General features: G+C 30.3%; 48 protein-coding genes, 4 tRNA genes and 3 rRNA genes (2 of these 55 running past the window's edge). 32 read left to right on the top strand and 23 right to left on the bottom strand.

All coding sequences use genetic code 11. The annotated features are described in order from the left end of the window. Together dnaN and dnaA are read right to left on the bottom strand one after the other, a co-directional pair. Positions 1–485, bottom strand: partial view of a DNA polymerase III subunit beta gene (gene dnaN / locus bpuSUM_RS02175; RefSeq protein WP_247065591.1) — the 5' end (the start) only. The gene continues 676 nt to the left of window position 1, outside the view; the window shows 485 of its 1,161 coding nt (coding positions 1–485); it begins with the start codon at positions 483–485; the stop codon falls past the left edge of the window. 238 nt (positions 486–723) lie between these two features. After that, positions 724–2,178 (bottom strand): chromosomal replication initiator protein DnaA, encoded by a 1,455-nt coding sequence (gene dnaA, locus bpuSUM_RS02170; protein ID WP_247065590.1) that lies wholly within the window; start codon positions 2,176–2,178, stop codon positions 724–726. A gap of 246 nt (positions 2,179–2,424) precedes the next feature. Between dnaA and gyrB the strand changes: the two genes are divergently transcribed. From gyrB to bpuSUM_RS02155, 3 genes are all read left to right on the top strand, one after another. Beyond that, a complete protein-coding gene (gene gyrB / locus bpuSUM_RS02165) occupies positions 2,425–4,329 on the top strand; it encodes a DNA topoisomerase (ATP-hydrolyzing) subunit B (RefSeq protein WP_247066282.1) in 1,905 nt (634 codons plus the stop codon). A gap of 11 nt (positions 4,330–4,340) precedes the next feature. Further along, positions 4,341–6,773 (top strand): DNA topoisomerase (ATP-hydrolyzing) subunit A, encoded by a 2,433-nt coding sequence (gyrA, locus tag bpuSUM_RS02160; protein WP_247065589.1) that lies wholly within the window; start codon positions 4,341–4,343, stop codon positions 6,771–6,773. 133 nt (positions 6,774–6,906) lie between these two features. After that, positions 6,907–7,689 (top strand): ParB/RepB/Spo0J family partition protein, encoded by a 783-nt coding sequence (locus bpuSUM_RS02155; RefSeq protein ID WP_247065588.1) that lies wholly within the window; start codon positions 6,907–6,909, stop codon positions 7,687–7,689. Here bpuSUM_RS02155 and bpuSUM_RS02150 read toward each other — a convergent pair. From bpuSUM_RS02150 to bpuSUM_RS02140, 3 genes are all read right to left on the bottom strand, one after another. Further along, entirely contained in the window at positions 7,682–8,386 is a 705-nt protein-coding gene (locus tag bpuSUM_RS02150) for a hypothetical protein (RefSeq protein ID WP_247065587.1), read from the bottom strand. The genes bpuSUM_RS02155 and bpuSUM_RS02150 overlap by 8 nt on opposite strands. Positions 8,387–8,388: 2 nt before the next feature. Next, positions 8,389–9,141: a ParA family protein gene (locus bpuSUM_RS02145; RefSeq protein ID WP_247065586.1), complete on the bottom strand. Its 753-nt coding sequence runs from the start codon at positions 9,139–9,141 to the stop codon at positions 8,389–8,391. Positions 9,142–9,337: 196 nt separating this feature from the next. Beyond that, the gene (locus bpuSUM_RS02140) at positions 9,338–9,916 is read right to left on the bottom strand and encodes a YigZ family protein (RefSeq protein WP_247065585.1); all 579 of its coding nucleotides are present in this window, start codon (positions 9,914–9,916) and stop codon (positions 9,338–9,340) included. A 113-nt stretch (positions 9,917–10,029) separates the two neighbouring features. On the opposite strand from bpuSUM_RS02140, the gene bpuSUM_RS02135 reads away from it, so the two are divergent. Continuing rightward, on the top strand, positions 10,030–10,419 hold the full coding sequence (locus tag bpuSUM_RS02135; protein WP_247065584.1) for a DUF1893 domain-containing protein: 390 nt from the start codon (positions 10,030–10,032) through the stop codon (positions 10,417–10,419). Between the two features lie 9 nt (positions 10,420–10,428). On the opposite strand, the gene bpuSUM_RS02130 is transcribed toward bpuSUM_RS02135, so the two are convergent. Beyond that, positions 10,429–10,749 (bottom strand): hypothetical protein, encoded by a 321-nt coding sequence (locus tag bpuSUM_RS02130; RefSeq protein ID WP_247065583.1) that lies wholly within the window; start codon positions 10,747–10,749, stop codon positions 10,429–10,431. A gap of 203 nt (positions 10,750–10,952) precedes the next feature. On the opposite strand from bpuSUM_RS02130, the gene rsmI reads away from it, so the two are divergent. From rsmI to bpuSUM_RS02110, 4 genes are all read left to right on the top strand, one after another. Continuing rightward, on the top strand, positions 10,953–11,627 hold the full coding sequence (gene rsmI, locus bpuSUM_RS02125) for a 16S rRNA (cytidine(1402)-2'-O)-methyltransferase (protein WP_247065582.1): 675 nt from the start codon (positions 10,953–10,955) through the stop codon (positions 11,625–11,627). A gap of 386 nt (positions 11,628–12,013) precedes the next feature. Continuing rightward, complete coding sequence (radA, locus tag bpuSUM_RS02120; RefSeq protein WP_247065581.1) at positions 12,014–13,402, top strand: DNA repair protein RadA; 1,389 nt, start codon at positions 12,014–12,016, stop codon at positions 13,400–13,402. A 161-nt stretch (positions 13,403–13,563) separates the two neighbouring features. Next, positions 13,564–15,100: ribosomal RNA gene (locus bpuSUM_RS02115) — 16S ribosomal RNA — on the top strand. A gap of 72 nt (positions 15,101–15,172) precedes the next feature. Further along, positions 15,173–15,247, top strand: a tRNA-Ala gene (locus bpuSUM_RS02110). 525 nt (positions 15,248–15,772) lie between these two features. On the opposite strand, the gene bpuSUM_RS02105 is transcribed toward bpuSUM_RS02110, so the two are convergent. Continuing rightward, a tRNA-Ile gene (locus tag bpuSUM_RS02105) sits at positions 15,773–15,846 on the bottom strand. Between the two features lie 164 nt (positions 15,847–16,010). Between bpuSUM_RS02105 and bpuSUM_RS02100 the strand changes: the two genes are divergently transcribed. Continuing rightward, positions 16,011–16,565, top strand: a complete 555-nt coding sequence (locus tag bpuSUM_RS02100) for a DNA-3-methyladenine glycosylase (protein WP_247065580.1) — start codon at positions 16,011–16,013, stop codon at positions 16,563–16,565. On the opposite strand, the gene purB is transcribed toward bpuSUM_RS02100, so the two are convergent. Genes purB through hpt form a run of 3 tightly spaced genes read right to left on the bottom strand, consistent with a single transcriptional unit; the run spans position 16,562 to position 19,767 of the window. Next, positions 16,562–17,965, bottom strand: coding sequence for an adenylosuccinate lyase (purB, locus tag bpuSUM_RS02095; protein ID WP_247065579.1), 1,404 nt, complete (start codon positions 17,963–17,965; stop codon positions 16,562–16,564). The two genes, bpuSUM_RS02100 and purB, sit on opposite strands and share 4 nt — an antisense overlap. Next, the gene (locus tag bpuSUM_RS02090) at positions 17,950–19,233 is read right to left on the bottom strand and encodes an adenylosuccinate synthase (protein WP_247065578.1); all 1,284 of its coding nucleotides are present in this window, start codon (positions 19,231–19,233) and stop codon (positions 17,950–17,952) included. Before bpuSUM_RS02090 ends, purB begins: the two co-directional genes overlap by 16 nt. A gap of 9 nt (positions 19,234–19,242) precedes the next feature. Beyond that, positions 19,243–19,767 carry a hypoxanthine phosphoribosyltransferase gene (gene hpt / locus bpuSUM_RS02085; RefSeq protein WP_247065577.1) on the bottom strand — a complete coding sequence of 175 codons (525 nt, stop codon included), beginning with the start codon at positions 19,765–19,767 and terminating at the stop codon, positions 19,243–19,245. 133 nt (positions 19,768–19,900) lie between these two features. Here hpt and bpuSUM_RS02080 point away from each other — a divergent pair, with 133 nt between their 5' ends. The 5 genes from bpuSUM_RS02080 (at position 19,901) to bpuSUM_RS02060 (ending at position 29,548) form a co-directional block, all read left to right on the top strand. Beyond that, positions 19,901–20,740, top strand: coding sequence for a Cof-type HAD-IIB family hydrolase (locus bpuSUM_RS02080; protein WP_247065576.1), 840 nt, complete (start codon positions 19,901–19,903; stop codon positions 20,738–20,740). A 305-nt stretch (positions 20,741–21,045) separates the two neighbouring features. Next, positions 21,046–23,979: ribosomal RNA gene (locus bpuSUM_RS02075) — 23S ribosomal RNA — on the top strand. 21 nt (positions 23,980–24,000) lie between these two features. Continuing rightward, positions 24,001–24,111, top strand: a 5S ribosomal RNA gene (gene rrf / locus bpuSUM_RS02070). Between the two features lie 55 nt (positions 24,112–24,166). Then, complete coding sequence (locus bpuSUM_RS02065) at positions 24,167–28,603, top strand: ATP-binding protein (RefSeq protein ID WP_247065575.1); 4,437 nt, start codon at positions 24,167–24,169, stop codon at positions 28,601–28,603. A 12-nt stretch (positions 28,604–28,615) separates the two neighbouring features. Further along, positions 28,616–29,548, top strand: a complete 933-nt coding sequence (locus bpuSUM_RS02060) for a GGDEF domain-containing response regulator (protein WP_430644643.1) — start codon at positions 28,616–28,618, stop codon at positions 29,546–29,548. 2 nt (positions 29,549–29,550) lie between these two features. On the opposite strand, the gene bpuSUM_RS02055 is transcribed toward bpuSUM_RS02060, so the two are convergent. The 5 genes from bpuSUM_RS02055 to bpuSUM_RS02035 all read right to left on the bottom strand — a co-directional run bounded on the left by bpuSUM_RS02055 (position 29,551) and on the right by bpuSUM_RS02035 (position 34,601). Further along, the gene (locus tag bpuSUM_RS02055; RefSeq protein ID WP_247066279.1) at positions 29,551–30,573 is read right to left on the bottom strand and encodes a hypothetical protein; all 1,023 of its coding nucleotides are present in this window, start codon (positions 30,571–30,573) and stop codon (positions 29,551–29,553) included. Between the two features lie 94 nt (positions 30,574–30,667). After that, the gene (locus tag bpuSUM_RS02050; protein WP_247065573.1) at positions 30,668–31,300 is read right to left on the bottom strand and encodes an adenylate kinase; all 633 of its coding nucleotides are present in this window, start codon (positions 31,298–31,300) and stop codon (positions 30,668–30,670) included. Positions 31,301–31,336: 36 nt separating this feature from the next. After that, the gene (locus tag bpuSUM_RS02045; protein ID WP_247065572.1) at positions 31,337–32,545 is read right to left on the bottom strand and encodes a TraB/GumN family protein; all 1,209 of its coding nucleotides are present in this window, start codon (positions 32,543–32,545) and stop codon (positions 31,337–31,339) included. Between the two features lie 23 nt (positions 32,546–32,568). Continuing rightward, entirely contained in the window at positions 32,569–33,705 is a 1,137-nt protein-coding gene (locus bpuSUM_RS02040) for a chemotaxis protein CheB (RefSeq protein WP_247065571.1), read from the bottom strand. Between the two features lie 35 nt (positions 33,706–33,740). After that, positions 33,741–34,601: a CheR family methyltransferase gene (locus bpuSUM_RS02035; protein ID WP_247065570.1), complete on the bottom strand. Its 861-nt coding sequence runs from the start codon at positions 34,599–34,601 to the stop codon at positions 33,741–33,743. A 218-nt stretch (positions 34,602–34,819) separates the two neighbouring features. Here bpuSUM_RS02035 and bpuSUM_RS02030 point away from each other — a divergent pair, with 218 nt between their 5' ends. After that, positions 34,820–35,767, top strand: a complete 948-nt coding sequence (locus bpuSUM_RS02030) for a peptidylprolyl isomerase (RefSeq protein ID WP_247065569.1) — start codon at positions 34,820–34,822, stop codon at positions 35,765–35,767. After that, positions 35,767–36,363, top strand: coding sequence for a diacylglycerol/polyprenol kinase family protein (locus bpuSUM_RS02025; RefSeq protein ID WP_247065568.1), 597 nt, complete (start codon positions 35,767–35,769; stop codon positions 36,361–36,363). Before bpuSUM_RS02030 ends, bpuSUM_RS02025 begins: the two co-directional genes overlap by 1 nt. A gap of 3 nt (positions 36,364–36,366) precedes the next feature. Here bpuSUM_RS02025 and bpuSUM_RS09945 read toward each other — a convergent pair whose 3' ends face one another. The 3 genes from bpuSUM_RS09945 to bpuSUM_RS02015 are packed head-to-tail and all read right to left on the bottom strand — an operon-like array spanning position 36,367 to position 38,614. Next, a complete protein-coding gene (locus tag bpuSUM_RS09945) occupies positions 36,367–37,131 on the bottom strand; it encodes a hypothetical protein (protein WP_347343289.1) in 765 nt (254 codons plus the stop codon). Further along, positions 37,128–38,009: a DNA/RNA non-specific endonuclease gene (locus bpuSUM_RS02020; protein WP_247065567.1), complete on the bottom strand. Its 882-nt coding sequence runs from the start codon at positions 38,007–38,009 to the stop codon at positions 37,128–37,130. Before bpuSUM_RS02020 ends, bpuSUM_RS09945 begins: the two co-directional genes overlap by 4 nt. Next, the gene (locus bpuSUM_RS02015; protein WP_247066277.1) at positions 38,006–38,614 is read right to left on the bottom strand and encodes a hypothetical protein; all 609 of its coding nucleotides are present in this window, start codon (positions 38,612–38,614) and stop codon (positions 38,006–38,008) included. The genes bpuSUM_RS02020 and bpuSUM_RS02015 overlap by 4 nt, the downstream gene beginning before the upstream one ends. Positions 38,615–38,768: 154 nt before the next feature. On the opposite strand from bpuSUM_RS02015, the gene bpuSUM_RS02010 reads away from it, so the two are divergent. Together bpuSUM_RS02010 and manA are read left to right on the top strand one after the other, a co-directional pair. Further along, complete coding sequence (locus bpuSUM_RS02010; protein ID WP_247065566.1) at positions 38,769–40,637, top strand: fructose-specific PTS transporter subunit EIIC; 1,869 nt, start codon at positions 38,769–38,771, stop codon at positions 40,635–40,637. Beyond that, complete coding sequence (gene manA, locus bpuSUM_RS02005) at positions 40,634–41,749, top strand: mannose-6-phosphate isomerase, class I (RefSeq protein WP_247065565.1); 1,116 nt, start codon at positions 40,634–40,636, stop codon at positions 41,747–41,749. Before bpuSUM_RS02010 ends, manA begins: the two co-directional genes overlap by 4 nt. 27 nt (positions 41,750–41,776) lie before the next feature. Here the strand turns inward: manA and bpuSUM_RS02000 are convergent, their stop codons facing one another. Further along, positions 41,777–42,646, bottom strand: coding sequence for a DUF3996 domain-containing protein (locus tag bpuSUM_RS02000; RefSeq protein ID WP_247065564.1), 870 nt, complete (start codon positions 42,644–42,646; stop codon positions 41,777–41,779). A gap of 10 nt (positions 42,647–42,656) precedes the next feature. After that, complete coding sequence (locus bpuSUM_RS01995) at positions 42,657–43,256, bottom strand: BAPKO_0422 family outer member beta-barrel protein (RefSeq protein ID WP_247065563.1); 600 nt, start codon at positions 43,254–43,256, stop codon at positions 42,657–42,659. A 587-nt stretch (positions 43,257–43,843) separates the two neighbouring features. On the opposite strand from bpuSUM_RS01995, the gene proS reads away from it, so the two are divergent. Beyond that, positions 43,844–45,310, top strand: a complete 1,467-nt coding sequence (proS, locus tag bpuSUM_RS01990) for a proline--tRNA ligase (protein ID WP_247065562.1) — start codon at positions 43,844–43,846, stop codon at positions 45,308–45,310. A gap of 25 nt (positions 45,311–45,335) precedes the next feature. Here the strand turns inward: proS and bpuSUM_RS01985 are convergent, their stop codons facing one another. After that, positions 45,336–46,526: a dicarboxylate/amino acid:cation symporter gene (locus bpuSUM_RS01985; protein ID WP_247065561.1), complete on the bottom strand. Its 1,191-nt coding sequence runs from the start codon at positions 46,524–46,526 to the stop codon at positions 45,336–45,338. A gap of 138 nt (positions 46,527–46,664) precedes the next feature. On the opposite strand from bpuSUM_RS01985, the gene bpuSUM_RS01980 reads away from it, so the two are divergent. Continuing rightward, the gene (locus tag bpuSUM_RS01980) at positions 46,665–48,191 is read left to right on the top strand and encodes a hypothetical protein (protein WP_247065560.1); all 1,527 of its coding nucleotides are present in this window, start codon (positions 46,665–46,667) and stop codon (positions 48,189–48,191) included. 5 nt (positions 48,192–48,196) lie between these two features. On the opposite strand, the gene bpuSUM_RS01975 is transcribed toward bpuSUM_RS01980, so the two are convergent. Next, positions 48,197–48,853 (bottom strand): ankyrin repeat domain-containing protein, encoded by a 657-nt coding sequence (locus bpuSUM_RS01975; RefSeq protein ID WP_247065559.1) that lies wholly within the window; start codon positions 48,851–48,853, stop codon positions 48,197–48,199. 12 nt (positions 48,854–48,865) lie between these two features. Then, on the bottom strand, positions 48,866–50,173 hold the full coding sequence (locus bpuSUM_RS01970; protein WP_247065558.1) for a hypothetical protein: 1,308 nt from the start codon (positions 50,171–50,173) through the stop codon (positions 48,866–48,868). Between the two features lie 75 nt (positions 50,174–50,248). Here bpuSUM_RS01970 and bpuSUM_RS01965 point away from each other — a divergent pair, with 75 nt between their 5' ends. From bpuSUM_RS01965 to rpoB, 12 genes are all read left to right on the top strand, one after another. After that, positions 50,249–51,271 carry a hypothetical protein gene (locus bpuSUM_RS01965; RefSeq protein WP_247065557.1) on the top strand — a complete coding sequence of 341 codons (1,023 nt, stop codon included), beginning with the start codon at positions 50,249–50,251 and terminating at the stop codon, positions 51,269–51,271. Positions 51,272–51,282: 11 nt separating this feature from the next. Beyond that, a complete protein-coding gene (locus tag bpuSUM_RS01960; RefSeq protein WP_247065556.1) occupies positions 51,283–52,134 on the top strand; it encodes a hypothetical protein in 852 nt (283 codons plus the stop codon). An 85-nt stretch (positions 52,135–52,219) separates the two neighbouring features. Beyond that, positions 52,220–52,292: transfer RNA gene (locus bpuSUM_RS01955), tRNA-Thr, on the top strand. A 22-nt stretch (positions 52,293–52,314) separates the two neighbouring features. After that, positions 52,315–52,494 carry a 50S ribosomal protein L33 gene (gene rpmG / locus bpuSUM_RS01950; RefSeq protein ID WP_011772345.1) on the top strand — a complete coding sequence of 60 codons (180 nt, stop codon included), beginning with the start codon at positions 52,315–52,317 and terminating at the stop codon, positions 52,492–52,494. Positions 52,495–52,504: 10 nt separating this feature from the next. After that, a tRNA-Trp gene (locus tag bpuSUM_RS01945) sits at positions 52,505–52,576 on the top strand. Positions 52,577–52,606: 30 nt separating this feature from the next. After that, positions 52,607–52,777, top strand: a complete 171-nt coding sequence (gene secE, locus bpuSUM_RS01940) for a preprotein translocase subunit SecE (RefSeq protein ID WP_011772344.1) — start codon at positions 52,607–52,609, stop codon at positions 52,775–52,777. Between the two features lie 9 nt (positions 52,778–52,786). Further along, entirely contained in the window at positions 52,787–53,341 is a 555-nt protein-coding gene (gene nusG, locus bpuSUM_RS01935; RefSeq protein ID WP_247065554.1) for a transcription termination/antitermination protein NusG, read from the top strand. A 54-nt stretch (positions 53,342–53,395) separates the two neighbouring features. Continuing rightward, positions 53,396–53,830 carry a 50S ribosomal protein L11 gene (gene rplK / locus bpuSUM_RS01930; protein ID WP_247065553.1) on the top strand — a complete coding sequence of 145 codons (435 nt, stop codon included), beginning with the start codon at positions 53,396–53,398 and terminating at the stop codon, positions 53,828–53,830. Continuing rightward, the gene (gene rplA / locus bpuSUM_RS01925) at positions 53,830–54,504 is read left to right on the top strand and encodes a 50S ribosomal protein L1 (RefSeq protein ID WP_247065552.1); all 675 of its coding nucleotides are present in this window, start codon (positions 53,830–53,832) and stop codon (positions 54,502–54,504) included. Before rplK ends, rplA begins: the two co-directional genes overlap by 1 nt. 10 nt (positions 54,505–54,514) lie before the next feature. Then, positions 54,515–55,012, top strand: coding sequence for a 50S ribosomal protein L10 (gene rplJ, locus bpuSUM_RS01920; RefSeq protein ID WP_247065551.1), 498 nt, complete (start codon positions 54,515–54,517; stop codon positions 55,010–55,012). 76 nt (positions 55,013–55,088) lie between these two features. Continuing rightward, complete coding sequence (gene rplL / locus bpuSUM_RS01915) at positions 55,089–55,460, top strand: 50S ribosomal protein L7/L12 (protein WP_247065550.1); 372 nt, start codon at positions 55,089–55,091, stop codon at positions 55,458–55,460. Between the two features lie 85 nt (positions 55,461–55,545). Beyond that, positions 55,546–57,671, top strand: the 5' portion of a protein-coding gene (rpoB, locus tag bpuSUM_RS01910) for a DNA-directed RNA polymerase subunit beta (RefSeq protein WP_247065549.1). It continues 1,342 nt past the right edge of the window; only the first 2,126 of its 3,468 coding nucleotides appear in the window; it begins with the start codon at positions 55,546–55,548; its stop codon lies off the right edge, out of view.

The following is a 57,671-nucleotide window of genomic DNA, read 5'->3' as shown; positions in this document are numbered from 1 at the left end:
GAAAATGAGACTTTGTTTATAATTTTCTTAAATTCCCTTTGAGTTAACTCAATTGTTAAATTATAGGTCTCTTCATTTATGTCATAATTGTAAATTTCAATCTCTTCACTAGAAAAAGTTGGCTCACTTAAATGATCATTTATGAAATTACCATTTTTATTTTCTGATTCACCAATAATGCTTAATTTGTTTTCATCTTCTATAAATTTTATTTTTAGCTCATTGTACAAATTTAATGCTTTTACTGCATCTGAAAAGTTTGAAGCATTGATTAATACTTTAAAGTTTTCTGCTGAAACAATTGGAATTGTACTTTCAAAAAAGATATTCCTATCTGTTGCCTTTATCTTGAGGTTGGAATTTTTTACTTCGAGTAATATTGCGCTCCAAATGTCATTTATGTTCCTATTTAAAATTATACTCTTGGCTTTGTCAATCTCTTTTGAAATCTGTTCTGTGTCGCACAGTATAAATTTTTCGTTCAATGTTTTACCCCCTTATATTATATTATCATTTCTTGGTTTTCATTAATGTAAATTTTATTCAGTTTATTATAAGTATTTTTTTTATTTATATATAGTTGTATTAGTAGAAGGCTGTCTAATTGTCTAATTCTATTTATTTATTTATGTTATAAGCAATAATACATGTTTAATTGTTTGTGTTTTTTGATGAATTATTTGTTTAATTTGTTCAAAAATATTTTGGATTTTATAGATTTTGCTAGTTTTTGTTAATTTTGTTCATAAGTTCTATGATTAAATTGTTAATTTCTAGGTCATTGTTTCTCTCTTTATCTATTTTATTTATCGAATAAAGCACTGTTGAATGGGTTTTCCCCCCAATGATTTTACCTATTTCAATTGTTGAAAGCTCTGTAAAATTCCTCAGAAGATAAGCATAAATGTGTCTTGCTTTTGTGATTTCAGGTTTTTTGCTGTTGCCCTCAATGTCTTTGTTTGTAAGTTTTAATTCCCTTAAGATAACTTTTTTTATACTTTCAATGTTAATTGTGTTATTTGTATTTGTGTTATTGTTTTCATAAGCTATTATCTCTTTAATTATTTTGTCTACTATGCTAGTGTCGATTTCTATATCTTCAAGGTCTATGTGAGCTTTTAATTTTGTTACAGCAGCTTCAAGATCTCTTATATTTGTTGTAACTTTCTTAGCAACTAAGTTGAGAATGTTTTTTGGAACTTTTATTCCATCTTCTTCTGCTTTTTTTTCTATAATTGCCACTCTTAATTCAAAGTTTGGTTTTGATATGTCAACATTGAGTCCCCTTGTAAATCTGTTTTTTAATCTATCTGTAAAATTGATGAGTTCTGAGGGTTGTCTGTCGCATGTAAATACCATTTGTTTATTGTCTTCATAAAGAGCATTGAAAGTGTGAAAAAGCTCTTCTTGTATACCTTCTTTTTTTTGTAAATCATGAATATCATCTATTAATAACATATCTAGGTGTCGGTATTTTTTCTTAAATCTTTTTGTTTCATTTGTTTTTATACTTTCTACAAATTCATTTAAAAAATTTTCAGCAGTTACGTAAAGTATTTTAAATTCTTTATATAATTTTTCTGTTTTGTTTCCTATACTTTGGAGTAAATGTGTTTTGCCAAGACCAACTCCACCATAAATTAGACATGGATTGTATTTTTTACCAGGATCTTTTGCAATTGATAAGCTTGCATTATATGCAAGTTTATTATTTGGACCTATAATGAAATTTTCAAATGTGTATTTCTTTTTAAGAAAAGGATTCCTATATTTTGTATGAATATCTTCTTTTATAACGTAGTGTTTTGTATTCTCTATTATGTTCTTTGTGTGAGTGTTAAGTATTCTTTTTTTTTCAGGTGAATCTTGTTGTATAGAAATGTCTTTAAGTGAAGTGTTTTTTAATTCCATGTTATGAGTCTTGGATTCATTTGGTGGATTTATAAATTCAACATTAATCGTATTATGGCCTTTTTCAGTGAGAATTTCTTTTATTCTTTTGGAAAATCTTTTTTCTACTTGGTTTTTATGAAAAGAATTTGGAGCAGATATTTTTATACTCTCGTCAGTTGCATCTATGAAATATAAATTTTCAAACCATATGTAAAACTCTTCTTCAGAAAGTTCTTTCCTTATTGCTGCTAAAATTAAGCTCCATATGTTTTTTCCTTCTTGCATATCTTATCCTCGTCGATTTTGGCTTTTTATCATTATATCTTTTTGATTATTAGTATTGTGTATGTATAAGTATATAGTATAATAATGAACTGGAACATTATCTTAACTATTTGTGGATCTTGAAATTTTATTAGTTTTAAGTCAAGTTGAATGTGTCTTGTAATTTGTGTTATTTAATAGATATTATATTGTTTTTAATGTAAAATTTGCTTATATCTATATTATGATTAATTGTGTGGAAGGTTTATGAGTTATGTTGCTAGTAATATTCAAGTGTTAAAGGGCCTTGAAGCTGTTAGAAAAAGGCCTGGTATGTATATTGGATCCGTTTCAATTGATGGATTGCATCACTTGGTTTATGAAGTGGTTGACAATAGTATTGACGAGGCTTTAGCGGGTTTTTGCGATAAAATAGAAGTTGTTATAAATTCAGATAATTCTGTAACAGTCAATGATAATGGTAGAGGAATTCCTACAGATATTCATGAAGAGGAAGGAATTAGTGCTCTTGAACTTGTTTTGACTAAGCTACATTCTGGAGGAAAATTTAATAAAGGTACTTATAAGGTTTCTGGTGGACTTCATGGGGTTGGGATTTCGGTTGTTAATGCTTTATCATCTTTTTTAGAAGTTGTTGTGAGCAGGGATGGAAAATTTTTTAAGCAGACTTATTCTAGGGGGATTCCCACATCTGGGGTTGAGATTATTGGGGTAAGTTCTAATAGGGGTACTAAAGTTACTTTTTTAGCTGATTCTGAGATTTTTGAAACCTTGGATTATGATTTTGAAACTTTGTCAAAGAGATTGAGAGAACTTGCATTTTTAAATGATAAGATACAAATTTCAATTGAAGATAAGAGATTGGGGAAAGAGAGATTTTTAGAATTTTATTTTGAAGGTGGAATAAAAGCTTTTGTAGATTTTATAACAAATAATAGAAAAAATATTCAAAGTGAGCCCTATTTTATTGAAGGAACTTATGATGATGTTATTGTTAGTGTTGGACTTAAGTGGACTGAAGGATATTCTGATAATATTTTATCGTTTGTAAACAATATTAATACTAGAGAAGGAGGAACTCATGTTGCTGGTTTTAAGACTGGTTTCTTAAAGGCAATGAGTGAAGCTTTTAAGGATTCAAAGATAAGCAAAAAAGATGTTCCAAATCTTACATTAGATGATTTTAAGGAGGGTTTAACAGCGGTAATTTCTATTAAGGTTCCAGAACCTCAATTTGAAGGTCAAACTAAAGGAAAATTGGGAAATTCTTATATAAAGAAAATTGTTGAAACTATTGTACACGATGAGCTTTTGAAAGTTATTGGTGATAATCTTTTAGAAGTAGATATTATTCTTAATAAGGCAATAAGAGCCGCTCGTGCTCGTGAGGCCGCAAGAAAAGCAAGAGAGTCTGAGAGAAAAAAAAGTGCGTTTGAAAGCTTGGCATTGCCTGGCAAATTGGCAGATTGTGCATCTAAAAATCCGGTTGAAAGGGAAATTTATATTGTGGAAGGGGATTCTGCAGGAGGAAGCGCAAAAATGGGAAGAGATAGGTTTTATCAAGCTATCTTGCCATTGTGGGGTAAAATGCTTAATGTTGAAAAAACACGGGAAGAGAAGGTTATTACAAATGATAAGCTTATTCCAATAATTGCATCTCTTGGTGCTGGTGTTGGAAAGAATTTTTATATTGAAAAACTTCGTTATCATAAGATTATTATTATGGCTGATGCCGATGTTGATGGATCTCATATTCGAACATTGCTTCTTACTTTTTTCTTTCGTTACATGCGGGAGTTAATTGATAATGGACATGTATATATCGCTATGCCACCTCTTTATAAAATTAAGTATGAAAATAGTGTTCATTACTTTTATGATGATTCGGAAAAGGAAATTTTTTTAAGCTCTATCGAGACTGGTAAAAGGGATAAAATTAGTCTTCAAAGGTATAAAGGGCTTGGAGAAATGAATCCTACACAACTTTGGGAAACCACTATGAATCCTGCTACTAGAAAAATGAAATTAATAGAGATAGATGATGCTGTACAGGCTGAGGATATTTTTGTTACTCTTATGGGAGATGATGTTGAGCCTAGAAGAGAATTTATTGAGCAAAATGCGCTTGATGTAGTAAATCTTGATGTGTGATTGGAGCATTAATGGCAATTGAAGAAGATAAAGAGCAAATATTAAATATAAAAATAGAAGATGAGGTTAAAACCTCGTATCTAAATTATGCAATGTCTGTTATTGTTTCAAGAGCTCTTCCTGATGTGAGAGATGGTCTTAAACCTGTTCACAGAAGAATCCTTTATTCAATGCATGAAATGGGACTTAGGGCTGATAAAGCATTTAAGAAGGCTGGGAGAATCGTTGGAGATGTTCTTGGTAAATATCATCCTCATGGTGACCAGTCGATTTATGAAGCACTTGTAAGACTTGCACAGGATTTTTCGTTAAGATATCCTATAGTAAGCGGACAGGGGAATTTTGGTTCTATTGATGGAGACCCTCCTGCTGCTATGAGGTATACTGAAGCTAGAATGGCGAAAATAGCTGAAGAACTTGTTAAAGATATCGATAGGCAAACTGTTGATTTTAGAGCCAATTATGATGATTCTTTGCTTGAGCCTGAAGTTTTACCAGCTGCTTTTCCATTTCTCTTAGTTAACGGTTCTAGTGGAATTGCTGTTGGAATGGCAACCAATATGGCCCCACATAATTTGAGAGAAGTTTGTGACGCCATAGTTTATATGTTAAATCATGATAGTGTTTCTGTGTATGATTTAATTGCAATAGTTAAAGGACCAGATTTTCCTACTTATGCTGAAATCATTTATAATGAGAGTTTAGTTAAGGCTTATACGACAGGGAAGGGCAGTGTTGTTATTCGATCTCGGTATCATATTGAAGAAAAGAGAGAAGATCATATTGCTATTATAATTACGCAAATACCTTATGCTGTTAACAAATCTTCCTTGCTTATGAAGATTGCATTCTTAATAAAAGAAGAAAAGCTTGAAGGTATATCTGATATAAGAGATGAATCTGACCGTGAAGGTATTAGAATTGTCCTTGAAATTAAAAAAGGTTTTGATCCTCATGTTGTTATGAATTTGCTTTATGAATATACTGAACTGAAGAAAAATTTTAGCATAAATAACTTGGCTCTTGTTAATGGTATTCCAAAACAATTAAATTTAAAGGAACTTATATCTGAATTTATTGATCATAGAAAGGAAATTGTTAGAAGGCGTGTAGAGTTTGACTTAAAAAAGGCAAGAGAAAAGGCACATATTCTTGAAGGATTAAATGTTTCCTTAAGACATATTGATAGGGTAATAGAGATAATAAGATTTTCTAGAGTTGTAAAAGATGCTAAAGAATGTATTATTAAGGAATTTAATTTATCAGAAATTCAAGCTAATTCTATATTGGATATGAAGTTACAGAAGTTAACATCTCTTGAAATAGAGAAACTTGAAGAAGAGTTTAAAATTGTCTTGGATTTAATAAAAGATTATGAAGATATTCTTGTTAGTCCAGAGAGAGTTGTTAATATTGTAAGGGAAGAGATTATTAATTTAAGTTTAAAATTTGGCGATGAGCGCCGAACAAAAATAATTTATGATGAGGAGGTTGTAAAAACTAGTATGTCAGATTTAATGCAGAGGGAAAATGTTATTGTTATTCTTACAAAGCAGGGTTTCATTAAAAGAATCTTACAAGATGAGTATAAACTTCAAGGTATAGGTGGTAAGGGACTTGGTTCTTTTGACTTACAAGATAAAGATCAAGTTAATATTGCTTTATGTGTAAATACCCATGACTTTTTACTTATGATTTCAAATGAAGGGAAGCTTTATGTAATTAATGCTTATGGAATAAAGGATTCTTCTAGAACTTCAAAGGGACAAAATATTCGTGAGCTTGTTAATTTGGGAGAGACAGAAGAGATATTAGCTATTAAGAATTGCAATGAGTTATCTCTGGACAATTATTTATTAATAACAACAGCAAATGGAAAAATAGCTCGTATTGAAACAGAGGGCTTTAAAACAGTTAAATCAAGAGGCGTTATTGTCATTAAACTGGATGATAAGGATTTTGTTACAAGTGCTGAGATTGTTTCTAAGAATGATAAAATTATTTGTCTTTCTAAGAAGGGCAATGCTTTTGCATTTAATTCAAATGATATTAGGCTTACACATAGAGGAACTCAGGGTGTGTCTGGTATGAAAGTAAGAGAGGGCGATATGCTTATTAAGGCGTTATCAGCAAAACAAGGATCTCATCTTTTAATTGTTTCTGAGAATGGATATGGAAAGAGATTAGAAATATCTAGAGTGACTGAGCTTAAAAGAGGCGCTACTGGTTATACTTGCTATAAGAAATCCGATGAAAAGGCAGGTGAAGTTGTTGATGCTATTACAGTTGCACAGGATGATGAAATATTACTTGTAAGTAAGACTTCTAAAGTTTTACGAACATTGGTTGACAAAATATCTGAGCAAGGTAAGGATGCTAGAGGAATGCAAGTATTATCTCTTGATGAGGATAAATTGATATCTGTTTCAAAATTTATTAAATGATCAATTAATTTTATTTGTATTGTTTGAATGTTCTACGTAGAACATTCTTTTTTTTTGGGTTATTTTTTTAGTTGAAATTGACATAGAACAACTTTATAAAATTTTGTATTATTACAAGGAGGTTTTTGATAAAATGAGTGAGACTTTTAAAATGGTAGATATTAATCTTGTAGATGTAGATAAGTCGCAACCTAGAAAGTCTATTAATCTTGCTGAGCTTGAAGAATTAAGTATCTCTATAAGAGAAAATGGAATATTGCAACCTATTGTTGTTTTTCATGATAGTGGTAGATATACCTTAGTAATAGGTGAGCGAAGATTTAGAGCTGCTAAATTAGCTGGTATGAGGCAAATCTCTATTATAGAAATAGAGACAACTAGAAAGAATAAAGATTTTATGTCTTTAATTGAAAATATTCAAAGAGAAAATTTAACCCCTGTTGAAGAGGCATATGCTTATAAAAATCTTATGGATAAGCATTCTTTAACCCAAAAAGCTTTATCTGAAAAGATAGGTAAAAATAGGTCTCACGTTGCTAATTTAGTTCGAATTTTGGATCTTGAACAGGAAATATTAAATTCTTTACATAAAAAAGAAATATCATTGGGTCATGCTAAGGTTTTATTGTCGTTAAAAGATAGTCAGGATAGATATGGGCTTTATCTTTTAATCATTAAAAAAAAATTGTCCGTTAGAGAAACAGAAAATTATATTAAAAATTTTTATAAACCTATTAATGATAAATCAGAAATCTTAAGAGATCCTTTTTTAAATAGTGTTAAAGAATTTTTAATAAGCAGAATACAAACTAAAATAAGTATTAAAGGAAGCAAGGAAAAAGGGAAGATCGAAATAAGTTATTTTACATCTTCTGATTTAAAAAGAATTATTTCTATTTTTGAAAGTATTAAGTAATTTTTTTTATGAGATTTATTTTTTGTTTTATGTCTTTTAAAATAATCAAAAATTCTTTCTTGTTTTCTATTTTATCTAATTTAATGTTTTTAATGTTTTCTAGTTCTTGTAAAAGTAGTTCTATTAGTTTTATAATGTTTTCTCTTTTAAGTTGTATTTTATTAAAGTTTATTTGAAGATTTTTTTTGTTGTGTTCATCTTTTTGATAACGTGATTTAAATTCTTTTAAAGATTTTATTTTTCCATTAAGAACTTCCATTTTTAAATGAGTAGGACAAGATTTTTTAGAAATTTCATATGAGAGTGATAGTGGTAAATTGTTTATTATGAGTTGCTTATCGGAATTTTCGACAAGCAATTCGTATCTTGATATCAATGAGTAAACTTTATCTTTTTTAAATCCCATACTGGTAAACCATTTATAAAAAAGACCGTCATATTGGTTATTCCCACGTAGTTTATCTTGTGCCTCTTTTAGTATTCTTCCAATTTCTGTGTAGGTATTGTTAAATATATTGAAAATCTCGTATTGCTTCATTTTTAAAAAGTCGGCTATTTCTTTATCCAATTTTTCATATTTAAAACTTTTGTTTTGAATGATAATTAATTCTTGTTTTACCAAATGTTGTTCGTCTTTTGCATTATTTTTTAACTTTTGGCCCATTAAAGCCATTAAAGTGTCTAGATTGTCTGACATTTTTATCCTTTGATTTTTTCCATTATTTCTTTTGTAAGTTCTAAAAAATCCTTTGCTGCATTACTTTCTTTTTTATACATATATACTGGTATGTTTTCTTCTTGAGATTTAGAAATACTTATGTTTTTTCTTATTTTAGTATTTAAAAATTTTTCTTTGAATACTTTTTTTAGATAATCAATATATTTTTCTTTGCTTTTGTTTCTAATATCATATTTATTGATAAATACACCTGTAATATCTAGTTCTTTATTTATCTGTTTGACAGCAGTTATTGTATCTAATAATTGATTGATTCCTTCAAATGCAAAAAATTCTGTTTCTATTGGTATTAAAAGATATTTACTTGCAACAAGGGCATTTATTGTAAGTATTGAGAGAGTAGGAGGACAATCAAGAATGATAAAATCATAATCATCTTGTTTATATTGTTCTAAAGCATTTTTTAGAAAATTTTCTCTTGCAATTTCATGTATTAATTCTTTTTCAAGTAGTGCTAGTTTAAGACTTGAAGGAATTATATCCAAGTTAAAATTTTTAATAGGTGTAATTTTTTGTTTTTTATAGATAAGTTCATAACTTGAATTTGTAACTTCTTTTTTTAAAATATTAACACCGCTACTAGTATTACCTTGTGAGTCAATGTCTATTAGAAGAGCTTTTTTATTAAGCAATGTAATTGAATAGGCAATATTTATAGCACTGGTTGTCTTTCCAACACCACCTTTTTGATTAATAATGGATATTATTTTCATAACAATTTTCTCTTAATTAGTATATATTAATAATATTCTATTGTAGAACATAAGTAATAAAAATGATAATAGTATATATAAAATTCTTTTTAGAAAAAACTAGACAATACACATGTAGGCATTTAATCAAATTAAATGCCTACATGTGTATTGTCTAGTTTAATTAAGTTATAGACATAACTTAATTAAACTCAAATTAGAGCAGAGAGTTTGCTTGTAAAAATGTTATGATATTTTTTTTATCTTTTATGTTAAATTTTATTGTAGTGTTTATTTTATCTAGAAATTTTGCGTCTGTAATTTTAATTCCCATCTTATTTTTTGTTCGTATAAGTAAATTATATTGGTTATAATTTAAATTAAGGCATAATGTTTCCATTTCTTCCTTTTCTATTAGATTTGATTTGTTGATTACTTCTTGTGCTGCTTTGGAATATGCTTTAATTAAACCCTGTTTTCCAAGCAGGGTTCCTCCAAAATAGCGTATTGTAATAATTAAGGTGTCTGTTAAATTTTTGTTTAATATGGCGTCTAGAGTAGGTTTTCCAGCTGTTAATCGTGGTTCTTTGTCATCGTTCATTCCATTTATAAATGAATTTAAATTACCGATTCTAAATCCATAGACAACATGAGTTGCGTTTTTAAATTTCAATTTATATTCTTTTAATATTTTATTTATTTCTTCTTTTTTCTCTACATGAAAAATGTATGATAAGAAAATTGATTTTTTTACTTCAATTTTTGAATAAATATTTTCTTTAGGAATTAGCATCATTCAATTTAATAATATATCATCTTTTTTATGTTGAAGTATTTTTAATTTATGTTTATTATTATTAATAATTGTTTTTTTAAATTCTGAGTGCAAGTCTTTAAGAGGTGTTTGAAATGATATCAGGGTTAAATCCTACATTAAAATTGTTTAAGGAACATAGAATACTTTACTCTAATATGGAAAGAGGTCTAAAACCTCTCTTGGAAGTTGATAATTTTATTAATAAATACATTCAAAATAAAGAGGGTTTAGAAATTTATGATAAGGTTGTAGGCAAGGCCGCTGCTGTTATTATTTACAATATTGGGCTTCAAAATGTTCAGGCAGGTGTTATTTCTCAACCGGCAAAAGACTTTTTGGAAAGTAGAGGAATAAGAGTAGGTTTTAAAAGATTAGTAGAGAAGATAAATGATAAAACTGAGAACTTGATTGAAAGCTTAGAAAATCCAGAAGAAGTTTATAAGTACCTGATTAAAAGAGGAATTATTGTAAGTAATTCTTAAAATTTGAATTTATTTGTTTTTTGATTTGGAATATACAGAAATGATTAGTCCTATGTTGTATATTAACATTATTAGGCTTCCCCAGGTTAAGTAGAAATTATCTTTTCCATGATCAAAAAACCATATTCCGGAATAAATTCCCAAAAATCCTCCAATAGCAGAGGTAAGCATAATTAAATTTGGATCAATTACATGTCTAATAATTTGACTTTTACCATCTTGGGTAGCTTGTCTTTCAGAAAATTTACTATTAATGAAAACCATAGTAAGTCCAGTAAGTGTGATGCATAGGAAATAGATTATAAAGATCTTTTTAATGAGTTTAAACATAAAACTTTACCGCCTTTTAGTTTTCAGTTGTTAAAATTAAATAATAATATAAATATAGCATAAAAATAAAAATTTTTTTATATGGATATATAAAAACCAAGTACTTTTGTAAAAGTATAGGTTACTTTGAGAATAATTAATTTATGCAGTAATAAGTTTAATGCATATTAAGTAAGCTGTATTTTAAATTTTAAGGAGATTATGTGTTATACATTGTGGGAACACCTATAGGTAATTTAGGTGATATTACATATCGTGCAATTGATATTTTAAGATTAGTTGATGTTGTATTTGCTGAGGATACGAGAGTTGCTAAGAGACTTTTATCTCATTATGGTATAGTTAAAAAATTAATTTCTTGTAATGCTGTCATAGAGCATAAGAGAATTGGTTTGTTATTGGAATACTTGTCTAATGGAAAAAGTGTGGCTTTCGTTAGTGATGCGGGCACTCCTTGTCTTAGTGATCCTGGTGGTTTGCTTGTTGATGCGGCATTTAAAAATGGGCATAAAGTTTTTCCTATTCCAGGTGTTAGTTCTTTGAATGCAGTTATTAGTGTAAATCCTTTTAAAGATAAAGTTGTAGTGTTTGAAGGATTTTTGCCAAACAAAGGAATTAAAAGGATCAAAAGGATTGAGGAACTTTATCATAGGGGTGATGCATTTGTTCTTCTTGAATCCAGTCATAGAATTTTGAAGTTATTATTTGAAATTTCTTTAGTAAATTTAGATGCTAATGTTCTTGTTGGTCGTGAGATGACAAAATTATATGAGGAATATAAAATTGGTAAACCTTTAGAGCTTAAGAAATATTTTGAAGAAAATAACAAAAGTAAGGGAGAATTTACGGTTTTGGTTAGCAGGAAGTCTAAAAGTTAAAAATTTTTTACAAGATGAGAAAAAATGTATTAAAGGGTATTATTGATTGTTTATAAGTTATGATGAATCTGAATTACTTGATGAGAGAGGTTATGATTGTTCAAAAAGTTTTTCAAATATAGATTTAAGGATGGATAAAAATCTGATTTGTATAATTTTGTGTATAATTAATGTATTCTGATATTATGTATTTTGCAAATTGTGATAAATTTAGTGAGAGTATTTTGACTTTTAAGGAATTGGTTTAACAATTTTTACAGTGAGTTTAAGAACAATGATAAAGGTTTTAAAGATTTTTTAATATTGAAAATTCAAGATGGGACATAAGTTTTAAAGATGGATTTATCACTTGTCCAAATTAAGAGAGGTCTACCCATTTACATTTTATGATAAAAAATAGGGATAAGGAAATTTACAAATGTTTAAATTGTGGGTATAAATCTTTAAAGTGGCTTGGGAAATGTCCTGAATGCTTTAGTTGGGAAAGTTTAGTACATTATTCTGAATTTAAATCTGGTTGTGAGGGAGATTTAAGTAAGTCAAAAAATGAAATCTTTTCTTTAAGAGATTTTAAACATGTTGATAATGTTAGACATTTAACAGGTATTGAAGAATTTGATAGAGTTCTTGGTGATGGCATTGTAATTGGTAGTGCAATTTTGATATCAGGCGAGCCTGGCATTGGGAAGTCAACTTTTTTACTTCAAATTTCTAGTATTCTTTCACTTGCTGACAAAAATGTGCTTTATCTTGCAGGTGAAGAATCAATTCCGCAAATTAAATTAAGAGCAAATAGACTTAAAATTTCTTCTGATATATTGATAACTAATGAGATAAATGTTGATTCTTTAATCAAAATGCTTGTAAATATTGAACTTGACTTTATTGTTGTCGATTCTATTCAAACTTTGCATTCAAAAGAAGTTCAAGGTGGGCTTGGAGGTGTTGCTCAATTAAAGCATTGTGTTTATAAGCTTATAGAGTGGGCAAGAGGGAAGAATATAACTTTATGTTTAGTGGGACATATTACGAAAGATGGTATTTTAGCAGGACCAAAAGTAATAGAGCATATGGTAGATTCTGTTTTTTATTTTGAAGAGGCAGAAAAATCGTTACGTATGCTTAGAGCTACTAAAAATAGGTTTGGTGCTATTAATGAAGTAGGTATTTTTGAAATGACGTGTTTGGGGCTTGTTGAGATTAAGGATCCCTCTTCTATTTTTTTGGAGAAAAAGGAAGAAATATCTTCAGGGATTGCTATTGGAATCATTAATGAGGGGAGTCGAGTTTTATTTGTTGAAATACAGGCTTTAATCACAAGAACAGGTATGAATATTCCTAGAATTTTTTCTGAAAAAATAGATTCTAAGAAAATATCAAGAATTTTAGCTGTTCTTAATAAATATTTGAATCTCAGTTTTAATAATGATGATGTATATGTGAATGTTTCTGGGGGCCTTAGGATGGATGATATAGAAATTGAACTTGCTGTTTTGGTTGCATTATTTTCTGCCAAAACCAATGTTATTATAAATCAAGATTTAATCTTTACAGGTGAAATTTCTCTTTCAGGAAAAATTAAGGCATCCTCTAATATTGAGAGTAAGGTTATTGCAGCTAAGAAAGCTGGATTTCAGCATGTTTTGGGAGCAAATTTAAGAGAGAATTATTATAATGGATATGATGGTATAGAGAGTGTTTTAGGTGTTGTTAGGCGGTTAGTGCGAGATAGCAAAAGAGAAGTTCATGAAGAGAGTCGGTTGAAAAATAGATAGTATAAAAAAATGAATGTTAAGTATTGACAAAGTGTAACGTATGTTATAAAGTAGTAAGAGTTGATATTAAGAATTGGAAGAAAAGAGAAGGGAAGAGTTAAGTAAGGTTTAAGAGCCAAATAAAATAAATAACCTGTTAATTTTAAAGTAAAGAAATAAAAATAACGAAGAGTTTGATCCTGGCTTAGAACTAACGCTGGCAGTGCGTCTTAAGCATGCAAGTCGGACGGAATGTAGCAATACATTCAGTGGCGAACGGGTGAGTAACGCGTGGATAATCTACCTATGAGATGGGGATAACTATTAGAAATAGTAGCTAATACCGAATAAGGTCAATTGAGATGTTAATTGATGAAAGGAAGCCTTTAAAGCTTCGCTTATAGATGAGTCTGCGTCTTATTAGCTAGTTGGTAGGATAAGAGCCTACCAAGGCTATGATAAGTAACCGGCCTGAGAGGGTGAACGGTCACACTGGAACTGAGATACGGTCCAGACTCCTACGGGAGGCAGCAGCTAAGAATCTTCCGCAATGGGCGAAAGCCTGACGGAGCGACACTGCGTGAACGAAGAAGGTCGAAAGATTGTAAAGTTCTTTTATAAATGAGGAATAAGCTTTGTAGGAAATGACAAGGTGATGACGTTAATTTATGAATAAGCCCCGGCTAATTACGTGCCAGCAGCCGCGGTAATACGTAAGGGGCGAGCGTTGTTCGGGATTATTGGGCGTAAAGGGTGAGTAGGCGGATATGTAAGTCTATGCGTAAAATACCACAGCTCAACTGTGGAACTATGCTGGAAACTGCATGACTAGAGTCTGATAGGGGAAGTTAGAATTCCTGGTGTAAGGGTGGAATCTGTTGATATCAGGAAGAATACCAGAGGCGAAGGCGAACTTCTAGGTCAAGACTGACGCTGAGTCACGAAAGCGTAGGGAGCGAACAGGATTAGATACCCTGGTAGTCTACGCTGTAAACGATGCACACTTGGTGTTAATCGAAAGGTTAGTACCGAAGCTAACGTGTTAAGTGTGCCGCCTGGGGAGTATGCTCGCAAGAGTGAAACTCAAAGGAATTGACGGGGGCCCGCACAAGCGGTGGAGCATGTGGTTTAATTCGATGATACGCGAGGAACCTTACCAGGGCTTGACATATACAGGATGTAGTTAGAGATAACTATTCCCCGTTTGGGGTCTGTATACAGGTGCTGCATGGTTGTCGTCAGCTCGTGCTGTGAGGTGTTGGGTTAAGTCCCGCAACGAGCGCAACCCTTATTGTCTGTTACCAGCATGTAAAGATGGGGACTCAGACGAGACTGCCGGTGATAAGCCGGAGGAAGGTGGGGATGACGTCAAATCATCATGGCCCTTATGTCCTGGGCTACACACGTGCTACAATGGCCTGTACAAAGCGATGCGAAACAGTGATGTGAAGCAAAACGCATAAAGCAGGTCTCAGTCCAGATTGAAGTCTGAAACTCGACTTCATGAAGTTGGAATCGCTAGTAATCGTATATCAGAATGATACGGTGAATACGTTCTCGGGCCTTGTACACACCGCCCGTCACACCACCCGAGTTGAGGATACCCGAAGCTATTATTCTAACCCGCAAGGGAGGAAGGTATCTAAGGTATGTTTAGTGAGGGGGGTGAAGTCGTAACAAGGTAGCCGTACTGGAAAGTGTGGCTGGATCACCTCCTTTCTAAGAGAAAGAAATTATTATACGGCAAATTATTATTTTAACTCTTCCTTTGTCTTTTCAGAGACTTTTTTTGGGGGTTTAGCTCAGTTGGTTTAGAGCATCGGCTTTGCAAGCCGGGGGTCAAGGGTTCGAATCCCTTAACCTCCATTTGTTTATTGTAAAAGTGAATGAATGGAGGTTATGGTTTTAAAGATTAACTTGTGTTGTATCAATTGAAAGCTAGCTTTAAGAATTAAAAAAAATCCTATTAAAATTTTGATTTTCAGATAAAATGTTTTTTATGTTTAATGATTTATTTAGAGTAAATTCTCATTTATAAGATAAGCAATATAAGAAGTAAGGGTATTACTTATTTATTTTTTTGTTTGAATTAAATTATTTTATTTAAGTTGTTTTAAAATTTTTTAGCTTGTAGGAAATAATTTTTACTTCATGCAAATTTTAAGATATTTGATGTTTTTGTTTGTTTTGAGTGAGTAAATATAATATATGGTTTGCTATTTTAGCACATGGTTTTATATTACTTGTTGTCTTGATGATTTTGTTGATAAATTTAAATAGACTTAACAAATTTTTATTGCATACGGCAAGCTTGATTGAAGCTCAAAAATGCATCTTTGAATTATTTTGTTGAGATTACTAAATGTTTAGTAGGAGTTGAGTTTATTCAATTGGGACCAGGAGGAGTTGAACCTCCGACCTCAGGTTTATCAGACCTGCGCTCTAACCACCTGAGCTATGATCCCTTAGATATTCTTACCCTTTAAGATTCTATTTAACTTTATTGTGTTTGTCAATATATAGTTTTTTTTTCATGATACTTGTTTGTTATTTGCAATTTTTATTTAACGTTTTTTTCAATTATAATAAGTTTTGAATTTGATTTTTGTTTTAGTTTAAAATTGTACTGATGAATAGAGAATTTTTTATGCAAGATGCTGTTAGTGTGGCCAAATCTTTGCTTGGACACTTGATTGTTAGGAAAATAGGTGACAGGGAAATTATTTCAAGAATTGTTGAGACGGAAGCTTATATGGGTGTAATAGACAAAGCTTGTCATGCTTATGGGGGAAGAAGGACAAGTCGTACCAGTGCTATGTATAATATTGGGGGATATTCTTATATTTATATGATTTATGGCATGTATTACATGTTAAACGTTGTGGTATCTAATGAATATAATCCCCATGCTGTTTTGATAAGAGGTATTGAGCCTATTTCACCAAAAGTTGATGGAATATTTACTAATGGACCTGGCAAGCTTGCTAAGTTTTTAAATATAGATTTAAAATTTAATAAAATTGATCTTATTAATAATTGTGAACTTTTTTTAAAAAGAGGTTTATCTTTTAATTTTGAAGTGTCATGCTCAAAGAGAATAAATGTTGATTATGCAGGTGAGGAGTATGCGAATAAACTTTGGCGATTTTACATAAGGGGCAATAAATATGTTTCTAAATGTTAATTTTCCTTATTTTTTTCAAGAATAGGATCAATTATTTCTTTAATAAAATTTTCAACTTGGCATGAGGCAAAACCTATATTTTCATTTAGATTTAAGATTTCATCTATGTTTTTAGATGTTAATTTAAAACTTTGATCATTAAGGATTAGTTTAATTAAGTCGTTCTCAGTTGTTCCTGAATAAAGATTTTCCTTTACTTGCATTGAATAAATTCTTATCTTTTCATGTAATATTTGTCTATCACCTCCATTGTTTGTTGCTTTCATCAATATGTCTTCTGTTAATATAAATGGCATTTCTGTTGTAACGTGTTTTTTAATCATTTTTTTGTTTACTTTGATATTATTAAATATTTTATTTAGTAATATTAAGATAGCATCAGCAGCTAAGAATGCTTGGGGAATATTGAGTCTTTTGCAGGCTGAATCATCCAGAGTTCTCTCAAGCCATTGAGTTGCTGCTATAAAACCACCACTTGATTGTAGGCTCATTATAAACTTGGCAAGGGAGGCTATTCTTTCGCTATAGATAGGATTTCTTTTGTAAGGCATTGCGGATGAACCTATTTGGTGTTTTTCAAAATGTTCTTCAATTTCTTTAAGATGTTGCATGAATCTGATGTCATTAGTAATCTTATGTGCGCTTTGGGCTAGATTGCTTAAGAAATTTAATATTGATGAATCAAATTTGCGATCATAAGTTTGACCAGTTATTTTATAAACTTTGTCAAATCCCATTTTTTTTGCAAGATTTATATCTAGATCTTTTACTTTTTCAAAGTTAGACGCAAACAATTCTTTAAAGCTACTTTGATTTCCAACTGTACCCTTTACTCCTCTAAAACACATTTTGGACATAATGAACTTAAGTTCTTCAAAGTCAAAAATTAGACTTTGGAGCCATAAGCTACTTCTTTTTCCAAGAGTTGTTAATTGTGCTTCTTGTAGATGTGTATATGCAAGTGTTACCAGGTTTTTATGCTTTAGTGAGAACTTTTTTAAAGTGTTAATTAGTTTTATCAGTTTATTTTCAATGAGCAATAAAGCTTCTTTGATTTGGATTAAGTCTGTGTTATCCATTAAATATGCGCTTGTTACACCAAGGTGTAGAATTTTTCTAGCATCATCACCAGACAATTCGGCATAAGCATAGAGATGTGCCATGACTTCATGTTGAAATTTTGATTCATATTTTTCTACAAGTTCAAAATCAATGTTTTCTATATGTTTGGATAGTTTATTGAGTTGTTTATTACTAATGTTTATTCCCAATTCTTTTTGCACTAAGGCTAAGTTGTACCACAACTTTCTCCATGTGGTGTACTTGAATTTTGGTGAAAAAATGTAAAGCATTTCTTTACTTGCATATCTTGATTTTAACGGGTTTATATATTTATCCACTTTTGATTCCTAAAAATGGTTTTTTCTCTCTCTGCTCCAAGAGATAAAATCGAAATTTGTACCCCTACTTCTTTTTCTATAAATTCAATGTACTCTTTAGCTTCGATAGGCAAATCTTCGTAACGGCTAATATTTCTAATATTTTGTTTAAATCCTTTAAAGACTTTGTATACAGGTTTGACATTCTCAAGTATTTCACAAGAAGTAGGTATATGGTCATATCTTTTGCCTTTAAATTCATAAGCTGTGCAAATCTTAAGGTTTTCAATGTCATTTAGTATGTCTAATTTAGTTAGGGCTAAATGGTTTAGTTCATTAAGGCTTATCGATTTTTTTATTGTTAAGAGATCAAGCCAACCAATTCTTCTCGGTCTGTTTGTTGTTGAACCATATTCTTGTCCCTTTTCTCTAATTTTATCCCCAATAGGACCTAAAATTTCAGTTACAAACGGTCCTGAACCAACTCTTGATGAGAATGCTTTTACTATGCCAATCTTTTCCTTAATTTTTGAGATAGGAATACCACAGCCTGTTGTTGCTGTAATTAATGTATTGCTTGATGTTACGAATGGAAATGTTCCATGTTCAATGTCAAGCATTGTGCCTTGAGCACCTTCTATTAAGATAATTTTTCCTGAATTTATGACCTGATTTAATATTTCTTCTGTATTTGTGATTGCAGATTGGAGTATTGCTATATATTTTTTATATTTACTTAAAATATCATCATAATAAAAAGGTTTATGGTTGTATATTTTTTCTATAATTTCATTTTTTTCATCTAAATTTATTTTTAATTTTCTTTCGAAAATTTCAATGTCAAGTAAGTCAACAGCTCTTATTCCTGTTCTGTTAATTTTATCAGCATAGCAAGGTCCAATTCCTCGTTTTGTAGTTCCAATTTTGTGAACACCCTTTTTTTGTTCATTAAGTTCGTCAAGTTTAATGTGATAAGGCATTATTATATGTGCTTTATCACTTATGAATATTTCTGTCTTTATGTTATTGTGCTTGAGAGCTTCAAGTTCTTTAATTAAGATTGAGGGATCAATTACTACACCAGGACCAAGTATACATTTTGCTCCTTGCAAAACACCTGATGGTAGTAGATTAAAGATGAATTTTTTATTATTGACAACAATTGTATGTCCGGCGTTGTTTCCTCCGTTAAATCTTACAACATAATCTATCTTTGATGAGAGAAAGTCTATAATTTTTCCCTTACCCTCATCACCCCATTGAGTTCCAATAACTGCATAAATTGACATTTATATCTCCTATTTACTTATTTTTGCTATATTCTTTAAAGTTCTGTGTTGTTCATTAAAGTCAATGCCATATCCAACTATGAAATCATTTTCAATCTCAAATCCCGCATAGTCTATCTTTAATTTTATTAATCTTCTGGATGGTTTGTTAAAAAGAGTACAAATTTTAATCTCTTTAGGATTTTTGGTTTTTAAGTGAGCAACGATTTTTTCGTATGTAAGCCCAGTATCTATGATATCATCAAAGATGATTACGTAACTATTTTGTATATTAATGTCGATATCTTTTTTAATTATTACATTTAATGAAGAAAAAGTTTTATTTTTATAACTTGAAGCTTGCAGGAAATCTATTTTTACGTTTAATCCAATTTCTCTTGTAATATCTGCAAAAAATATAAAAGAGCCTTTAAGAAGTGATATAAAAACCACGTTGTTTTTATCCTCATAATAGTTTCTAATCTTTTTCGCTAGCTCTTTAATTTTGCTTTTTATTTTTTCTTCTGTGAATAAAGTTGAAATTTTATCACTCATTCAGCTTTACATTTAACTCTCTCTTCAACTTTTGACATTAACTATTATATTTTTTTTATTAATTTAATTCAAGTTAGAGATTATAAGTCATGAATTTAATGTGATATCATTTATTTAAAAAGAGGATGTTATAATGAATGCCAATTATGAAAAGTATAAGATGTTGGTTTTTGATCTTGATGGAACATTGCTTAATAACAATCATGAAATTGCGCCATTGACTCTTAAAGTTCTTTTAAGATTAAAGAATGATTTTCATATAATTATTGCTACTGGTAGAAGATTATATGAAGTTAAGGACATTTTAATGCAACTTAAAGATGTGCAGATTGATGAGAGTTATATTATAACGGCTAATGGTGCTGAGGTGTTTTTAAAAAATAATCTGATTTTGAGATACAAGATTAATTATGATGTAGTAAGAAAACTTCTTAAAGTAGAGCGAGGGGATATTGATGTTAATCTTTATACTCTTAATGATTGGTATTCTGATAGAGAGATTAGAAGTCCAATTATGAATTATTTTATTGAAAATTTAGGCATACAACCTATTATTACTGATTTATCTGAACTTGAGATAGATTCTTGTTCCAAAATAGTTTATTATTCTCATAATTTTTCTAAGCTTGAAGAGTTTGCAAATAAAATCAGAGATAAAAATTTTAAAGACATAAATATATTTTATTCTGCTAATGATCTTTTGGAAATTACAAATATTGATGCTAGTAAATATAATGCTATTAAAAGTATTGCTTTATTTGAGTGTATTTCTATTGATAATATTTTAGCATTTGGAGATAATGGCAATGATTATGAGATGTTAAAAAATGCTGGAAAAGGTATTCTCATGAAAAATGCAAACAAGTTTATTAAGAATCATTTATTAAACAACGAGGTTACAAAATTCAGTAATGATGAAGATGGAGTTGCAAAATTTTTAATTGAGTTTTTTAATCTTGACATTCAATTTTAAGTAATCTTTTTCTTATATTTTATCTAAACCATTTGGGTTTTCAATATTTGCTTTACTTTGTCTGAGATAACTATTTTATTTACTTATTTCATGAATTATGTGTTTTTCATGGTCATTTTGTGTACAGATTGTATGATTATTTTTTTTGTCAACAATTAATCTGGTATTTTTTTTGAGTACTTTAATTATTGAAAAAATTATTTAATCAAAAGTGTAATAATGGTATTGACATAGTAAAGTGAAAAGTATATATTATTTTATGTTGTATAAACGATTGGCAAGTTAGAGATGGAAGATGAAAATATGGTCAAAGTAATAAAGAGTCTATGGTGAATGCCTAGGAGCTTTAAGGCGAAGAAGGTCGTGGTAAGCTGCGAAAAGCTTGGGGGAGAAGCAAACATTTTATGATCCCAAGGTCACCGAATGGAGTAATCCAATTAGCTAGATGCTAATTATTTACTGCGTATGTAGTAAAGGCTATACCAGGGGAAGTGAACCATCTAAGTACCCTGAGGAAAAGAAATCAAAGAGATTCCCTAAGTAGTGGCGAACGAAAGGGGAGTAGCCTAAACTTTAAATGTGTCAAGCTGCAGAGCATTGCATTTAGAGGGTTGTAGGACACTTGAAGCTTAGTCTGCAATAAGCTGAGAAGTTACAAAATATTTATGTAGAAGAATAACTTGGAAAAGTTAGCCAAAGAAGGTGATAGCCCTGTAATTTAAATGTAAATATCTTCTTAAAGATGTTCCTAAGTAGGACGGGACACGAGAAACCTTGTCTGAAGCTGGGGAGACCACTCTCCAAGGCTAAATACTATAAAGCTACCGATAGTGAAGAGTACCGTGAGGGAAAGGTGAAAAGAACCCCGGGAGGGGAGTGAAATAGAACTGAAACCGTAGACTTACAAGCAGTCAAAGCCATGATTATTCATGGTGATGGCGTGCCTTTTGCATAATGAACCTGCGAGTTATCATGTCTAGCAAGGTTAAGGCATTGTAGTGCTGGAGCCTGAGCGAAAGCGAGTCTTAAACGGGCGATTTAGTTAGATGTGGTAGACCCGAAGCCGAGTGATCTATTTATGGCCAGGCTGAAGCTTGGGTAAAACCAAGTGGAGGGCCGAACCCTAGTCTGTTTAAAAAGGCAGGGATGAGCTGTGAATAGGAGTGAAAGGCTAAACAAACTCGGATATAGCTGGTTCTCCTCGAAATGGATTTAAGTTCAGCCTTATTTTAGTGCAATAGAGGTAGAGCACTAATTGAGCTAGGGCCTGTCAAAGGGTACCAAACTCAGTTAAACTCCGAATGCTATTGTATGATGAATAGGAGTGAGACTATGGGCGATAAGGTCCATAGTCGAGAGGGAAACAACCCAGACCAACAGCTAAGGTCTCAGAAATGTGTTAAGTGGAAAAGGAGGTTTAGGTACGTAAACATCCAGGAGGTTGGCTTAGAAGCAGCCATACCTTTAAAGAGTGCGTAATAGCTCACTGGTCGAGTACTTAAGCGCCGATAATGTAACGGGGCTAAACACATTACCGAAGCTTTGGATTCTAATTTACGTTAGAATGGTAGAGGAGCGTTCTGTAAGCCTGAGAAGTTAAACTGAGAAGTTTGATGGAGGTATCAGAAGTGAGAATGCAGGTATGAGTAACGAAAAAATGGGTGAGATCCCCATTCGCCGAAAACCTAAGGTTTCCTGGGTGAAGGTCGTCTTCCCAGGGTTAGTCGGCCCCTAAGGCAAAGCTGAAAAGTGAAGTCGATGGGAAACGGGTTAATATTCCCGTACCTCTTATAGTTTCGATTGGAGTGACGCATGAGGTTAACTACTGCTAGGCGATGGTAGTCCTAGTTTAAGCATTAAGGTGTTGATTTTAGTAGGAAAATCCGCTAAAAGAGCTGAGATGTGATGATGAGTGTTGTTTAGGCGACATGAAATGTAGGTAGTCAAGGTGCCAAGAAATAACTTCTAAGGTTAGGCTATAAGGGACCGTACCGCAAACCGACACAGGTAGGTGGGATGAAAATTCTAAGGCGCGCGAGAGAATCCACGTTAAGGAACTCTGCAAAATACATACGTAACTTCGGGATAAGTATGACCTAAGAGATTAGGTAGCATAAAAATGGTCCGAACGACTGTTTACCAAAAACACAGGTCTCTGCAAATCTGTAAAGAGAAGTATAGGGACTGACACCTGCCCGGTGCTGGAAGGTTAAGAGGAGATGTTAGTGTAAAACGAGGCATTGAATTTAAGCCCCAGTAAACGGCGGCCGTAACTATAACGGTCCTAAGGTAGCGAAATTCCTTGTCGGGTAAGTTCCGACCCGCACGAATGGTGTAACGATTTGGACGCTGTCTCAACGTGGAGCTCGGTGAAATTGAAGTATCGGTGAAGATGCCGATTACTTGTGGTTAGACGGAAAGACCCCGTGAACCTTTACTATAGCTTGGTATTGAGGTTTGATTAAATATGTGTAGGATAGGTGGGAGACTTTGAAGCTATCTCGTTAGGGATAGTGGAGTCGCACTTGAAATACCACCCTTGTTTAATTAAGTTTCTAACTCATAGTGATATGAGGAGAGTGCCAGGTGGGTAGTTTGACTGGGGCGGTCGCCTCCCAAAGAGTAACGGAGGTGCGCAAAGGTTACCTTAGAGTGGTTGGAAATCACTCTGTAAGTGTAAAGGCATAAGGTAGCTTAACTGTGAGACTGACAAGTCGAGCAGATACGAAAGTAGGTCTTAGTGATCTGGCGGTAGCGAGTGGAAGCGCCGTCACTTAACGAATAAAAGGTACTCCGGGGATAACAGGCTTATCCTTCCCAAGAGTTCACATCGACGGAAGGGTTTGGCACCTCGATGTCGGCTCATCGCATCCTAGGGCTGGAGCAGGTCCTAAGGGTATGGCTGTTCGCCATTTAAAGCGGTACGCGAGCTGGGTTCAGAACGTCGTGAGACAGTTTGGTCCCTATCTGCCACAAGCGTTGGATATTTGAGAGGAGCTATCTCTAGTACGAGAGGACCGAGATGGACGAACCTCTAGTGTACCAGTTATCCTGCCAAGGGTAAGTGCTGGGTAGCTACGTTCGGAAGGGATAACCGCTGAAAGCATCTAAGTGGGAAGCCTTCCTCAAGATGAGATATCCTATTAGGGTCCTGGGAGAATACCAGGTTGATAGGTTAGAAGTGTAAGTATAGTAATATATTAAGCTGACTAATACTAATTACCCAAATCTTTGACCATATTTTTGTCTTCCTTATATACCCTGGTGATTAAAGAAAAGAGGAAACACCTGTTATCATTCCGAACACAGAAGTTAAGCTCTTATTCGCTGATGGTACTGCGAGTTCGCGGGAGAGTAGGTTATTGCCAGGGTTTTTTTGTTTGCATTTTGATATATCTAATATGTATTAGACATATATTGTAAATTATGCGTGGTTTGAGTTTATTTTTGTTTTTATTTTTTATTTCTCATGTTAGTTTACCCGCTAAAGAAACCTTGAAATTTAAACTTGTAGATCAATATTATCCGCTTTATTATAAAAATCAAGAAAATAAGATGGTTGGTATGATTTTTTATCTTCTAGACAAGTGGGCACAAGATAATGATTATGACATTAGTATAGAAGCTGTTGATTATCTTGATAAAGATAAAATTGAAGATGATGTAGTTTATTTGGGATTAACTTATAATTCAGACTTAAATGAATACCTTTATTTTAAAAATGAGATTGGCAAATGTATAACCGCATTGATTTATGATTCAGAAAAAGAGCAAAAACTTTCCAATTTATTTTTTTCAAACAAGTTACGTGTAGGTGTTGTAAAGAATACTATATATGAAGATATTTTAAGATTTCATGGTCATAGTGATAATGTTTTTTTATTTCCAGATACTGAAAAATTACTCTTGGCATTAAGAGATAATAAGATTGATTTAGTATATGGGAGTTATAAGTCATTATCTTGTGTATGGTATAGTTCTTTTTATCCATCTTTTATGAAAGTTTTTAATTCTGAGTATTTTTATAGTTTTGGTATAAGAGTTGCTATTAGCAAAAATGCTATTAATCAGCTAAAAGGCTTAAATGTTGATCTTTTAAGTTATATGCAATCTTTCTCTAGAGAGGAATATGCTTCTTTTAAAGAATTCGATTTTTTATTTAATCTGGATGTTGGAATATATAATGATTATCCTCCTTTGAGTTTTATTAATTCTAAAGGTCAATTTGCAGGCATTTTAGTTGATTTGTGGAATACTCTTGCTAGAGAATATGGTTTTTCAGTTAAATTTGTAGGATTCCCAAAGGAGAGCATTAAAGTAAGCCTGGATGATAAGGATGTGTCTGTTTGGGGTGGAATTATTGAAGATGATAATATTTTAACTTCTAAGAAGTATAAAGCAATTGCTCCGATATGTTCACTTAATTTTAATTTGTATTTTACAAATGCTAAAAATAGTAATAAAGTCATAAATTCACAAATTATTGATTTAAGTTTAAATAATATTCAATTAGATAAAAACACAGATATAGTAAGTAATTTTTTAGATATAGTCAATCGTTCATATGGATTTGTAGAAAATTCAATTACCGTAAGCTATTTATTAAAATTGCATGGATACAATAATATATTGAAATTTCAGGATTCAAGTCTAAGTAAATGTAAATTTTTGGTATTAGCTGCTAATAATAAGAGATTACAGTTGTTTGCATATATGCTTAATGCGTTGACAGAAAACATTTTATTCGACACTTTGTTGCAAATAGGTAAAAATTGGCTTGGTCAAGATGAGATTGAAGATTATAAAAATAATTTTTATGGGCATATAAATAGCAGTAACTTTAATATTGAGGAAAAAATCTGGTTACAAAACAATAAGAGGTTAACCCTTGCTGTTAAAGATTGGTATCCTATTGATTATTTTGATTCTGGTCGTTATAAAGGAGTAAATGAGTGGTTAATTAAGAAGATAAAAAGATTGACAAACTTGGATTTCAATATTATAAGTGTGCATGAGAGAGATATTGAAGAATTAATGAAATTAGGGAGAATAGATATATTGTCTGCTAATTTAGATGATACGAATTCAGATTATATTTTTAACATCAAAGCAGTATCAAGAATTCGACTGCATCTTTTTTCAAATAAAACGAGACTATTTACTTCTAGGTCGTTTGGTAATATTGCGGTGCTTAAGTTTTTGTATACAAAAAAATTGGAAACCAAAATAGGAACACAACTGATGCAAGTGGATAGCTTTACAGATGCTTTGGATCTTCTCTATAGGGGCAAGGTTAGTGGGATTGTTAGTGATGAATATACTGCAACTATTAATTTTGAAGACTTAAATATTAGGGATATTAAGAAAATTTTTACTATTCCGAATCTAACATTTGATTTAAATATTGCAGTTCATAACCAAGATTATATTTTAAGAAGAATTATACAAAAAATTTCATTTCGTACAAATGTTAATAATAAATTATATTTTGATGATTGGGTATTCAATGTTCATGAAAGTTTTAAGGATTTAAGACTAAAAAAATCTGGTATAGCAGTATTAACCATTGGTATGTTTGTTTTTACTATTTTTATGTTTTGCCTATTTAATTTGTGGAAGGAGATAGGATTTAGGAAAAAAATGTATTCTTCTGCAATCAGTGAGAAAAAGGTTATTGAGAATGCTATTGCTGCCAAAACTATTTTTTTAGCAAGTATGAGCCATGATATTCGTACCCCTATTAATGGCATAATAGCAGCTACTGAGCTTTTGGAGAATACTGATCTTTTGGGTGTGCAAAAAGAGTATGTGCAAATGATAAATTATTCATCTATCTTATTACTCTCTTTAATTGATGAAATATTGTATATCTCTAAAATAGATATGAATGAGATCTATATTGAAAGTAATGAAATAGATTTGGAACATGAAATTGAATGTGTTTTGAAAGGTTTTCAGTCGCAAAGTGCAAAACAAAATATTGATTTGATTTTTTATTCAAAATCAGATTTGGAAAATTACTTAATAGGGGATAGAGCTAGACTTAAGAGGGTACTGATTAATTTAATAGGAAATTCTTTTAAATTTACTACAGATGGGATCATAGTTTTAAACTATGAAATAATTTGCAGTACAGAAGATAATGATGGTAATAAAATAATTACTATTGAGTTTAAAGTAATTGATACTGGTAAAGGAATTAAGGAAAGTAATATACCGGTAATATTTGGATTATTTAGACAAGGCAATGATTCTGATTCAAAGAAGTATGAAGGAAGTGGTCTTGGACTTGCAATATCTAGGAGGCTTGTTAGTTTAATGGGCGGTCCTGGTATTGCAGTTGAGAGTGAGGTAGGCAAGGGAACAACTTTTTCATTTATGTTACCTTTTGTTTTAGGTCATAAGATTAAAGATAAAGAAGTAAATAAATTGGAATTAGTGACTAATAAAAAGATTTTAAGCTTATTTTTAAGTAAAAAAACTGTTGAGGTATTAAGAGACATAAGTAAGATATTTGATTATAAGGATAATATACATTATTTTTATTCTTATGAGCATGCTTATAAGGCGTTTTATAGGTATCCTTATTATGATTTTGTTTTTATAAATGTCGACGATTTTGGTTTACAAGAAGCTCTTAAGTTTGCTGAAAAGATTGAAGGTTTAAATTTTAATGTAAGAATAGTTTTTGTGTTTTATTATTTAAAAGGTAATGAGATCATTGATTTTAAATATGAATACATGCAAAAACCTTTTAAAAGGTGGGATTTTTATTCTAATTGGATTAAAAATGGTGCAATTGTAGATGTTCCCATAATAAATGAATCTAGTATTCTTAAGCTTAAAAATAATATTGGTATCTTAATAGCTGAGGATAATGAAATTAATCAAAAGATTTTAAAAAATGTTTTGATTGTTATAGGTGTCAGGGAAGATTTTATTGATATTGTGGATGATGGTGTTAAGGCTATTGAATTTTTAAAAACTAATAAATATGATATGGCTTTTATTGATATAAGAATGCCAAATTGTGATGGATTTACGGTATCTAAAGAAATACGCAAATTTGAAAGCCAGAATAACTTAAATCCATGTGTATTAATAGCTGTTACTGCACATGCATTAAGAGAATATAAAGATAGGTGTTTAGAAAATGGAATGAATGATTATCTTGCAAAACCGATACATATTAGTTCGATTAAGTATATTTTAAAAAAATATTTACATATTGAAGTTGAAGATAATAAAATTATATCAGATAAGATATTCGATAGTTTTTCTAATTTACCCAATTTAGATATTGATAATGCTTTAAGAGATTTAAATATCTCATATGATATGTATGTTGATTTGTGCAGAGGATTTGTTGATATGAGCGATAATCTGATATGTGATTTGGATGAGGCTTTTAATTTAAACAATATAAAATTAGTAAAAGAATTAGTACATTCAATAGCTGGAGCTCTTAGTAATATGCGTAGTAACTTATTTGGAAAGTTTAAACAGATTGAGATGAATACAGGTTCAATACATGAATTAAAAATATTGTATTCTGAAGCGCGTAAAGGTTTGATTTTACTTATTAAGAACATAAGGAAGCAGATTTTAGATGTTATCGAAACTTGTGATCAGGAAAAATTAAAATTTAAAAGCAATGATGAATTTTTGAGTCTTATGCAAAGGCTTTTAAATGGAATAGAAGATAGAAATCCAAAAGAATATAAGGAAGTTCTTGAAGTGCTTAAAAGGTATAGTTTAGATGACAATAATGTTATATTATTTAATTCTCTTATTAAATATTTAAGAGTATATAATTTCAAAGAGAGCACTAATATTGTTAAACGTATGATGAATCTTAGGTAAGATAGGGAAGTCATGACTCAAAGTATGATTTTGGATAATTTTGAGGAATTTTCAGTTGAACCTCAGAAATTGCTACTTGTGGATGATACACCCACAAATTTGGATCTATTAATAGATATATTGCAACATAAGTATGAGATTAGGGTTGCATTAAATGGGTTTGATGCTTTAAAACAGGTTGAGATTGCTAGTCCTGATTTGATCCTTCTTGATGTATTGCTTCCAGATGTTAGCGGTTATGAGGTTTGTAAAAGGCTTAAAAATGATCCTGAGACTAAAGATATTCCTGTAATCTTTATCAGTTCAAGCGATTCTACCGATGCTCAACTTGAAGGTTTTAGTGTCGGTGGGGTGGATTATATTTTAAAACCTTTTAATGGCAGGGTAATTGATGCAAGAATTAAAACTCATCTTGAGCTTAAAAGACTTAGGGATTATTTTAAGAATCTTGCAAGAATTGATGGTCTAACTCAAATTCCTAATAGAAGGTTTTTTACAGATAAGTTTGCTAAGTCTTGGATGCAAGCTTTGGAGCATAAAAAGAACGTCATTGTGGGAATGTTAGATATTGATTATTTTAAAAAATATAATGATAACTATGGACATACTAATGGTGATGAATGTCTTAGGTTAATTGCAAAGAGTTTAAATAAAATTGCCATTAAATATAAGATAGATATTGCTCGTTATGGTGGTGAGGAATTTATTTTATTTTCTGTAAATAAGAGCTTGAATGAAATGATTAAGATTGTTAGTGTTTTAATTGAAGATATTAGGAATTTGGAAATAGTTCATGAGTACAGTAATATTTCTAATTTTGTTACAGTTTCAATTGGTCTTGCTGAACAAATTCCTCATGATTCCAATTTCACCAACATTATTAAACTTGCTGATGACAAATTATATGAAGCCAAGCTCTCTGGTCGCAATAAATGTAAGTGTTAAAGTTAAATCTTGTAAGTTAAAGAAAACCCAATAGAATCGTAGTAAATATATGAATTATTTGTACTTATTCTTTTTGAGATATCGGCCATTCCCATTGTGTTTACTGTGTACATAGGTGCTGTTGAGAATTTGAATTGCATGTCTAGTGTTAAATTTTCTATGATTTCAATTTTTGAAATAAGGGAGAAATTGTGATAAAAGAAATCACTTCCCCATCCTTGATTTTGTGTTGTACTTACGTTTCTTGCATGTCCAATGTATGTTTGGCCTTCGTATAACAGTCCAATTATATTAAGAGGTATTGGCATTTTGTAAGCTAGGAGTGCATAAGGGTTGATTGTAAATCCATTTATATTTTTACCTTCATCAGCTTTATATTTCCAAAGTTGATTGTCATTAGCATGTGGATTTTGTGTATGAAGAATATTATTTCCAACTACTGTAATAATGTGTGTCCAGTCTCCACCAAGCACCGCATTTAGATCAAATTGTAGTCTACTTCCAATTGTTACCTCAGAATAAAATTCAGGTTTACTTGAATATTGCCCATTACCTACGTGTATTCCAATACCCTTAAATCCAAATCCTTGCCAACCTATGCCAATTTCAATTCCTGTATATATATTAAGAAATGCAATGGGAGTGAGACCGATTTTTCCTTTAAGTAGTGCAACAACAGGTGAGAGTCCAATTTTGAAATCAACATCTATTCCAGTGTTTTGAAGTAAAAGTGAATGTTGTTCGGGATTTTTTAAGATTTTAAAAAATTTATAGTAACCCAAATTTGATATTAGTTTGATACTTCCCCAAGAACTAGGTGAGATCTGATTATTTGGTGATACTGATTTAAATTGAGGGGGTATGAAGCTTGGAGAAAATTTGCTTCCCGAAGTTCCTAGTGCATGTGGTGGATAATAAGCCATTTGAGAGTTGACATAAAAATATTCCATTTCATCTTGATTTTCTTTTGAATAGATTAAGACAGTCTGTAAAAATATCAATACCATGAATAATTTTTTTATCATATGAATTCTTTTTTCTATAAAAGATTTTCTCACATTATACCTTATTTTTTTAAAAATATAAATTATTGCCATCATTATTTTAGATTAATATTTTTTAATACTTTGATATTATTTCTATTAAGCTTTTTTCTACTCCATCAATATTCTTTGATGCATTTATATTATTAAGTCTGTTGCTTTTTGAGTAAAAATCTATTAGAGGTTTTGTCTGTAAATGATATTCTTTAAGTCTGATTTTTAAAGACTCTTCTACGTCATCTTTTCGTTGGTAAAGGGTTCCTTTGCAAAGATCACAAATGTCCTTTTCTTTTGTAGGAAGTGTATATATGTTAAATATTCCGCCGCAGGATTGGCATATTCTTCTTCCAGAAAGCCTTTTTATTAGTATCGCTTCATCAAGTAAAAAGTTTATTATTTGAATATTTTGCAAGAACGTATCTAGAGCTTTAGCTTGATTGATGTTTCTAGGAAATCCATCAAGAATAAAATTATCCTTATTTGCAAGGGTATTGATTTTATCTTCAACAATTTTGATTGTAATTGAGTCGGGTACTAATTGTCCATTCTCAACTATTTGTTTGATTTCCTTACCAAGAGGTGTAACATTTGATATATTTGCTCTAAATAGGTCTCCTGTTGAAATATGATAATAATTTAGTTTGCTTGATAGGATCTTGGCAATTGTGCCTTTTCCAGAGCCCGGAGGTCCTAAAAAAACAAGTTTCATAATGTAACTCCTGTATGTTCTTATTTTTTTTTTGGTTTAGCTAAAGATATTTAACAAGAATTTAAATCCAACAATTGTTCCAATTGCAGACCCAATGTTTACGAAAAATACTATTAATAAAATTTTTGTAACTTTGTTCTTAAAATATCCTTTTATGTTTGCCAAATCTTCTTGTAGTTTTTCAAAATCTTTTATTTTTGGTTTATTTATGTAAGCTTCAACAAGACCCGCAACCATACCTGTTCCAATAAATGGAATTAGAGAAAATATTGGAGCACCAATTGATGCTGTTATTATTGTTATAATATTGGCTTTTAGTAAAAGAGCAGCAAGACCTGCAAATAAAGAGTTACATATTATCCAAAACTCTAAATTTTTGTATGCAAAATCAAAGCCTTTAAAGTAGAATGAACTTGCCATTAGTATGACAATTGAGATTGCTATAAAGTAAGATATTAATTTACTCACTGAGAAACTATTTTTAGGTATGGCATTGAGATTGTCAACATTGACAATCTTTTTGTTTTCTTTAATCTCTTTTAAATTTGCTATTATGCCCTTCACATGACCAGCTCCAACAACTGCAAGAATTGTTCCTGAACCTTCAAGTATTTTACTTGCTATAAATTCATCTCTTTCATCAATTAAAACTTTTTTTACAGTAGGAATTTCTTTTGCAAGTTCTTCCATCATATTTGATAGAACATCTTGTTCTTTGAGTTTTTCAATTTCATCTTGTGTGACTTTTATGTCTGAGAATGAAAACAGGCTTGATATTATTTTGACTTTTTCAAAAGTTGGGACACAGTTCCATGCTCTCTTTAGAGTTGTCTCAACTTTTCTGTCCGCAAGTATTAACGGTATGTTGTGCTCTTTAGCTTTTAAAATAGCCGTTTTCATCTCTTCTCCGGGATTAATTCCTTGTTCTTTTGCTAATTTTTTTTGAAAATTACTTAAAATGATTTGTACTATTAATAAAAATGCTTTTCCTTGTTTTATTACTTTATATATGTCTAAGTTGCGCCATTTTTCGTTTTCATCTGTATTTAGAATTGCGTGATAACGAGCCTCATCAAGTTCAACGGCAATAAAATCCGGCTTTAATGTTTCAATTAAGGTAGATGTGTCTTGTGAGCTTTTTTTTGATACATGTGCTGTTCCTAGTACATATATTTTGTCATAGTCTGTGTCAAGAGTGCTAACGTGTAAAAAACAATCTTCAGTATTCTCTTTTTTGATATCCAAATGCGATCCTTGTCTTTAAAAATTTAACCATCAAGAAGAATGGCTTTTAATAATTTTACCACATGACTTATTGAAACTATATAGTCTATATTATTTTCTTCTATTGCTATTTTGGGCATTCCAAAAACCACTGAACTTTTCTCATCTTGTGCAATAGTTAGTCCGCCAGCTTTTTTAATCTCTCCAATTTCTCTAGAGCCATCACTTCCCATTCCAGTCATTATTAAAGCTATTGCTTTGTCTTTCACATTTTCTGATATTGATTTAAAGAGTACTCCTATAGAAGGTTTGTGTCCATTTACATTCTCAGCATCGAAGACTTCTATTTGATAGTTTTCGTTTATTTTATTAATTCTTGTATGGTATCCCCCAGAACTTATGTATATGAATCCTTTTTTAAGTATTTCTTTATTACTTGTTTCTTTGACAATTAAATTGCAGATATTGTTGAGACTTTTTGCGAATTCGGTTGTAAATCCTTTTGGCATGTGTTGGACAATTATTATTGGGACAGGAAAATTTTTAGGAATTTCTGGTAGTATTGTCTTTAGTGCCGCAGGGCCTCCTGTAGATATTCCAATAACAACTATTTCAAATTTTCTGTTTTTAAGTTTTTTTAAATCTTTTTCATCTATTATTTTTTCTTGATTAAGGTTTGTATTTTCATTTTTATCTGTTGCTTTTGTTATATTTGAATTTTCTTCATTGACTTTATTATTTATCAAATATTGATTTGTTTTGAATTTGAAATTGGTGTCAGTTATGATTTTTTTTTTTATGGTTTTATTTCCGTAAATTGAGAGTAAATCAATAATTTTATCTTTTATGCTTTCTAATTTGTCATCAGTTTTTATTATAAAGTCATCAGCACCTTTTAAGATAGCATTTTTTGCTATGTCTTTGTTTGATGAGAGGATAATAACAGGGAGCGTGTTGTTTATATTTTTCTTTTTTTTTATGAAAGTAATTTCTTTGATTGTTTCTTCTTCTAAACTGAGTAATATTACATCTGGATGTTTTTTAAGTTTTTTAAGGGCGAAGTCTGTGTTGGCTGCAGTTGCAATAATTTCAAGCTTTAAAGATGAATTTATAATGTCTGATATAGTCTTTCTATTAACAGAAGAAGTTTCAATGACGAGTACATAAATTTTTGTTTGCATTTCTGTTTTACTCCTATGAGTCTGTTTATATCAAATTATAATTTGTATTTGTTTTTGAACAGAAACTTTTTTTTGGAAACATCCTTATCATCCTTTTCATATATTATGGCCCAAGGTGTTCTTAAAAATTTAAAAGGAAGATTGAGACCAAAAAGGGATTCTGAATGACCGATAAATAAATAACTTTGCATAGCCATAGAGGAATAAAATTTTTTTAAGACCCTTATTTTAGATTTTTCATCAAAATATATGAGTACATTTCGGCAAAAAATAACGTCTATGTCTGAAAAGCCACTTTCAAAATTTAAGTTATGATAGTCAAATCGTATGTGTTTTTTTATATCATCTATTACCTTGTAACCATCCATGTGAGGTTTGATATATGTTTTATATTGTATTGGGATATGTTCGCATTTTTTTACAGAATAGTATCCTTCTTTTGCTATCATTAGAGATTTTAAACTTAAATCGGAGGCAATAATAATAAAGTCAAAATTCTTTGGAAGATTGTGTTTAAGAACAAATGCCAGTGAATACGGTTCTTCTCCAGTTGAGCATCCAGCAGCCCATATAATAATTCTATTTTTGCCCTCTTGAGTTTTAATGTTTATTAAGTTTGGAATTATAAATCTTTCAAAAGTTGCAAAATGAGCTTCATTTCTAAAGAATCGTGTTAGATTAGTAGTAACTAGATCTAAGAAATATTCTTTTTGAAATTTGTCCGAATTTATTAAGTCATATAATTGTTCTGGAGTATTGATATTTTCAAGTTCATGTATTGCATCATTAATTCGTCCTTTTAATACAACTTTATTTTTTTCATCAAATCTAATTCCGCTATTTTCATATATAAAATTGCAGAATTTCAGAAGGAGTTCATTATTAATATTTAACATTTATAAGATCCAAATTTTGTAAATTTCCTTAATAAATAATATTACTTAATGAGTATAAATGACTAATTAATTGTACAATTTTTTTACAAAAATTGTACAATTAGGACTGATAGCTTAATTTAAATATTAACTTAAGGAATACATTTGTGAAGAGATGTTTATTATATTTTTTATTGATTTTAATGCTAATAACTTGTGATAGCAAAAGGAAAGATTTAGTGAAAAAAAAAGGAATATTTGCATCAATTGATACAAATAAAGGAAATATAGAGATTGAACTTTACTATAAAATTGCACCTCTAACAGTCATGAATTTTATTGGTCTTAGTGAAGGTACTATTAAAAATTCTGTTACAAGTCAGCCTTATTTTGAAAATATTATTTTTCATAGGGTTGTTGATGAATTTGTTATTCAGACAGGAGATCCTACCGGAACGGGTACTGGAGGTCCTGGTTATGTTTTTCCCGATGAATTAAACAAAAATTTGAGTCATAATGAACCAGGAATTGTTTCTATGGCTAATTCAGGTCCTGATACCAATGGGAGTCAGTTTTTTATTACTCTTGCAGATAATCTTACTTATCTTGATCTTAAGCATTCAATTTTTGGTAAGGTAGTTGCGGGAATGGATACGGTTCGTAATATACGTCAAGGAGATAAAATAGAGCAAGTAAGGATTATTCGTGTTGGTGAGGATGCAAAAGCTTTTAAAGTTGACAATGAAGAATTTTTAAAATTAAAAGAAAGTTATGAGGCAAAGAAGACTGCTGAGGTTAAAAAATACATGGCTTTTCAGCTTGAAATAATTGACAAAGATTACAAAGATTTTCAAAAGGATAAAAATGGTATCTTATATAAGATAAATAAACAAGGAAATGGCAAAAATGTTAAAAGTGGCAATACTATCAAAGTAGATTATGAGGGATTTTTACTAAGTGGAGTAAAATTTGACAGTTCAATTGACAGAGGCAAGCCAATAGAGTTTGTGGTTGGGAGTGGTCAAGTGATTGAAGGTTGGGACGTAATGTTGTCAGATATGTGCGAGGGAGAGGAGAGAATAGTAATAATTCCACCAAATCTTGCTTATGGAGAGAGAAGTATTGGTGACTTTATAAAAGCAAATTCTTTTTTGAAGTTTAATATTATTTTAAGGAAAATTAATTAATGTTTGATCAAGTTTTTCATAACGAAAATATTAAATATGAGCTTTATAGAAAATTTTTTCATATTTCTACTTTATTATTTTTATTGTTTTATAGGTTAAATTTTTGGATAGGTCTTGTATCTAGTCTATTTTTTATGTTTGCATATTTAATTTTGGAAATATTTAGAATTATGGAAATAAATTTATTTTTTTTAAGAGGTATATCAGAAATAATAATAAAGTCTAGAGAGGTAGCTTCATACAAAATATCTCTCTCGCCAATATTTTTGGTAGTGAGTATTTTTTGTACTTATTTTCTTATAGATAAGCCTTTTAGTTATATTGGGATATTTTCTGCATGTCTTGGAGATGGTCTTGCAAGTCTTGTTGGTAAACTAATTCCATCTTTTAAACTTGTAAATAATAAAACATTCTCAGGTAGTGTTGCTGTTTTTTTGGTTGCTTTTATTGTTTGTTATTATTTTTTTCCGAATTTTATAATAGCATCAATTGTTGGGATGGGAGCTGTGCTTGTTGAGCTTTTTGATTGTGAAAGATACGATAATTTATTTTTGCCTGTAGGTGTAGCGACTTTATCTTTTGTATTGATTGCTTAAATTTTATAGCCAATAGAAGAAAACTTTTCCTGATTCTTTTAAATACATTGGTGCTCCTATTAAGATTGGGATGAATGCATAGGTTATTTCTATAAAATTGAGATAGATTCCTGATATTATTAGTGATATTGATATAAAAAGTAAAAAGTAGCTTAGGTTTTTTTTCCTTAAGCATGATACTAAAAAATTTATAGGTATTAGTAATAAAAATAAATAGACATAAAATTTATTATTTGCTGTTGAAGAGAGAAAATCCTTTGTGTATTCATATGCATTAATAGGGGCTAAAGAGTTATAGACCATTGAAAAAGTGAAAATTAAGAAAATAGCATAGGTTATTGATTTTATTTGAAAATCACATATATATAGGCTTAAGAAGAATAAATTTAGTAATGAAAATACAGTTATTAAGTTATAAAATTTCATAAAATAATAAAATTCTAGGCTTAATATATTACTTAAAAAATAATATTTAAAAATTGAAATAGGTTCAAATATATATGAGAGAATGAAACAATAAAAGAATACAAATTGTATATTATTTGTTCTTTTATAGTTGATGCATGTCCAAATAGATCCTATGATTCCAATGCTGAAGATAAAAAATTTATTGATCAAAATCAATAAATTTTTATTATAAATTTTAATAATATAGGTATAGAAGTTTATATTAAAGTTTATATAATACATAAATATTGATATAATAATTATTCCTAAGACAAGAGTTGTTAACAGGAAAATATTTAATTTTGCAAAGAGTGTTTTCATTTGAATTTCCAAGAACGTATGTCTTTTTTCATTTTAATTATTTTTTTTATTTCAGCATCAAGTTTTGCAAAGAAATCTATTTTAGTTTTTTCTTCAATTAAATTAACGTTTACAACGTAATTTCTGAGTTCTGAGTCTTTGGCCTTTTCATTTGGAATAATAAAAGCCAATATATCATAAAATTTGTTATTGTTTAATGATAGTATTATTTTATAAAAATTTTTTGGGACTAAAATTTTATTCTTTCCAATAAATCCTTTATTTTCTGTTAAAATTCCTGAACTAACAATATAAATCTTTTCTTTTAAGATAGCCCATTTTCTAACTAATTGTTCAAGTTTGAGCCAGATTCCTGAGTTGAATTCCCTTTGTTGAGGAGATATGTTTGAGAGAAAATAGGTATCTAGCATTGCATCCTTGGAAAAAGACATATCAGCAGAACTGACAATATGCCCTCTATCATATCCGCTTTTTAGGTAATCACTTAGTTTGGGAGCAATTCCCTTAATATCTTGGTCTTCAAAAAAATTTTTACTTCTCGTTATTTTTTTTTCTTTAAGCAAGGTTAAAGCTAATTCAACCATTTCTTTTTTTAATTGGTAAGCTACCCATTCTGATTGTCTTGCACTCTCAGCATACCCTAAAGAATAGTATTTTTTATGTATCACTTGGGTAGTAAGATATCCTTTTGGTAAGAGGTATTCTTCTTTTAATTCAGTTGGGATTTCAGGTACGTAAATTTTATCTTTGATTTTGCTTAAATAATTGGAAGCTATTTCTTTTATGTTTTTTAAGATTTTAGGATTGTGATATAAGAATAAAAAAACCAGTAAGATTAATATGTAAAAACAGAATAAAATTTTTAGTCTTTTTTTCATGAGCTTACCTCGTTGCTATTTTTAAGATTATATCTGATTCCGAAATCAAAAGAAATATTGAATGTATCAAGAAATAAACACTCAATTTTTGAATATATGTTTAAGTAAGGTGTAGCTTTTTTTGTAGAGAATTCAAAAAATATATATGGTTCTATTACGTAAGGTAGTTTGTCATAGAATTTGAAATCTCCTATTAAGTTTGTTGAAAGGTAAAGTCGTCCCCCAATACCCATGGTAGAAGATAAATATTTCATTTTTTTAGACAAATTTATGGTATGCCAGTTTATTCCTGTGCCAATGTAAGAGCTTGAATATTTAACTTTTTTAGAGATGTTATATTCTTGAATCATTAGGATCATACAAACAGCCAGAAAATCAAAATTGTTGATGGCAAATATGTAATAAGGTCTAAATATTATGTGATTGACTTTTGAATTTAAAAAAAATCCTGTTCCAAATCCTGTTCCTGTTGAATAGATAAATCCTCTCTTTACTGAGAAAAAATCATTTTCATTATTAGTTGATTTTTCTTTTAATAATATACTTTTTTTATTATTTATTTCATATTTTTTGTGTCCCTCATTATTTGAAGAGTATAAGCTAATACATAGTAATAAAAAGCAAAATTCGATTAATTTTTTCACAATTAAATTTATTTAAATAATATAAAATAATTTGAAAATAAAGAAGAGGGGGGAATCGGTGTTTAATGTTTGTATTATGATAGAATTAATTTAAGTACTTAGGAGGTTTAAGGTTATGTTTTTAAATTTTTTAAAAAAGGAGCTTATTTTTATATCTGATAAAATAAATTCCAAGGAAGAAGCAATTAATTTTTTAGTTGATCAGGTGAGTAAAAGAGGTTATACTCATGATAAAACAAGATTCCTTCAGGGGTTACTTGAGAGAGAAAATATTGGTGATACATCTTGGGAGAATGGAGTTGCTATTCCACATTTTATAGGGGATATTGTTAAATCAAGTTTTATTTCATTGCTTTACATAAAAGGCGATGGCATAAAATGGTCTGATGATAATCCCCCTGTTAATTTAATATTTTTAATTTGTATGTCAAAAAGTCAGCAAGGTAATGATCATATTAAGTCTATAGCTTTCATAGCTAAATTATTTGAGAGTGATGATTTTAAAAATATGTTAAAAGTTCTAAAGAGTGCCGATGAAATTTATTCTTATATAGAAAATGTTGAGAGATCATCTATAGCTGATACAGCAAGTGTTTCTAAATCAGAAAAAATAGTGGCTGTTTGTGCTTGTCCTGTGGGAATTGCTCATACGTATATTGCTGCTAAAAAGCTTGAAGTTGAGGCTAAAAGACAAGGGTACTTCCTGAAAGTTGAGACACAAGGTTCTATTGGTATTGATAATCCTTTAACAGAGACAGATATTAAAGACGCTGATGTTATAATACTTGCGGTGGATAAAGATGTTGATGAAGAAAGATTTGATGGCAAGAGAGTTTATAAGGTTTCAACTGCGAAGGTTATCAACAGTGTAGAAAATGTTATTAAAGAAGCATTTAGTGCTTCCATATTGAATTATAAAAATGTTCATTCTCTTAAAGATAAGTTTGGTAGTAGTAGAACTGGTTTTTATAAGTACTTAATGAGTGGCGTCTCTCCTATGATTCCAATTGTGGCAAGTGGTGGTATTTTAATAGCGTTTGGTATATCTTTGGCAGGAATTGGTTCTGATGGTCCAAATTTTGATAAGTATCCTTTTTATAAAACAATTACAGATATTGGTGGTGTGGCTTTTGGTATGATGTTGCCAATACTTTCAGGGTTTATTGCTATGGCAATTGCCGATAAGCCAGGTCTTGCACCAGGTCTTGTGGGGGGTGTGCTTGCCAGAGATGTTAAAGCAGGATTTTTAGGGGCAATACTTGTAGGGTTTATGGCAGGTTTTGTTGCTAAATGGATAGCAAAGAGAAAGATTCCTGAATGGCTTAAACCCGTGATGCCTATATTTGTAATTCCGTTAATAAGTACTGTTATTGTTGGACTTTTTATGATTTATGGAGGTGTGTATATTGGTCAATTCATGAAATTGCTTGAGGATGGCCTTAAATCTCTTCAAAATAATTCAGAAACTTATGGTATTATAGGGAAATTATTTCTTGGATTAATACTTGGTGCTATGGTAGCAATTGATATGGGAGGACCTTTTAATAAAGTTGCATTTCTTTTTGGTGTTGGTATGATTCCCCAAGTTCCACAAATAATGGGTATGGTTGCATCAGCTATTCCTGTTCCTCCTATGGCTATGGGACTTGCTACTCTAATTATGCCTAAATTATTTGAAGATGATGAGCGAGAATCTGGAAAAATATCGTTTTTAATTTCGTTTATTGGTATTAGTGAAGGTGCTATTCCTTTTGCTGCTAGTGATCCAGCAAGAGTGTTGCCTTCAATAGTGCTTGGAGGTGCGGTTGCAAGTGTCATTGCGGCATTTTTGGGTGTTGCGGACCATGCTCCGCATGGAGGTCCAATAGTTCTTCCTGTTGTTGATAACAAATTGGGCTTTATTATTGCAATAGCTGTTGGTGTTGCCGTTGCAACAAGTTTGGTTATTTTTCTAAAATCATTAAAAATGAAGGAATCTAAATGAGAGCTGATAATATATTTTTGATGAAAAATGAAATTAAGGAATATGATTGGGGTGGAACTAGTTTCATCCCTTCTCTTCTGGGACAAAAAGAAGATGGGTTGCCTAAGGCTGAGATGTGGCTTGGAGCACATAAGACATTTTCTAGTAAAATATTAGTTGATGGTCAGTATGTTTCTCTTTGTGATTTTTTAGAAAATCATCAAGAGCTTTTGGGATGTGAGAGTGAATTATCATTTTTATTTAAAGTTCTCTCAGTCCAAAAGCCTTTATCAATTCAAATACATCCCTCAAAAGATATTGCTTTAAAAGGATTTGAACTTGAGAATGATAAAGGGATAGATATTAATGATTCTAAGCGAATTTATAAGGATAAAAATCCAAAGATAGAACTTGTTTATGCATTAAGTGATTTTTATGCTCTTAAAGGATTTCTTCCCCTTTTTGAAATCAAGAGTATATATAAAAAATTGAAATTAGATTTTCATTTTGCAACCCATAAAGAGTTTATAAAAATTATATTTAGTTTGCAAAAGTTTGAAATTGAGGATGCTATTAATCGAGTGAAAAAAAATTTAAGTTTCATAAATGATTTTAGAGCTTATTGGTTTAATGAAATTTATAAGATTTATGGGTCAGATATTGGTCTTTTGGTATTTTTAGGGATGTATATTTTTAAGTTAAGTTCAGGTGAGGTGCTTTATACAGAGAGTCAAGAAGTTCATGCTTATCTTCAGGGTGATTGTCTTGAACTTATGACTAATTCTGACAATGTGATTAGGGCAGGTCTTACCACTAAATATATTGACAAAGATGAAATGCTTAAGGTTGGTAGATTTGAAGAGGGCGTATTTTCATTATTGAGGGGGAAGGAAATTGATGGGTTTAATGTATTTAAGCTTCCAGATACTAATTTAAGTTTATTTCAAAAAAATATAAATGAAGAGATCTGCTTTGAAAGGGATGGTGTAATGATATTGTTAGTTATGAATGGAGAAATTCGGATTAATAATGAGGTTTGCCTTAAGAAGGGCGAAAGCATATTTATAGGAAATTGTGGTGAGAAATTATTGATTTGTGGAAATGGAGAAATTTTTATTGCACTATCTTTATAATGAGAAATTGGTCTAAGGAGCTATCATTTACATGAGAACTCTAATAAACCCGATTGCAAAGAATTTAAATCTTATCCCTTCAAATACTATTTTTGGTTTTGTGAGAAATATTGTTGGACCAAGTGTAGGATAAACTTTAAATCCTAATGATAAATTTTTTGTAATTTTATGTTCTATTGATAAAGGTAATCTGGTTACTATTCCTATCCTATCATAAGGAGAAGGTTGTGTAGTTCCAGGGGAAGTTAAGTTTGCTTGGGACCAGTCTGTTCCAATTCCAAAACCTCCTCCAACTATTAAATATTCTCCTATTTGTTGTTTAAAAATTAGATCGATGGCAATTAAATTGTAAGGTTTAAAATTTGTAGGATTAAAGTATAAGAAACTACCATATCCAAGCTCTATGTCTACATATGGAACTGAGATTAAAAGATTGATAAGAGGATTTCCAGTTCCTATTCCCGCTGCAAATGAGTAAGGATTTTTTTCCCTTTTCATTGCGTAAAAATTTGTAATGATGTGTGGTTTAGGCTCTTCAAGAATAGGTTTAGGCTCTTCAAGAATAGGTTTAGGCTCTTCAAGAATAGGTTTAGGCTCTTCAAGAATAGGTTTAGGCTCTTCAAGAATAGGTTTAGGCTCTTCAAGAATAGGTTTAGGCTCTTCAAGAATAGGTTTAGGCTCTTCAAGAATAGGTTTAGGCTCTTCAAGAATAGGTTTAGGCTCTTCAAGAATAGGTTTAGGCTCTTCAAGAATAGGTTTATCATGTGTGATGCAGGTTTCTCCGTCATCTTCTTGTTTGCATTTGATGAAATAATTATTGTTAGATTTAGAGAACGCAAAATGTTGTAAATTAAATATTAACAATAATATAAATATTTTTTGAGTATTGTTTTTCATCAATTTTCCTTTAAATGTATATTTTTATGAATCCAAAACCAAAAAATCCAAATCTTATTCCTTCCATTGATGTGGGTTTAAATATCATTGTTCCACCAATTGTTGTTATAGCTTTGAAACCTATTACAACCTTTGTCAAAAAACTGTATTCTAATATAATAGGAAGTCTAAACACAATTCCTAACCTATTGTTAGATGATGTTATTGCAAATTTTTCTTGTTTGTCTTGAGTACTTTCTTGTTTTATGTTTGAAGCATTTTGTTCGTTTGGTTTTATTTGAGACAAGTCGATACCTATGCCAAGCCCACCGGTGAGCGTTATACTTTGATAAATTTCTTCTTTAAATAGGATATCAGTTCCAAGAACAATATAAGGTATGAAATTGTTAGGATGTAATCCATTGAAGCCCCCATATCCAATATCTATGTCTACATATGGGAAATTAATTATGATGTTAGTTATAGGGTTTCCAATTCCAAATCCTATTCCAAATGATTTAAATTGGTTTTGTTGCTTATTCAATATCTTGTTAAGATTTAATGTATCAATCGTTGTCGCAACAGATAAACTTGTTAAAAAAATCATAATCAGTTTTAATAATGTCTTCATAAATTCTCCTTCAACTTATGTTTGATAGATGTGCACAATTTTTAAAATTATGTTTCATAAAATGTAAAAAATTTTTTTATCTCAACATGTTTTTAATGATTTTTAGTCATAAAAATTGGATTTATTTTAATTGATGTCAAGTTTTGGTATAACGTCAAGGTTAAACTCATAAATATTTTTCTACACATTTATTTCAAACATCTATTGTGAAATACAAACATATTTTTGCAACTTATAAAAATAAATATTAGAGCAAAGATTTATATTAAAAATATATTTGACATATTTTTAATATAAATATAAATTTAAGTATAGAATTTGATTTGCAGGTTGATAAGGTTACTCTTTGCTCTTTCGCATGGTTTTTAAAGACATATTTTTAATGTATGATCTTTATTTGGTGATTTTGCTATTTTCTTATTAGTTAAATATTACAATATTCATATTAGAGATCTAAATAGCATTGATTTGGATAATTAATATAAGGAATAATACGATTTTCTTTTAAGAGCAAAAAATCTCTTTTTATCTTATAAATTAATGATATTTTGTCTATAATGATGGATTTTTTAAAAAGGGTGAGGTTTATGGATAATTTTATTTCTTCAAAGGAAGAGGAATTTTCTAAGTGGTATTTAGATATAGTACGAAAGGCAAAACTTGTTGATTATAGTCCTGTTAAAGGTTGTATGGTTATTATGCCTTATGGATATGCTATTTGGGAGCGAATTAAGAGCATACTTGATAATAAATTTAAGGAGACAGGACATGAGAATGCATATTTTCCATTGCTTATTCCTTATGAGTTTTTGGAGAGAGAAAAAGAACATGTTAAGGGATTTTCACCGGAACTTGCTATTATAACAACTGCTGGTGGTGAGGAATTAGCAGAGCCTTTGGTTTTAAGACCTACTTCTGAGACAATTATTTGGAACATGTATAGCAAATGGATAAAATCTTATAGAGATTTGCCTGTTAAAATAAATCAGTGGGCAAATATTATCCGTTGGGAAAAAAGAACAAGACCATTCCTTCGTACCACTGAATTTTTATGGCAAGAAGGTCATACTGCACATGAAACTGCTAAAGAGGCTTTGGAAGAGACTTTGTTTATTTTAAACCTTTATAAACGGTTTATTGAAGATTACTTAGCTATTCCTGTATTTTGTGGACAAAAGACAGAAAGGGAAAAATTTGCAGGTGCTGTGTCTACTTACACAATTGAAGCATTAATGCAAGATAAGAAAGCTTTACAAGCAGGAACATCTCATTATTTGGGATTAAATTTTGCTAAGGCTTTTGATGTTAAGTTCCAAAATAGGGAAGGTAAGATGGATTATGTTTTTGCTACTAGTTGGGGAGTGTCGACTAGGTTAATTGGGGCATTGATTATGGTTCATTCTGATAGTAAGGGTTTAGTATTGCCACCAAAAATAGCACCCATTGAAATTATTATTGTTCCTATTTTTAAAAGAGATGCTGAAGTTAATAAAAAAATTCTTGAGTATTCTACTACTATTCTTAATATTTTAAAAGAAGCAAAGTTTAGAGTTGAGCTTGATAGAGATTTTAAAAATTCTCCAGGATTTAGATTTGCTGCTGTGGAACTTAAAGGAATTCCAATACGTATTGAGGTAGGTTCTAATGATATTCTTATGGACTGTGTCACTGTTGCAAGAAGGGATCAAGATAAAAACTCTAAGTATCAAATGTCAGTTAAAGAGTTGCCATCGAAAATGAGACATGAGCTTGAAACTATGCAATGTGAATTATTTAATAGAGCATTAGAGTTTAGAAATTTGCATACCAAAGAAATTATTGGGTTTAAAGAGAATGACTATGATACTTTTAAGACTTATATCAATGAGTATTTAGGGTTTGTACTCTCTTCATGGTGTGGAAATGGAGTGTGTGAAGATAGTATTAAAAATGATACAAAAGCTACAATACGATGCATTCCTGAAGATTTTCAAAATAGGCCTTTAAATAATCTAACTTGTATTTATTGCAATACAGCAGCCAAGCATCTTGTTTTATTTGCAAGATCTTATTAATATTTAGTTTTTAATAAACTAAATATTAGGTATCTTTTAATTCGTTGAAATCTATTATTTGTATTATTGCAATGTTGGAGGTGAAATCGATCATTAAAGCTAGAGATGTTAAAATTGGAAGTATTGGAATTATGTTAGAGTAGCTAAGTTCAATTCCTTTTGTATAAGTTGAGCATAGCATTGTAATTATGTAAATTAAACTGTTTGGTATGTGTGGGAATGCGAAAATAAAAAGAAATGCCAATGTGCTCATATAACTTATTTCGTAAATTGATATAGGCAAACTAGAGTAAGATTTTAAAATAATAAAAAATGAGATTGTTGAAATAAAAATTGTTCCAGATTTAGATATAAAGTTAATTATTGGTATGTTTGTGATTATCGATTTTTTTATATTTATTCTTTCATTTTTAATATCTTCTATTAAAACAGAATAAGGGGCATAAGCATCCATTGTTAAACCTGCAAATATTATATTTTGGATGGATATTAGTATGTTCTTATATGATAATTTAAGATTTTTGGTTAATCTATAGCTAATCATTGGAATTATTATTAGGATAATAATGATTGTCCATAAAGATAAAGAGATTATGCTATCTATGTAGTATTGATAATTTTTGAAATTTTTTAAGTTAGTAGTATATGCTGCTGTAATAAAAATAATCCCAAAGTGTAATATTTTAACAACTATCCCGTTTGCATGATAAAAAAGATTTGAAAAGCTTAAAATAAGTTCTCTAGCAATTCTTCCCTTTTGTTTTGCATAATAAAAACTAGCACCAATAATTATTGAGACGACATAAATACTTAAAAGATTTGGATTATTATTTGTAAGTATCATAAAAATATTTTTTGGGAAAAATGTTTCAAGAAATGCTGTTTGATCAAATGTATATATATTTTGAATATTTTTGTCTAATATTGGTATTCTTTGTGGTAAATATATTGTTGCGACTACAATTGATATGATTATTCCTATAATGTTAACTAAGATTCCGTAATAGATTGTTTTTCCAAATAATTTTCTGAATTTTTTATTTTCAATAATGTTTTCTATACCAAGTGGGATTGAAAATATTAAAAAAGGAATTAAGGAGAGATAGGCTAATCTTATGAAAATGTGTGAGAGTGTGTTGTAAGCTTCAGAGGGAAAAAATAATCCAAGCAATATTCCAATAGGCATAATTAGAGAAAATTTTACTTTTGTATTCATAAATTGTTCCTTTGCGAGTTTGAAAAATAGTATTTATAGCATAATAAATCTTACTAGATTTTTTGGTAAATATAAACTTTGGTAATATTATTTATTATTAAAACATATAAGTAATTCCGATTTTGGAGAGGAAAGTTCTTGTATAAGTATCCTGAATTAGTCAATACAGATTTGAATTTAAAGTTACCAGAAATTAATTTGTTAGAAGAACATGATAAAAATTTCTTTACTGATGATTATTATAAAAATCTTATTTCAAGTGATAAAGATATTGGTTTTAGGCTTCATAAAGCGTTGTTAGATTATTTAAGTCCACAGTCAGTGCAAGAAGGTGACAGGTTTGCCAAATATAGACAAATAATTAATACTTATTGGGAATTTTTAAAATCAATAGCTGAAAATGTTTTGAATTTGACAATTGAACAGAAGGTTTTATTGAGATTTGCTGCCCTTCTTCCAAATGCTCTTGGCAGTAAACTTAAGTCTTTAATTTCCAGGACCATTTGGGACAATAATTATAATGAACCATTTATCTATTTTGATGAATGGATTTATGGCGTTAATGAGTTGAAATTAAGAAAGCTTGCGACCGATGAATCGATGGGAAGCATTAAAGATGACGACATTAAGAGGATATTGTTTAATAAACGAGAAAAGCTTTTGGCCAATATTGATTTTGCAAAGAGTACACTTAATAAAAGTGATAAGGTAATGACTGAATCTATTGCTAATTTAAAGAGAATGTTTAGATTTTTATTTGTTGAGACGTCATCTAATGATGAAATATTTACAAATGAATATACAGTAAGCAAAATTTATTCCGATGATATTTTAAAACCTTTAAATTTTGCTTCTCATTATATTGATAAGTTTGTAAAAGCTAACAAGGAGATTGTATCTTTAATGTCTCAGATTGAGAAGGCAAATAAGGAGCTTATTGAGATTAAAGATAAAATTCAAGAAATTGATATGCCTAATTTTTCTGCTATTGCAGTTGAAGAGATTGGATCTTTAATGGAGGCTAATAAGCTCACTATTGGACCTAGGGGTAATCATTTTCCAATATTATTTAAAAATAATGTAGTTGTAGATCCTCAGTTTTTTGGTAGTAGAGAAAGAGTCATTCAGCTTGTTAGAGAAATTGAAAATATTCAGCCTAGAATTTTTTATAAAAATTATAAAGGAGATTTATTAAGGATTGTTCCTTATTTTATATTAATACCATCTTATGGTGAGAGGGGAATTTGCTGGGAGCCTGTTGATATTAAAAATCGAGCTAAGGGACGAGGTAAAATATTAATACCTATGTATGCTAAAGATTTGAGAAAAGCTATCATTTTAGGTATTGGGGATTTTTTTTGGGAACTTGCAAAAGATCAAGCATCTTTTAGGTGGATGGAAACAGGGATAACCGGTCAGTATTATGAATACTATTCTAAATTTATTAAGAAAGGCAATGTTAAGAACTTCTTTTTAGATGACTATTTTCTTTGGTTAGATAAAGAAAGCAAGGGAATTCAAAAAATTGAGAAGATAGTTCGCGGAATAATGTGGCGCAATGCCCCTTTTTCTAAAGATTTAAAGGAGGAGCTTAGTGAGAAATCTTTTGTATATAAGGAGCTTTTTGAGAAAGATAAAAATATTAAAATGTCAAGTGAATATTAATTATTTTATATTATTTTGTACTTTTTTAGTATGTTTTTTATATTTCTATTTTTTAAGTTCTTAATTTCTTTTTTGTATTTATCTTTGATATAAGCATTTTTTTTAAGTAGTAGTTCGATTAAATTAATATTTTCAATTTCTATTGCAGCTTGTATAGGTGTTTTTCCATTTTTTAGAGTAATGCTTAAGTCAGCTCCTTTTTCTTTTAAAAGATTAAATATTTTTTCATTGTTTAGGTATATTGCCCAAAATATTGGTGGATATTCTGTTTCGTCTATTTGGTTGATTTTAATTCCGTAGTCTATTAATGTTTTGGTAGTCTGAAAATCATTATTGATGATTGAAATTGATAGGGGAGATATTTTGTATTTAAAGTTTATTTCTGCTGAGAGATTTAGGGCTATTAAAGTACCCTTTATATTTTGGAAGTATACAGATGTGATTAGAAAATCATTTTTTATTTTTTGTAACTCTTTTAAAATATTGGTATTATTTAGGTCTATTGACTCTATAAAATTGTCTAGCTTTGCTTTATCTATTTCATATTCTTTATTACTAAGGTTATAAATTGTTTTTGATAATTCTTTTATTATTTTTGTGTGTTCATTTGCATTTAAGAATGTAATAAATTGTGTTAATAGCAGTATGAACATTATTTTCATTGACTTTTACCTTTAAATAGTTTTCTGAGATTGTTTTTTAATTATATCCTGATTAGACTGAGCGTTATTAAATAGTATAACTGCAATTTTATCCTTGTCATCAATTATTATTAAATCGTCTTTAACATTTTTGAGGGATACAAATATGAGTTGTAAGGCATTGTCTGTATAGTCTAGTAGACAAAAATATTTTTCTCTTTCCTCAGTCATTAATTTGATAGCTTTTTTATATGAAATTTGTAAATTTGGACTAAGCCCTATTATTTCAAAGGTCCCAGAACTTGGAAAATTATAAATTTTTTTATCTATTTTCCAAATGAAAGTTTGATCGTTTTTAAATTCAATATTTCCGTATTGTGTATTTATTAATGTTCCATAAGAAGTTAATCTATTTATTAGATTTTGATTTTGTTTTTTTGATTCGAGGATAATTTTTTCGACATTTTGTTCAATAATAACGAATTTTGACTCAAAATTATGTTCTTTAACTTTTATGATTGACTTATAGTAATTTTGAGTCTCTTTTGTTAAGAGAATAAAATCTTCCTCTGAAGTTTTAGATCTAAATAAAAACCCATTAGGTTTTACTTCCTCAACAATATCGAATTTGAAATATAAGCTTAATTCGGGTATGTTAATTTTTATTTCATTTTTGGGAGTAAAAAATAATCCATACTCTTCTCTTAGTAAGTTAGTGTTATAAGTGTTATAGGCGATCATTTTTTCATAGTAAAGTGGTCTTAAGTATTTAATATTGTTAAATGTATTGATTATTTCATTCTGTGATACTTGATCTAGTGGACTTGTGAGTATTGTACCTGTAATATTATCGAAAATTTCAAGTGCATAATCAAAAACATAACCTTTGTGTCCATCTTTTGTTAAGACGTATAGCCATTTCCCTTTAAGTGAGCCTGCTTCTGTTTCTTTCCCGATATCTATGATTTTCAATATAGCTTCTTTCGAAATTCTATATATTATGTTTTCTATATAACTGTCAGGAGATGTTCTTAATGGTAAGAGATCTTTTTTACTTATAGCATATTTGTTTACGTATGGTTGAATGCTCAGTTTGAAGTTTTCTGCTTCTTTTTTTGTTTGAAACTCTTCTATCGTAAATTTATGTACGATAAATTTTATTCCATTATAGTTTATTGTTACTGTTTTTTTCTCTTGATTAACATCTTCTATTTTGACAAGTGATCCGTTTGGCAATTTTTCTCTATTTTTTGAATCTAGGACAACACCATATTTGTTGTTTTTATTAAAACAAGATAGAAATAATATTGGCAATAAGATATAAATTAATTTTTTATTCATGTTAAAATCCTGATAATTTTTATTGATCTTAAGGTGTGTTTTGTTATGCATGACCTTTATTATATAATAAAAATAATGAAGTTATTAATTCAAGCGTTTGGACTAATGCTGGTTTTTAGCTGTTGTAAGATTGAGCAGAGCGAAATTCAAAGTCTCGTAGGTCTTTTAGAAGAGTCAAGTAAAAAAGGTTTAGATAGATTTCTTATTGTTGATAGGATAGTCGACATTCATATTCGCAATAAAGATTATCAAGATGCTTTAAGGTCTGTAAATCAAGAAATTGCTCATGATGAAAGTAGAGAATATTATCCTTTATATTTTTATTTGATGGGTAATATATATTCTTTAATTAAGGAAGACTTAGTGGCTTTTACCTATTATAGATATGTTGTTGATAATTTTGATGATTACATTTATGAAAATAGTTCTGTAAAATTAGATATTGCAAAAAGAGTTATCAATTTAAATATTGAAGCTAGGCACAAAATACGTTATTATAAGCTATTGCTTGATGATAGTGCAGAAAGTCTTACTAATTCAGATAGGGGTAATTATTATTACAATCTTGCGTTAAGTTTGGAGAGTATTCAAAATTATGATGAAGCGTATTTTTATTATAATAAATTGCTTTCAATACCAAGGTCAGACTTAAGAATAGATTCAATAGACTATTCTGGTGTAATTACAAAGATTAATTATTATAATAATCCGGATTTTATAATTTATAGAAATTTAAATGACTTGATTCAAGATGTTAAAAGATATATTTTTTCTGGGAATACTACAAAATTATTGAGTATAAGGGATAAACATAATTTTTTTATTCAAAGCTGGGATCAAAAGGGTGGTAAAAGTAATTCGATTAATACAAACAGTTTTTTGACAACGATGATTAAGCTTGGAAGTAGGAGAAAGAATGGAATACAGTTTGCAAGTGGTTTTGAGGCTGATTCTAGTGATGATATATCTTATCTTGGATCTAGTGGTTGGGAGCACATTTGGGAATGGTATTTTGTCTTTAAAAAAATTTCTTATCCAAAAGATCCAGAAATTAATAATGGTTGGGCTTGGATAGGTGTTTATCTGGGGAAAAAGTAGGGAGTTTTAATGTGAATTTATTAAGTGGCCTTTTGAGTTTTTTATTTTTATTTTATTCTAATGTCTCTATTATAAATGATTCTTTATCTAAGTCTAGCATAAAGAGAACAATTGATTGGGATACAAAGATCATTTATTTTGATATTATTAAACCGGTAGATGAAGATAAATTTGGCAGAGTTGGGCTTGATTCTACGTCTAGATTAGTGTTTAGCGTTAATGATTTTAAGGATACCTTAATAAGACAGTCTCTTTTTGAAATGATAATTGATTCTGATAATACTTTTGAGGATTATTTTGATTCTGATCCCCATTTAATACTTTATTTTTCAGGACTTAATAGCATTTTGAAGAGAGGATATACGAAATATTCGGAAGATTTAAAAAATATAACTGTTAGGTATGAGCTTTGTCTTTTTCCTGATTTTGTGAACTTATTCATAGCTCATAGTAAGCCTTATATGGCTTTTTATCCATTGATGAATACAAGTATTGATCAATTTGTTTATACTGGAATTATTATTTATGCAGGTGATGATTATCAATTTTCCTCAAGTGACGTTGTAAAATTAACGGATGCTTTTTTTATTAAGATTTATGATGAAAATATTAAGCTTTATTTTGATAAAAAAATGGTTGAGCCAGATGCACTTAGGAAGTGGGGAATGTTTGAATATACGAATGACATCTCTTATAAAAATAAAGATAGAGTTGGAGATTATCCTTTAAGGTTAATTGCTAAAGGAGTTTATGGTAAAAATCATTCAGATATCATACTTGATAAGTATTCTATTAATAAGATATTTTCAAATAAAAACAATGTTAATCTTTTAAGAGAGGGTAGGCTTGTTATTATTAAATAAGAGTCTGAAAATGTAATTTGGGGGCTTGTCTTTTTTAAGATAATAAATTAACATGGTATAAGAGTTTATTATAAAGGGAAGTAATGCCCTTATAGCTCAGGTGGTAGAGCACCACCATGGTAAGGTGGCGGTCGTCGGTTCAAATCCGATTGAGGGCTTTTTGTAGTCAGGAGTATTATTATGGGCAAGAAGAAAGGTAAAGGTGCTGTTGAGCTTATAGCTTTAGTATGTGAGGAAACAGGAATTAGAAATTATACGACTACTAAGAATAGGCGTAATAAGCAAGAAAAATTAGAATTAATGAAGTATTGTCCAATTCTCAGGAAGCATACTCTTCATAAAGAAGGTAAAATAAAATAATTAAAGTGATAGGTCAGTAGTTCAAGGGCAGAACGGCGGTCTCCAAAACCGCATGTTGGGGGTTCGAGTCCCTCCTGGCCTGTTGTCTGTATTGTTAAAGAGAGGCTTTTAAATGTTTAAATTTGTTAAAGAGAGTGTTTTGGAACTTAAAAAAATAACATGGCCTAAGTATGGTGAGGTAATAGGCAGCGGAAAACAGGTTTTTTGGTTAGTTGTTTTTATTTCTATTTTTTTAGGTATAGTAGATTATATCATGTATCTTGCTATAACTTATGTATTTTAAGGAAAGATTATGTCCAGGGCCTGGTATGTGTTACAGACTTTTTCTCAGTATGAGAGAAAGGTAGAACAAGAGATAAAACTTTTGATCAGTGAGGGCGTTTTTGGTAGTAATGTTTTAGATGTGAAGGCCCCTATTGAAAGGGTAGAAGAGATAAAAAACGGAAAAAAGAGAATACGGGAGAGAAAAATTTGGCCGGGTTATATTCTCATTGAGTTAGATTTGCCTGAACAGGATTGGAAAAGCACTGTAGCTAATATTATTAAGATACCCGGTGTTGTCAATTTTGTTGGTACTAATAAAGAGCAAAAACCTTTTCCAATTAGTGATGAGGAAGTTAAGAGTGTTTTTATGCTTGCTGGAGAGATTAAGGCAGATAAATCTATTTTTATACTTTATGATTTTGAAGAAGGTGAGAGAGTTAGAATTAAAGGAGGTCCTTTTGATTCTTTTGAGGGGGTTATTGGGTCTATCGACTATGAAAAAAAGAAATTGAAAGTTGCAGTTCAAATTTTTGGGAGATCAACTCCTGTTGAGGTTGATTTTCAGCATATAGAGAAAGTTTAATAATTAGTATATTAATGGGAGCTTAAAAGGCGTTATTACCATAAGGAGTTGTTTATGTCTAAGAAAAAAAAAGAAGTTGCTTGGATTAAGCTTCAAGTTCCAGCTGCTCAAGCTGCTCCAGGAGCTAAAATAGGTCAAGCCCTTGGACCACATGGTGTTAGTGGGCCTCAGTTTGTTAAGGAATTTAATGAGAGAACAGCAAAAATGGAGCCAGGGATTATCGTTCCTGTTATTATTACTGTTTATGCTGATAAGAGTTTTTCGTTTATTGTAAGAACTCCTCCAGCTTCGGTTTTGATTAAGAAGGCTGTTGGTATAGAGATAGGTTCTAAAAAATCAAATACAGAAAAGGTTGGGACTATATCAAAAGAAAAAGTAATGGAAATTGCAAGGGTTAAAATGCCTGATTTGAATGCAAAAACTGAACTTGCTGCATTTAAAATCATTGCAGGCAGTGCTCGTTCTATGGGTGTTGAGGTGGAAAAATAATGGCTAAGAGTGGGAAAAAATATATGCAAGCTCTATCTAAGGTAGATAAGCTTAAATCTTACAGCATAGATGATGCAATCTCTTTATTAAAAGAGATCAAATTTGTTAGATTTGATGAAACTATAGATATATCTGTTAATCTCAATTTAAAGAAGAATCATACAGTTAGGGATACAGTTGTTTTGCCAAATCAATTTATGAGAGAAAAGCGAATACTTGTTTTTGCAAAAGGTGATAAAGCTGAGGAAGCAAGGGAAGCTGGTGCTGCTTATGTTGGAGATGATGATCTGATTAACAAGGTTAAAGGTGGTTTTATTGATTTTGATGTTGTTGTTGCAACACCTGATATGATGAGGGATGTAGGGAAACTTGGTCCTATCTTAGGTAAGAGAGGGTTAATGCCAAATCCTAAGACACAAACAATTACAAATGATTTAAAGGGTACAATAGCTAGTCTTAAGAAGGGTCGTACAGAGTTTAGGGCAAATAAAAATGGTGTTATCAATTTTTCTATTGGTAAGTCTTCTATGGATAACAGTAAGGTGAAGGAAAATTATGATGAATTTATTAAGGAATTACTTAAAAGACGCCCAAGTGATTTAAAAGGTACTTTTGTAGATAGTGTTTATATGTCATCTACCATGGGACCTTCTGTGAAGATTGATTTTGTTTAGGAGTTGAATTATGCATGCAAAGGTAAATCCTAAAAAGATTGAAATGTTTAATTTGTTGAAAAAGTTTTTAGATGGTAAGGATAATATTTTTTTTCTAGATTACAGAGGTTTGACAGTATCAACGCTTACTGAGTTGAGAAATAGAGTTGAAAATGAGAAAGGTGAATTAAAGGTTGTAAAAAATAATATAATGAAGCGAGTTTTAAAAGATAGACACATGGAAGGTCTTGATTCTTATCTTTTAGGACCAACAGCTGTTGTTACTGCTGTTGATGAGGCTAATGTGATTGCAAAAATTTTTTATGAATTTGTTAAAACTAGCTCTTTAAAAGTTAAGGGGGGGATTGTTTTAGGAGAAGTTTATGATGAGGCTAAACTTAATTCGTATAGTAAACTTCCTACTAAAAAGGAATCTATTTCTTTATTTATGAGTGTGCTTAAAGCACCAATTTTAAAACTTGCAAGAACTTTAAAGGCTTTGTCTGATGTTAAAGATGTTAATGTTTAATCAGAACAGTGTTAGTCTTAATACAGTGCATGCTATCACTGTTTGAAATAATGTGAAAGAAAGGAGTTAAGTTAATATGGCACTAAGTAAAGAGGATATTTTAACATGGCTTGAAGAAGCCAAGACATCTGAAGTTGTTGAGCTTGTAACAGCTATTGAGGAAAAATTTGGAGTTACTGCTGCTGCAGTTGCTGTTGCTGCTGGATCTGGTCCTGCTGCAGGTGATGCTGAAGAACAAACTGAATTTGATGTAATGCTTATGTCTTTTGGAGATAGTAAAATAAACGTTATTAAGGAAGTAAGAGCTGTTACTGGACTTGGACTTGGAGAGGCTAAAGCTTTAGTTGAAGCTGCACCTAAAGCAGTTAAGGAAGGTGTTTCGAAAGCAGATGCTGAGGATATAAAGAAGAAACTAGAAGCAGTTGGTGCAAAAGTTGAAATTAAATAAAACATTAAAAATATGCCAGATTTGTTATTCCACATGTCACTTTAGTGGCATGTGGTTTATTGTGTCTTAAAAAAGGAGTCTTTTAATGATAAAAAGGGTTCATCTAGGACAAGGAAAAGCCGAAGAAATCTTAGACTTACCTAACCTAATAGAAATACAATTGAATTCTTATGAAAAATTTTTGCAGCTTGATAGATTAAAGAATAATAAACCTTTGCTTAATGAAGGCCTTGAATCTGTTTTTAGAGATGTTTTTCCTATGAAAAATAGCAATGGTGAAGTTGTGCTTGAATATGAGAAATACTATGTTGAATATGATTCTCTTAGTTTTACTGAAAAAGAATGCAAAAGAAAGGGCCAAAGTTATGAGGCTGTTTTAAAGATAAGATTAAATTTACAGTTTCTAACAACAGGAGAGATAAGACAAAAAGATGTCTATATGGGGACTATTCCTTTAATGACTGATAGAGGGACTTTTATTGTTAATGGTGCTGAGAGAGTAATTGTATCGCAGATTCATAGATCTCCTGGAGTTGTTTTTTACAAGGAAAAAGATTTATATTATGCTCGTATTATTCCTTATCGTGGTTCTTGGTTGGAATTTGAGATCGACACAAAAAAAGATTACCTTTATGTTAAGATAGACAGAAAAAAAAGAATACTTGTTACTCTTTTCTTAAGAGCCTTAGGTCTTGATACTAGGGAAAAGATAATTGAAACTTTTTATAAGATAAAAAAAATTGAAGTAAATGAAGATACTAAAAGAGAAATTACAGGGCAATATTTAGCAGTAAACATTACCATAAAAGAAAATATGACTTATCGTGCAGGTGATAAAATAACTTTGCAAGATATTGAAGATTTCTTGCAAAATGGGGTAAAAGAAATAGACCTTATTGATGTTGATGGATATGATAGTGTTCCTGGGAAACGTTTTATCAGTTCTGATGTTATTTTGAACTGTTTTGAGAAGGAAGATGCTTATTTTTCTTTAAAGGATGGTTTTAAAGAGCTTTCAAGAGAATCTGTGATGCTTGCGGTTTATAGTGTGCTTTTACCTGGAGAGCCAATATCTATTGATAATGCTGAGAATGATTTAAGAACTGTATTTTTTTCAGAGAAGAGATATGATCTTGGTCATGTGGGGCGATATAAGCTTTCTAAAAAGTTTGGTCTTAATGACTTAACGACTTCAGTGCTTACTATGACAGATATAGTAAATACGATATCTCATCTTTTAAGAATATATGATGGACATGATGTTCTTGATGACATTGATCATCTTGGAAATAGAAGAGTTCGTTCTGTTGGTGAATTGCTTACAAATATATATAAAGGTGCAATGTCAAGAGTAGAAAAAATTGCAAAAGATAGAATGTCTAATAAAGAAGTGTTTAATCTTAAACCCCAAGAATTAATAAGTGTTAAGCCTATTGTTTCTGCTGTTAAAGAATTTTTTGCAACTAGTCAGCTTTCACAATTTATGGATCAGATTAATCCTTTAGCTGAATTGACGCATAAAAGGCGTCTTAATGCTTTAGGTCCCGGGGGACTCTCAAGAGATCGTGCAGGTTTTGAAGTAAGGGATGTGCATTATACCCATTATGGTAGAATGTGTCCTATTGAAACTCCTGAGGGACCAAATATTGGTCTTATTGTTTCTTTAGCTACGTATGCAAAGGTGAATGATTATGGGTTTCTAGAAACCCCTTATAGAAAAGTAGTTAATGGCAAGGTTACTGATGAGATCGAGTATTTGTCTGCAATTGATGAAGAGAAAAAATGTATTGCTCAGGCAAATGCGGCTGTTAATGCTGAGAGTAATTATATTGATGATTTAATTTCTGTTAGAGTTTCTGGTGATTATACTACAATGATTCCTAAGAATATTGATTATATGGATGTTTCACCTAGACAATTAATTTCTGTTTCTTCGGCATTGATACCTTTTCTTGAGCATAATGATGCAAATCGTGCTCTTATGGGTTCAAATATGCAACGTCAGGCAGTTCCTTTGTTATTTCCACAACCTCCTATTGTTGGTACTGGTATGGAACGAATAGTTGCTAAGGATTCTGGTGTTGTTATTAAGGCAAAAAGATCAGGTACCGTTGTATTGGCAACGAGCAAGAGAATAGTTATCAGACCTGATAATGCTGATGGTGAGCATGATTTGGATGAATATGAACTTGCAAAATATGAGAGGACAAA

The sequence above is a fragment of the Borrelia puertoricensis genome (assembly GCF_023035875.1).
In the GTDB taxonomy this organism is placed as follows: domain Bacteria; phylum Spirochaetota; class Spirochaetia; order Borreliales; family Borreliaceae; genus Borrelia; species Borrelia puertoricensis.
The sequence above is the reverse complement of the archived record's forward strand: the minus strand, read 5'-3'. Positions and strand labels throughout refer to the sequence as shown.

Coding starts and splice junctions, on each gene's coding strand:
- bpuSUM_RS02100 (WP_247065580.1), top strand. CDS start 16,011: ATGAATAGAGAATTTTTTATGCAAGATGCTGTTAGTGTGGCCAAATCT.
- bpuSUM_RS02050 (WP_247065573.1), bottom strand. CDS start 31,300: ATGAAACTTGTTTTTTTAGGACCTCCGGGCTCTGGAAAAGGCACAATT.
- bpuSUM_RS02145 (WP_247065586.1), bottom strand. CDS start 9,141: ATGAAAATAATATCCATTATTAATCAAAAAGGTGGTGTTGGAAAGACA.
- bpuSUM_RS01965 (WP_247065557.1), top strand. CDS start 50,249: ATGAAGTTATTAATTCAAGCGTTTGGACTAATGCTGGTTTTTAGCTGT.
- bpuSUM_RS02155 (WP_247065588.1), top strand. CDS start 6,907: ATGAGTGAGACTTTTAAAATGGTAGATATTAATCTTGTAGATGTAGAT.
- rplL (WP_247065550.1), top strand. CDS start 55,089: ATGGCACTAAGTAAAGAGGATATTTTAACATGGCTTGAAGAAGCCAAG.
- bpuSUM_RS01975 (WP_247065559.1), bottom strand. CDS start 48,853: ATGAAAATAATGTTCATACTGCTATTAACACAATTTATTACATTCTTA.
- gyrA (WP_247065589.1), top strand. CDS start 4,341: ATGGCAATTGAAGAAGATAAAGAGCAAATATTAAATATAAAAATAGAA.
- secE (WP_011772344.1), top strand. CDS start 52,607: ATGTTTAAATTTGTTAAAGAGAGTGTTTTGGAACTTAAAAAAATAACA.
- bpuSUM_RS02055 (WP_247066279.1), bottom strand. CDS start 30,573: ATGATAAAAAAATTATTCATGGTATTGATATTTTTACAGACTGTCTTA.
- bpuSUM_RS01985 (WP_247065561.1), bottom strand. CDS start 46,526: ATGAATACAAAAGTAAAATTTTCTCTAATTATGCCTATTGGAATATTG.
- bpuSUM_RS01995 (WP_247065563.1), bottom strand. CDS start 43,256: ATGAAGACATTATTAAAACTGATTATGATTTTTTTAACAAGTTTATCT.
- bpuSUM_RS02140 (WP_247065585.1), bottom strand. CDS start 9,916: ATGATGCTAATTCCTAAAGAAAATATTTATTCAAAAATTGAAGTAAAA.
- bpuSUM_RS02025 (WP_247065568.1), top strand. CDS start 35,767: ATGTTTGATCAAGTTTTTCATAACGAAAATATTAAATATGAGCTTTAT.
- dnaA (WP_247065590.1), bottom strand. CDS start 2,178: ATGCAAGAAGGAAAAAACATATGGAGCTTAATTTTAGCAGCAATAAGG.
- rplA (WP_247065552.1), top strand. CDS start 53,830: ATGGCTAAGAGTGGGAAAAAATATATGCAAGCTCTATCTAAGGTAGAT.
- hpt (WP_247065577.1), bottom strand. CDS start 19,767: ATGAGTGATAAAATTTCAACTTTATTCACAGAAGAAAAAATAAAAAGC.
- bpuSUM_RS02010 (WP_247065566.1), top strand. CDS start 38,769: ATGTTTTTAAATTTTTTAAAAAAGGAGCTTATTTTTATATCTGATAAA.
- manA (WP_247065565.1), top strand. CDS start 40,634: ATGAGAGCTGATAATATATTTTTGATGAAAAATGAAATTAAGGAATAT.
- bpuSUM_RS02150 (WP_247065587.1), bottom strand. CDS start 8,386: ATGTCAGACAATCTAGACACTTTAATGGCTTTAATGGGCCAAAAGTTA.
- bpuSUM_RS02090 (WP_247065578.1), bottom strand. CDS start 19,233: ATGTCAATTTATGCAGTTATTGGAACTCAATGGGGTGATGAGGGTAAG.
- rpmG (WP_011772345.1), top strand. CDS start 52,315: ATGGGCAAGAAGAAAGGTAAAGGTGCTGTTGAGCTTATAGCTTTAGTA.
- bpuSUM_RS02065 (WP_247065575.1), top strand. CDS start 24,167: ATGCGTGGTTTGAGTTTATTTTTGTTTTTATTTTTTATTTCTCATGTT.
- bpuSUM_RS01970 (WP_247065558.1), bottom strand. CDS start 50,173: ATGAATAAAAAATTAATTTATATCTTATTGCCAATATTATTTCTATCT.
- bpuSUM_RS02060 (WP_430644643.1), top strand. CDS start 28,616: ATGACTCAAAGTATGATTTTGGATAATTTTGAGGAATTTTCAGTTGAA.
- rplJ (WP_247065551.1), top strand. CDS start 54,515: ATGCATGCAAAGGTAAATCCTAAAAAGATTGAAATGTTTAATTTGTTG.
- gyrB (WP_247066282.1), top strand. CDS start 2,425: ATGAGTTATGTTGCTAGTAATATTCAAGTGTTAAAGGGCCTTGAAGCT.
- radA (WP_247065581.1), top strand. CDS start 12,014: ATGATAAAAAATAGGGATAAGGAAATTTACAAATGTTTAAATTGTGGG.
- bpuSUM_RS02020 (WP_247065567.1), bottom strand. CDS start 38,009: ATGAAAAAAAGACTAAAAATTTTATTCTGTTTTTACATATTAATCTTA.
- bpuSUM_RS09945 (WP_347343289.1), bottom strand. CDS start 37,131: ATGAAAACACTCTTTGCAAAATTAAATATTTTCCTGTTAACAACTCTT.
- bpuSUM_RS02040 (WP_247065571.1), bottom strand. CDS start 33,705: ATGCAAACAAAAATTTATGTACTCGTCATTGAAACTTCTTCTGTTAAT.
- bpuSUM_RS02035 (WP_247065570.1), bottom strand. CDS start 34,601: ATGTTAAATATTAATAATGAACTCCTTCTGAAATTCTGCAATTTTATA.
- bpuSUM_RS02000 (WP_247065564.1), bottom strand. CDS start 42,646: ATGAAAAACAATACTCAAAAAATATTTATATTATTGTTAATATTTAAT.
- nusG (WP_247065554.1), top strand. CDS start 52,787: ATGTCCAGGGCCTGGTATGTGTTACAGACTTTTTCTCAGTATGAGAGA.
- proS (WP_247065562.1), top strand. CDS start 43,844: ATGGATAATTTTATTTCTTCAAAGGAAGAGGAATTTTCTAAGTGGTAT.
- rplK (WP_247065553.1), top strand. CDS start 53,396: ATGTCTAAGAAAAAAAAAGAAGTTGCTTGGATTAAGCTTCAAGTTCCA.
- bpuSUM_RS02130 (WP_247065583.1), bottom strand. CDS start 10,749: ATGTTTAAACTCATTAAAAAGATCTTTATAATCTATTTCCTATGCATC.
- bpuSUM_RS02135 (WP_247065584.1), top strand. CDS start 10,030: ATGATATCAGGGTTAAATCCTACATTAAAATTGTTTAAGGAACATAGA.
- bpuSUM_RS02080 (WP_247065576.1), top strand. CDS start 19,901: ATGAATGCCAATTATGAAAAGTATAAGATGTTGGTTTTTGATCTTGAT.